Genomic DNA, 57,671 nt, shown 5'->3' on the forward strand with positions numbered 1-57,671 from the left:
GCCGCGGGCGATGGCGTCGAGGTCGTTGAGGAGACGCGCGTGCGGGATACCGATCTCTTTCGCGAGGCTTCGTTCGTCGAGCGTCCACGGCAAGTTAGGCGTGGCCGTGCGGCCGTCGGTCACCGGACCGGCGACGCCGAACGCCGCGCGCAGCGGCAACTCGCTCCCCGGCCGAAGAAACTCCTGCACGATGGGCGCGAGCGACGGATAGTCCGCGCTCGGGAATCGCGCCTCCCGCACGAGCTGCACCCGCCGATCGTCGATGTCCACCACCGCCAACCGCGCGTGCGTGCCGCCGATGTCGCCGGCGAGCACTCTCATGCCGGCGCAGGCGTCAGCTTGGACGCCGCTTCGCGGTCGAGAATCCACACATCGCAAAGCGCCAACTGCACCGGCAGTTGGTGCGGATCGCGCGGTCCCTCGAGCGCGCGCTGCACGATGCCGGCCTTCTCCCGGTCGGCAACGATCACCGCGGTGCGGCGCGCGGCGGCGATCACGGGCGGCGTGATCGTCAGGCGTCGCGGCGGCGGGAACGGACTGTCGGACGGCACGAGGCGCCGCGTGCGTTCGTCCAGGGTCGGCGCGCCGGGAAAGAGCGAGGCCGTGTGTCCGTCCGGGCCGATGCCTAACAGCAAGACGTCGAACGCCGGCGGGAGGAGCCGCTCGTAGTCGCGCGCGGCGGCGTCCAGGTCGGCGCGCTCGCCTTCCATGCGGTGCACGTTGCCGTTGGGCACCGGCACGCGGTCGAGCAGCGACGCCCGCGCCATCCCGTAATTGCTCATCGGATCGGTGGGCGGCACCGCGCGCTCGTCGCCGAAGAAGACGTTCACCTTGTCCCACGGGATCACGGGGAACGCCGCGCCGAGCTCTGCATAGATCGGCTGCGGCGACTTCCCGCCCGACAACGCGATCGAACACCGGCCGGTCTCCCGAATCGCCTGCAGGATTGCATTCGCAATCCATGCTGCAGCGGTGTGCGGCAGCTCTTTCGCTTCGACGACGATGCGTTCCGGCCGATTGGACAACTCGCGACGCCTCCGGTGGTGACGGCTCGACACGCCCATGGGCGTGGCCGATCCGCGTGTTCCGAAACTTACCGAAAGCGCGACGCGCGTGCAGGGCGTGCGACTATCGCGGCCGGGGCTTGGCCGCCACCCAGCGCCAGATGTGCAGATCGCCGCCGTCCGTGAGGGCGTACACGACATCGCCTCGGACCGCTATGGCGCTGGAGGGGAGCGGCAGCCGACGGGAGCCCTCGTAGACTCCAGTGGAGACGCGATACATGTCGACGGTGCGGCCACGGTCGCCTGGAGCGTTGCGACCGTTCCAATAGAGCGAGTAAATGATTCCGGAGTCGACGGCGAGCGCAAGCGTAGCGGGCGGCGCATCCGGGCCGGCCTTGTACGTGTGCACGGTTCTTCCGCGGATGACGACGTCGCTCTCGCGGAACCGCGGGAAGGGCCGCGGCTCGACGGACCACACATCGCGCACGTGGCCGTGCGCGTGCGGTGGGGCGATCAGAAATCGTCCCGCGTCAACATAGGCGACGACCAGCGTGTCACCCGTCATGGCCAGGAGGGCGTCGCCCACTGCGTCCTTTGGCGCAGTCAATGTCCGCGGCAGCCGCAGCGCGCGAACGCGGACTCCGCGCGCATCGAACAACGACGGCCTCACGCCGATGAACGACGCTTTCCAGAACGAGCCGTCGGGCCGCGGAGCAAGGTGGGGGCTGTCGTGCAGCGGGATGACGCGCTCGACGGCGCCTAACGGAGAGATGATCGTGCACCGTCCGGCGTTCGGATCCGCCGCCCACACGCCGCCATCGAGGCCCGGAGCAAGCGACACGACGCGGTCCACGTGGAACCGGAGCGAGTCGGGGGGCGTGTAGCGCCAGCGCACGTGTCCGTCGAGCGCGAGCGCGAGGACGGTGCCCGGGCCGGCGTTGAACACATACAGCGTGTTGCCGGCGAGCGCGAGCGAAATCGGGTGGTCGAGTCCGCCGGCGCCGCCGGTGAGCTCACCGAGGCTGCGCCACGAGCCGTTCTCCCATCGCCGTGTCGTGTCTCTCTGCTGCGTCGTTGCGGCGCGCGGGAGTGCCGCGCATGCCGCGGCGACGATCACCACCAGGCGCGAGGCGATCACTCCGAGCGCAGCACGCGCATGGGATCCACGCGCGTCGCCTCGAGGAGCGGCGCCACTATGGCGAGGAGCGTACCCACGACGAGCACACCGCACACGATCTCGAGCACGGCAGGGTCGGTGGTGCTCACCCCCGAGAGCAGCGCGCGTAAGAAGCGCGTCGTGGCCCAGGCGCCGGAGAGGCCGATCGCAAGGCCGGCGCCGAGGAGGCGCGCAACCCGCCGCAGTACGAGACGGACGACATCGCCGCGCTCCGCGCCGACCGCGACGCGGATGCCGATTTCTCGGCGACGCTCCTGCACGATGTACCACATGCCGGCAAACATCCCGCCGCCCGCGAGCAGCAGGGCGACTGCGCCGAAGGTGCCCAACACGGCGAGATAGAAGCGCGGGCGCGCGGCGCTCTCCGTGAGGACGGCGTCGAGCGGCCGGCCGCCGGCCACCGGTTGGGCGGGGTCGAGACGGCGCACGATGCGGCGGATCGCGCCTAACGCGGCGCCGGCCGCGAGCGACGCACGCACCATGACCGTCAGGTGCGCCACCGGCATCCGGGCGAACGGCAGATATGCGTCCGGCGGCCGCGGCCGCGTGACCCCCGGCGCAACCACGTCCGCGACTTCCCCGATGATGCGCCGCGGCTGCCACGGCGCAGCCGGATGGTCGCCATCCGGCACGTACACGACTTTGCCTAACGGATTGGCGGAGCCGGAGACACGGTGCGCCAGCCCAGCGCTCACCACGATCGGGATGACTCCGGCCCCGGAGGCCGGCGCGTCGCGCGCATCGAATCCACGGCCGCGCAGGACGGGGGAGCCGAGCACGCGAAAATACTGGTCGGTGACGACGTTCCAGCTCGCGGCGACGGTATCGCCGGCCGCGCGCAGCGGCGCGGTCACGCCAACCGTCGCCGGCGGCGTGAGCGCGATCGCCACGGCGACGACGCCCGGCGTGGCCTCGAGCGAATCGGTCAACGAGCGCACGAACGGCAGAACCGACTGGCGGTCGCGAAACCAGGGCTCGACCGGGCGCGTGATCGTCGCGACGATCACGTGCTCGGTGCGCAGGCCCGACGGCGTGCCTAACAACTTGATGACGCTCTTCGCCAGGAGGCCGGCGCCGGCGAGGAGCACCACCGTGACGGCCAGCTCGGCGACGAGCAGCGCGTCGTACGCGCGCACGAACACGGGCGACGCCGAGAGGCTCCCTCCGGTCCGGAGTGCATCGGCGGCGTCGCCGCGCGTCGTGAGCAGCGCCGGGATGACCCCGCTCAGCACGGTGGTCAGAACCACCAGGCCGACGACGACGAGGAAGGCGTCCGGGCGGACGGCGATCTCCGTCGCACGCGGCACGAGGGATGATCCCAGGCGGCGCACGATACCGACGAGCGCCGGCGCCGCGAGCAGCGCCACCACGGACGCGCCGGCCGACAGCACGAGCGTTTCACACAGCATCACCGATGCCAGGCGCGCCCGGCTCGCGCCTAACGCACGCCGCACGGCCTGATCGCGGCGGCGCGACGCAGCGCGCGCGACGAGGAGCGCCGCCGCGTCGGCGCAGGCAACCACGAGCACCAGGACGCTGGCGCCGAACAGCATCAGGAGCACCGGGCGCACGTCGCCGACGATCACCCGCTGCAGCGGCTCTGCCGCCGCGCGCGCCACGCCGTAGCTGTTGCCGTACGTCACGCCGTGCGGCGCGAGCGACGCCAGTGTGCGCCGCACACCATCCACATCGCGGCCGGCCGACAGGCGCACGACCGCGCCCGCAAGGCCGATGCTGTCGTTGTCGGCCAGAAACGGCATCTGCGCATCGAGCGGCATCCAGGCGGCGGCATCCGGTGTGACGAGCGCAACCGTCTGGGGCATGACGCCGATCACCGTCACGTCGGCGCCGTCCACGGACATCGACCGGCCGACGACGTTCGGGTCGGCGCCGTACGCGTCGCGCCACAGCGAGTCGGAGAGCACGATGACGGGCGGCGCGCCCGGACGATCGTCATCGGCCGTCACACCTCTGCCTAACTGCGCCCGGACGCCGAGCACGCGGAAGAGATCGGGCGTCACCGTCGCCACCCAGCCGCGGCGCGCCCCCGCCGGTGTGCCGAGATCATACGGCATCTCCTGCCAGCCCGCCGAGGCCGAGCCCGGCACAGCGCGACGCCAGCGCTCGAGCATCGGAAGCGACGGCCCCACCAGCCCGCCGCGTGGATTCCGAAAGCCGATCGATACGAGGTCATCCGCGCTTGGGAACGGGAGCCCGCGCACGACCACCGAGTCGACCACGCTCCACACGGCGGTGACGGACGCCATGCCCAACGCGAGCATCGCGACGATGACCCAGGCGAAGGCCGGCCGGCGGCGCAATGCGCGAACCGCGGCTCGTGCGTCATCGCCGCATGCTTTGCCGATCGCGGTGCTCATGTGAGGCGTGTGCGAGAGAACCAACAGACGTTCTCGTTCACCACAACGCACGCGGCTCGACCGACCGTGCGCCAGAGCGTTGGTCGTGTGCAGCCGAGCGATCCGAGCGGTATCCGGTGTGCCCGTGCTGTGTCGGTGTCTTCACGAGCGTAAATATCAGAACTCGTGCTCCCCTGAACTCAGAGGCCGTCCGCTAGCCGATCAACACCGTCGGAGCGCCGAGCACGATGGAACCTCCGTGCGCCGTCATGTCGCCCATGCGCGCCGCCGGCTGGTTGCAGATGAGCACGGTGAAGGAGCCGAGCGCGATCACATCCGGCGGGCCGACGCAGGTCGCCATGTCGCCGACCCGCGCGGCCGGCACGCCCGCGATCAACACGGTGACGCCGCCGGGCGGCAGCACCGGTCCTCCGACGTGCGGAATCGGCGGCACGCCCGGCGTCACCATCGGACAGACGTGCATGTCGGACACGCGCGCGGCCGGCTGGCCCATGGTTCGTCCTCCGTTAGCAGGCCCGGAGGCCCGCGTTAGGCATCGTCACGAGCCGCCCCAGAGCTTGAGACGGTTCACCACATCCAGCCCCTGCGCGATGAACGACTGAAACCGCTCCGGCGCCTTGGACGCGTCGCCGCAGACCGCGGCGGCCACCACGGCGCCGGTGATCGCCTTCGCCGTGAGAAATTCGCCCGGCGGGACCGGCGGCGTGTGTGCCGGCCCCAGGCTGCCGCCGCTCACGAACGCGGCGAGCGCCGTGCAGCCGGCCGGCGTCGCAAGTCCGACGGCCTCGGCAGCCCGCATGGCCGCGCGGCGATTGTCGTCGGTGGGCTGCGTGATCCAGCGTTCGGTCGCCTCGAGCGCCGCCGCATCCTTGGGCGTCGGCGCCTCGGTGGCGGCGCGGCGCGCGCAGACCCACGCCCACCAGATGCCTTCCCGTTTGGGCAGCGCGTGCGCGAGAAAGCGCACCGCATCAGGATAGAGCTTGGCATCGAGCAGCGTCTGCACGTATTGCGCGGGCCCGTGCGTCGGTGCGAGCGCGACCTTGGCCTCATCGCCTAACCCAGCCAACTCGATGAAGTCCGACATCGTCCGCGCCGCCACGGGCGGCTGGGCGCTCGTCGTCATATCAATTGATCATGGTGATGGCGCCCTTGGCCTGCAGCATCGCGTCGGCGCTGATGGAGGTCATCATCCCCTTCACCTCGCACTGAATCTGCCCCTCGATGGACACCATCATTCCGCTGATCGTGATCCCCTGCTGGCTGATCTTCACACTGTTCCCGCCCACCTTCAACTCGATCTGCTCGAGCGCTTCGAACGAGATGCTGCCCGCATCGCAAACCGTTTTCTGATCGCCCGTGTGCACCGCGACTTTCATGTCGCCCACGTCGATCTCGATCGAGTGGTCGCCGTTCGCGAGGTGCGTCTTGTGATTCCCTTGCGTGAGGTCGGCGGAATAGCTGCCGTTGTCCATGTCCAGCGTCTTGTCGCCCTTCTGGAGCCACACTTGGCTGTTGCCGTCCTGAAGGATCAACGAGTGCGTGCCCTTCTTAAGCGTCGTCGAGTGATCGCCTTCGTCGAGCATCGTCTCGTCCTTGCCCTTTTTGACGGTCTTCACCTCGTCCGACTGAATCGTGGTGGTGCGCGTGTTGCGCACCTCGCGCGTCTCGTTGTTCTTGACCACCGTCGACAGGTCTTTCTCCGCCTGCACGGTGATCATTTCGGAGCCTTTCTTGTCCTCGAAGCGCAGCTCGTTGAAGTTGTCAGACCCGCCGTCTTTCGAGCTGTGTGTCTTGATGCCCGTCTGCGTCTGGTTCGCCGGCAGCGTGTAGGGCGGCATCTGCTCCGCGTTGTACAACGAGCCGACGATCACCGGCCGATCGGGATTGCCCGACTCGAACGCGACGAGCACTTCCTGGCCGATGCGCGGCCAGGCCACGAATCCCCACTGCTTGCCGGCCCACGGTTGGGCGACGCGCACCCAGCACGAGCTCTGTTCGTTCTCCTTGCCTAACCGATCCCAGAAAAACTGCACCTTCACGCGCCCGTACTTGTCGACCCAGATTTCTTCGCCGCTCGAGCCGACGACGACGGCCGACTGCAGGCCGTACGCGGCCGGCCGCGGCGTCACGCGTTCGGGCCGGTACGGCGTCGAGAACGGAATGCAGTTGAACGTGTTCCAGTAATGCGGCGACGACCCGTCGTTCGCGCTGATATAGCTTCCGTTCGACCCGGAGTGCGACACCACGGTGAGCACGTACGGCCCGTTGTTGGCGGATTGCGGGTGCTCGTTGAGCGTGAAACGGTAGCCGGGCGTGAACGCGCGGCAGCTGCCCGAGCCGGACGCGGTCGCGACGCGCGCTTCCTGCTCCTGCATCCGGACGCGCGCCACGGTCTCGCCGTCGCTCTTCTTGCCGTAGGCGCCCGGGAACTCGTACAGCTCGTAGGCGTCGTTGTCGCCTAACTTGATCGTCGTGGGTTCGCTCACCGACAGGCTCGTGCTCGGCGTCTCGAAGTTGTAGTCGGTGAACGTGTACTTGCCGGCGCGGAACTCGTGCACCAGCTCCCACGACGACACGACATCGACGTCGCTCGATCCGCTCGCCGTCGAGTGGAATCGCGCGGTCGCCTGTCCGGCAACGGTCTGGTGCGCACTCGAGGAATCCGCGAGGACGAGCGTGTGCTTCGACTCGTCGTGCTCGAAGAAATAGAAGATCCCGTACTCTTCCATGAGACGCGATACGAACGCGAAATCCGTCTCGCGGTACTGCACGCAATAGTCGAGCGGCTGATAGGTGCCGGTGACGTTCAACGTGTAATCGATGTTCGCCTCCTTGAACACCGCTTCGATGACGTCGGTGACGCTTTTTTGCTGGAAGATGCGAATGTCCGCGCGACGGGTGAGCAACGACAGCACGGGGACGAGCTGCGCGCGGTACCAGATGAACGTGGAATCCGAGCCCGTTTGCGCGAACGAGCTCACGACGCCGTTGATGTGGCGCGAGACGTCGCCGGAGGCATCGGCGATCGCGATCGTCATCGGCTGGGCGATCAGCTGTTTCGCGTCGACGGCGGTGTCGCGGGTGGCGCACAGCGAGAGGTCGAACCGGAACGGCATCGAGATGCCCTCGCTGCCGGAAAATCCGGCCAGGAGCAGCACGTCTTTGCCTAACGGAGTGGTCACCTTCAGCAGGCGATCGTCCTGCGTATAGTCGCTCACGGCTCACCGCCTTTGGCCGGGCTCGGCGCCCGGTCTGGAAGAAACGCGCGTCGCACGCATGCCCGCGTGCCCAACCGCAGTGCTGTCACGCGACGGCCGCCGGTTCCGCGGCCGGCGCGGCCGCCGGCGTCGACGTGGACGTCGCGCTGTCGACGTGGTAGTCGAACGCGCCGTCGGCGCCCACACCCACCCGAATGGCGCTCATCCGATCCCCGGCCGCCATACGCTCGAGCAGCTCGCGCGAGATTTCGGGCAGCAGCGTGTTGGTGAGAATGTTGTCCACGTTGCGCGCGCCGCTCTCGACCTCCGTGCAGCGCTCGGCCACCTGGTTGACGAGCGCATCGTCGTACGTCATGGCGACGCGGTGGGTCTCGTTCAGGCGGCGCTGGATCTTGCCTAACTTGAGCTTGATGATGCGCTTCAGGTTCTCGTCCCGGATCGGGAAGTACGGAATGATCACCATGCGGCCGAGGAACGCCGGCTTGAACACCTTGTCCAACTCCGGCTTGAGCGCTTTCACCAGGCCTTCGTCGCTCGGCGCCGTCTCGGGATCGGCGCACAACTTCATGATCGTGTCGGTGCCGGCATTGGTCGTCAGGATGATGATCGAGTTGCGGAAATCGATCTGCCGCCCTTCGCCGTCCTCCATCTGCCCCTTGTCGAACACCTGGAAGAAGAGCTCGAGCACGTCGGGGTGCGCCTTTTCCACCTCGTCCAGCAGCACCACCGAATAGGGCCGCCGGCGCACGGCTTCCGTTAGGACACCGCCTTCGCCGTAGCCCACGTATCCCGGGGGCGACCCCTTGAGCGTGGACACGGTGTGCGCTTCCTGGAACTCCGACATGTTGATGGTGATGAGATTCCGCTCGCCGCCGTAGAGCAGGTCGCAGAGCGCCAGCGCCGTTTCCGTCTTGCCGACGCCGCTCGGTCCCACGAGCATGAACACGCCTTTCGGCTTGTTCGGGTCTTCGATCCCGGCGCGCGACGTGCGGATGCGCCGGCTGATGAGCTCGAGCGCGTGCGATTGCCCGATCAGCCGCTTGCCCAGATGGCTCTCGAGCTCGAGCACGGTGGCGGTCTCGTCGCGCTGCATCTTGCCCACCGGAATGCCGGTCCACCCCGAAATCACTTCGCCGACGATGCCGGCGTCCACGCAGACGCGCACGAGGGGCGTCTCGCCCTGGAGCGCCGCCAGGCGGTCCTGGAGCGCGGCCATTTCGTCGCGCTGCGACGCCGTCCCATCGCCGCCTCCGTTCGCGGCGGCGCCTGCCTCGAGCGCTTCGCGAAGCGCGCGGATTTTCGCCACGAGATCGCGCTCCTCGGCCCAACGCGTGCTGAGCGCGCCCAGGCTCGCTCCCACCTCGGCGCGTTCCTCGGCGATCTTGCCCAACCGTTCGGCGTGGTCGCCGCCGGCCGCCGCTTCGCGGGACAGCACGCGCTCCTGCACCGCCAGGTCGTCGAGGCGCCGTTGGGCATCCTCGATCGCCGGCGGCGTGGCGTTCTGGCCTAACGCAAGACGGGCGCACGCGGTGTCGAGCACGCTCACCGCCTTGTCGGGCAGCTGCCGGTCCGCCAAAAACCGGTGGGAGAGCCGGACCGCCGCATCGACGCCGTCATCCAGGATGCGCACCTTGTGGTGGTGCTCGAGCGACGGCACGATCCCCCGCATCATGAGCAGGCACTGCTCTTCGCTCGGCTCCTCCACCTTGACTAACTGGAAGCGGCGCGCGAGGGCCGGATCCTTCTCGAAATACTTCTTGTACTCGGACCAGGTCGTGGCCGCGAGCGTCCGCAGCTCGCCGCGCGCCAGCGCGGGCTTGAGCAGATTCGCCGCGTCGCCCTGGCCGGCCGAACCGCCCGCGCCAATCATCGTGTGCGCTTCGTCGATGAACAGGATGATCGGCGTCGGCGACTGCTTCACCTCTTCGATCAGTCCCTTGAGTCGATTCTCGAACTCGCCTTTCACGCCCGCGCCGGCCTGCAGCAGCGCCAGGTCGAGCGTGCGCAGCGTGACGTTCTTGAGCGACGGCGGCACGTCGCCCTCGGCGATGCGCCGCGCGAAGCCTTCGACGACCGCGGTCTTGCCCACGCCGGCCTCGCCGACGAGAATCGGGTTGTTCTGACGGCGCCGCGTGAGGATGTCGACGCACTGGCGCACTTCGAAGTCGCGGCCCAACACCGGATCGATCTTGCCGTCGCGCGCCTTCTGCGTCAGGTCGACCGTGTACTGGTCCAAGTTAGGCGTGCGTCCGCCGGCCGCGCGCGGCGCGCCCGCGCCGGCGCCCGAGTTCGGAGCCTCGCCGGCGCCGCCCCCGATCTCCTCCGACGAGGACGCCACGATCGCCGCCAGATCCTTCCGCAGCGCCTCGGCCGGGATCTTCGCGAACTCTCTGCTGGCGTCGCCAACCATGCGCGCCAACTCGGGATCGGATGCGAGCGCGAGGATGGTGTGGCCGCTCCGCACCGTGCTCGCGCCGAAGTCGACCGACCCGATGGTCCACGCCTCGGTGAACATCTCGACCAGCTTCGGGCTCAGCACGGGCGTACGCGCGTTGCCCGTTTTGAGGCGGTCGAGGCTGCGCGTGAGCTCGCCCGCGAAGCGCGAGCGGTCGATCCCGTAGTGCTTGAGGATGAACGTCAGGTCGCTGTCGGGCACGTCGAGCAGCTTCATCAAGTAGTGCTCGACTTCCACGTCGTAGTGGGTGCGCGAGAGGCACAATCCGGCGGCCGACTCGAGTGCGTTGCGGGTCACCGGGTTGAGCTTGCCGATGAGGTGCTTCAGGTTGACGGTCATGAGACGCCGGTCCGGGCTTAGAGAGTGAGAACGGTTTCGTCTGGGTCGCGGTCGAGGGGCGCGCTGCGGAGCCAGGTGCACCAGCCTAACGGAGCGGCGCCTTCGTCATCGGCGCCGAGCGTGCAGGCGGGCACCGCTTCGCGGTCGAGCACGAGCTGCAGCTCGACGTCGGTCCGGCCGCCGGTGAAGAAGGCAGCGAGCGCGCGGATTTCTGCATAGGCGTTGCCATCGGGCAGGAACATGTCGTACGGGGCGCGCGGCATGGGGCCCAGGCGTATGCGAATCCTGGCTTGCTGGTCCCAGGTTTCGTCGCCTGCCACCGCGCCTAACCCGAGCGCCGTCGACGCCGTGTCGTCGTCGCCTAACTCGCATTGGGTGTCGGTATCGAGCGGGTACCAGCCGCCCACGAACTGCTCGATCTCGGCGGGCACGCCGAAATAGTCTTCGATCAGGTGCTCGAGCGCCACGGCCGGCCGCGTGGGCAGCGCGAACAGGCCGCTGTAGAACAGCAACGATTCATCCCGCACCGGCAGCCGGCGGGCGAGCCCGGGGGTGCCGATGCCCACCAGGTCCATGAGGTGGCGCATGAGCGGATCCGACCCCTCGCGCTCGTGCGGCACGATGAACCGGTTCTTCTCCCATGCGCGGTAGAACAGCGAGATGATGCGGTGGTTGAAGATGTCGATGAAGTCGCGGGCCGCCGTATCCCGCACGCGCTCGCGCTCGGCGATGAGCGACGTGTAGTGCAGCGGCAGCACGCCCTGTGGTCCCGTTAGGCCCATGAAGTTGACGCGCATGCGCGCCGGGCCGTCCGCGTCCATGTCCAGCGACTGGATCTGGCTCGCCGGGAATGCGATCGCCGCGTGCGCGCCGAAGCGCACGACTTCGTCGGCCGGCGACCCGAAGCCGCCCACCGGCGCGCGCGTCGGCCGCAGCTGTTCCAGGTGGTGGACGGCCTGGAAGAACTCGAACGAGTTCGGGTCGTCGCGGAGCACGCGCTCGAGCGCGTCGGAGGTCAGAGGAGCGTCTTCCATCCGGCCCTCGGCGGCCACACGCGCATCACGTCCTTCCGTTGGGTGGTGCGCGCGGCAAGAATCGAAAAGCTGTTGATCGACGCGTACAATCCCAGAAATCGTTCGAGCACGGTCGCGAACAAGAACGCGCCGCCGCCGGTGAACTGCTCCTCGTCGAGCGTGATGTCGACGCGGGTGCCGCGGGCGAAGCTGAGTCCGTGCGCGGATGAGACGCGGGAGTACGCCGGTCCGCTGGACACGTCCACCAGGCCCTGGATCTGTTTCTCGGCCGCGGCGGTGTCGGCGAAGTTGTGCAGCCGCAGGATCTCGCGCAGCGCTTCGGCGCCGCCCTCGACGAGCGAGAGGTAGTTGAGCGAGAGCTGCGAGATGAGGCGCCACAGCTGCGGCTGGCCTAACGGCGGTTCCACCACCGACGTCGGCTTGACGATCGCCGTGATGCGCTTGATCGGGCCGCCGCCGTCGAGCTCGAGATCGCCGGCCCCGCTGCCGAACGGCAGCCGGCTGGGCAGGTCCGCGTTGTAGCAGGTGAGACGCGCCGTCACCGCGTCGGCATCCGGCTCGACTGGCGCCGACGACAGGTCGACGAACGACAGGTAGACATCCGACCCACCATCGGGTCGCCAGCCCGCCGTGCGCCTCACCGCGTGCCAGAAGAGCTGCGGCGTGTTGCCGTTGGTCGCGTGGCGATAGGAATAGAAGGGTTCGAACCGCGCCGGCGCGGTGGCGCCGGGCGAGACGCCCAGCACCTCGTCCACCGAAAAGATGGACACGGACTGGCGCCGCCGCGCGTCGGGCACGAGGAGATATTCGTGCTGGCGCTGCGTGAGCAGAATCGGCTCCGACGTTTGCGGAAACAGATTCACCGCCGGCGTGCAGCCTAACCGGATCGTCCGGTCGCCGATGCCCGCCTCGAGCATGCTGCGGCGATCGGCGCGCTCGAAGGGCGACAGGAACAGCAGCAGCTCCACGCGCTCGCCGAAGCCGGCTGTCCGCAGCTGCGACAGCCCGGCGAGATCGTAGAACAGGAATTTCTCCGGGAAGGTGAAATACTCCTGCAGCATCCGGTAGCCGACGAACGAGCGCCGCGGGTACGGCAGCATGCCGTCGTCGTCGCCGAAGCCCGCCGGCGTGAGCGCGTTCGCGGGCAGCGCGATGGCCCGTCCGCCGGCGGCCTTGCCCGCCGGATCGCGCGCCAGAATGCGCACGACGTTGTTGCCTAACAGCTCGTAGAGCGAATACACCGTCGACGAATCGCCGGCGAGGTGGAAGCGCAGTGTGTCGAGCGCGAGCTTGGAGAACGACACGTCGGGATAGCACGTGAGCTCGATGCGCAGCACCGCGATCGCATCCGGCGCCTTGAACGCGGGCCGCAGCCGGTCGGGCGTCGTCCACTGCACGGCGGAAATCTCGACCGGCCACAACATCGTGTCGTACGCCGTACGGAACTTGCAGGGCGTGCCGGCCACCGGTCGCGACAAGAGCTGCGATCCGCGCGGAATCCGGACGCCCGTCATCACCTTGCCCTGCTCCGGGTCGAGCTGGAACTCGACCAGCGTCATCGACGGAATCGGCCGGATGTAATGCGGATAGACGATGCTCAGCAGCGCATCGCTGATTTCGGAAAAGTCGTCGTCGAGCTTGAGATGGATGCGCGCGGCGAGAAACGCGAACGCTTCGATGATCCGTTCGACGTGCGGGTCCTCGCACTTGCTCGGCTCGATCTGGAGCCGGCCCGCGACCTTCGGGTACGTTTGCGCGAACTCGGCGCCCATGCGGCGCAGGAAGGTCAGCTCGCGCTCGTAGAGGTACAGGAGCGCGTCACGCACCGGAGTCTCCGGTCACCTGGTATTCGCCGCTCGACGCATCGAGCGTGGTATCGAACATCACCGGTTCCGGATTCGGATCCATGCGCAGCACCGCGTGGATCACGAAGTGCAGATCGCGGCGGGTGGCGTTGGCGGCCGGATCCTCGACCAGCGAGGCGCGGACGTTCGTTAGGCGCGGCTCGTACATCGAGATCGCATCTTCCACCAGGCGCAGCAGCCGCGTGCGCGAGTCGTGCGCGTCGCGGCTCATCGAGCTGATGTCCGGCAAGCCGTAGTTGTAGAGCGACGCCTTGAGCTCGGGCAGCGCGTCGGTGGCCGGCTTGGCCGTGCGGCGCGTGTTGAGGAGCGACTCCAGGTCGCGGCGCACGGAGCGCTTGAGCTCGCGCACCGATTGCGCCCAGGTGACGGCCGGCTCGCTGCGTTCCTGCGGCGAGAGGTCGATGAGCCGATCCAACAAGGATTGCTGGACCGTGCGTTCGAGCTCCGCTCGCGACGTCGACCGGCGGGGCGGCACCGGTCAGCCCTGCCCGAACCCGATGGCCTGCAGTGGATCGAGGCGCGCGATGCGCTGATAGAGGTCGTGACGCGTGCTGGAATCGCCGTCGAGTTTCTCGAGGCAGCGATACATGAGCGCCATGGGACGCGCCACGAGCTCGCCCGCTTCCCACTCATCGAGCTTGTGGGTTTCGATGTCGGCCATGAGCTCCTGGAGAATCGGCTGCGCCACCTGCACGAAGCCGGCATCGACCATGATGCGTGCGAGCTCGGCCTGGCGCAGAAAGCGTCCACGGCGCGTCTTTTCGCGGTCGAGCGCGCGCATGAGCAACTCGATGGCTTTCTCGGGGCGGCCGCCGCGCACTTCGGCGGCGGCGCGCTCGAGGCCGGCGCGTCCCTCGCGTTCGCGCGCCTCGCCGCTGACCAACGACGGCGACGCCACGGGCAGCTCCTCGCTTGCGTCGTCGTCGCCGATGATCTTCTCGTCGCGCAGCCACGTGAGCGTGGGGCCGGTGGCCGTGGGCATGTCGTCCATGAGCGCCATGGAGGGCAGCGACGGAATGGCGGCCAGGAGCGTGCGCAGCTCGCTCCGGATGGCCGACGCGACGATCGCGTAGTCTTCGCCTAACGCCTGGCACGCGGTGAGCGTGTAGCGCTGCAAGTCGAGCCAGCCGCGACCGACCGTCGTTCCCATCACCGTCTCGGACGTCTCGAGCAGCTGCTCCCACGCCGAGTCGAGCATGAGGCCGCGCAGCTGAGTGCGCACCTGTGTGGTGGGCGCCTCGAGCAGCTTGGGATCCGGGGTGCTGCCCGCCGCGCGCAGCTCGCCCCAGCGCAGCGCGCGGAGCATGAGATACGCCGCGGGACTCAACGGTTCGGTGCGGCGCAGGAAGCGCGCCGCCGAGATGACCCGCGAGGCGGCATCGTTGCGGTCGGCCGGCTCGGCGGAGAGCAGGCGCACGTCCGCCGCGCTGCCTAACGCAGCGCCCGCCGCGTCATCGGCCGCCGCGGCGACGGGCGCCGCCTGGACGGGATCCGGATCCTGCTCGAGCTTTTTCGCCAGCAGTTGGCCGACGACGCGCTGTTCTTCCTGCAGCACGTCGCGGAGCTTGAGAAAACTGGGCGCCGCGTCGCCGAACTTCTCGCGCGAGAGGTCGTCGAGCAACTGGAGCGACGCGAGCGACGCGTCCACGTCCGATGCGAGCTGCTTGATCCATACTTTCGGCGTCTCGGCGAACGCCTTGTCGAACTCTTCGATCGTCGGCTTCCTGGCCGCAATCGCTTCCTCGCGCCTGACGCGCTTGGCCGCATCGGCGTCGGCGTCCTGCTCCGTGCCGATGCTCCGCGCCTCGGCGTACTGGAAGTACGAATGGCCGGCGCGGTTGAGCGGGACCGACTTCACCGGCACCTCGAGCCTCAACCCGAGCCACTCGAGGGGCGCGGCGCGCATCTCCACGTCCCCGTCTTCGACCACGGGGTAGACGTGGTCCCAGAACCGGTCGATCAGGCCGCGCGTCACGTCGAGCGTCGCTCGGAACGAGCCGAAGCCTTCGCGGCGGAGCATCGCTTCGCCTAACCAGACGGCGAGCTGCAGGTCCTTGGTGCGCGTGGCCAGCGCCTCGCCGGCGAGTTTGATGACGAGCGGCCAGTCGGCGAGCTTGCGCGGGTGCTGCCACTCGCCTTGGGGCGCGTCGTCGTCCTCGCGGCGGGCTTCCTTGATCTTGTCGTAGATCGGATCGTAGCGCAGGTCCGCGCCCGCCGGGTTGTCTCCGGCGATCGGGTTCAGCAGATCATCGCGGAGCGGCATGGATTCGATCAGGACGTGGTCGCGGGGGCGGCCGCGGGCGCGATGTCGAGCTCGCGCACCTCGAGAATCGGGTACTCCTCGCCGTCGACCAACAGCATCTTCTGCCCAACGGGAATCGCCGTGCCATCCGGCAGCTCCCGCCATTCCGTGACCCGGCCTAACCGAACGTGGTCGTTGGGATCTTCCGCGCTCAGCGGCGTGAGCGCCGGCAGAATCACCTCGCCGAGATCCAGGCCCCTGAAGAGCGGACCCGTCTTGAGCACGGCCGGCGGCCACATCAGATCGCGCAGCCGCGTGGGCGGCGACATGCGCAGCGACGCGATGTGCGCCAGCGGCAACAGCGTGTACTGGCCGGCCGCAAAGACTTCGAGCCGTGGACCGATGCGTGGATCGCCGTCGACCAGCGACGAGAACGGCGTGCCGTTGATGGTCCCCGACACCTCCGCGGCCGCCGCCGCCACCGGCGGCACCGCGTTCTCCTTGAACATGCGGTCGCGCGTTAGGCATGCGTGCAGCGCGCTGCGGTACAGCAGCGCGCCCATGCCGGCCTGCGGGCCCGCCTGCGCGAGCACGTCGAGATGTTTCTCGGCGCGACCGTACTGGCCGGCAAAACAGAGCAACTCGAACAGAAACGTGCGCCGCTGGGTGTCGGTCGGGTTGTCCCGAACCTCGACACCCAGGGCGTCGATTGCCGCATCGAGCTGCCCCGCCTGAAAGAGCTCTCGCGCTTTCATGCGCCTTGCTCGATCCTCACGACTTCGCGTTCGTCTTGAGGTTCCATCCCGCGATGACCGGGGAACCCGGCGACCCATCTGCCTTCTGCGGCGTGTACGTCACGTTCACGGCGCCGAATGCCAACGACACCGATTCCGCAGGCGTGTCATCACCGCCGCTCGCGCCGGACCACTGGATGGATTCCACGAACACTTCCGTGAACTCGTACTTGAGATAGCTGAGCGACTTGTCGCCGCCGGCCTTGTTCAACGTCAACGTGGCCTTGCTGAAATGTTTCCCATCGCAGCACATCTGAAACATCTTCGGGCTCGCCTGATCGGTCTTCTTCATGAAGTTGAATCCGCTCAGCGACACCTTGCCCGCTCCGGCACCCTGACCGCTGGTTCCGATGCTCGTCGGATTGGAAGCGCCCATGCTGAAGGAGTAGATCTCGATCCACCCTTCGAACCCGCTGCGCACGGACTCGCCGGGGACCCCGTCGAGCTTGAGAAATGCATCGAACGCCATGTCGTACTCCTCCTAAAAATGATGTTCTGGCTATGGGACCTTCGGTTGTCGACCAACGGTGCTACTTCGCGGGTGCCGGCAGCTCCGCGACCAACCGCATCGAAACGCTCAACTCGTCCAACTGGAAATGCGGCCGGAGGAACGCGACCGCGCGGTACGCACCCGGCTTCCCGGGGACTTCCTGCACTTCGACGTTCGCTTCCTTGAGCGGCCGCTTGGCTTTCACCGACAGCGGCGCGTCATCGTTGCCCACCACGTAGTTCGCGATCCACGTGTTGAGGAACGACTGCGCTTCGCTCTTCGACATGTACCCGCCGATCTTGTCGCGCATCATCGCCTTCAGATAGTGCGCGAAGCGCGACACCGCGAAGATGTACGGCAGCTGCGCCGAGATGCGCGCGTTTGCCGTGGCCGCATCGCTCGTGTAGAGCTTGGGCTTCTGCGCCGACTGCACGCTGAAGAAGCACGCATTTGACGACCCCTTCTGGTGCACCAGCGGCGCGAAGCCCAGGTCGGCCAGCTCCTTCTCCCGGCGGTCGGTGACCGGCGTCTCCGTTGGGCACTTCATCGCGATGTCGCCCGAGTCGGTGCGGAAATTGTGCGTCGGCAGGCCTTCCACCATCCCGCCCGATTCCACGCCGCGAATGCACGCGCACCATCCGTACTGTGCGAACGCGTTGGTCACGCGCGCGCCTAACGCCCAGGCCGCGTTGCCCCACAGATACTTGTCGTGGTCGGTGCCATCCACGCGCTCGTCGTAGTTGAACGCGTCCACCGGAACCGTGTTGGGCCCGTAGGGCTCGCGCAGCAGCATGTGCGGCAGCGTGAGCGCGACGTACCGCGAATCTTCGCTGCCGCGGAACGCCTTCCAGCGCGCGTATTCGGTGGTGTCGAACACCTTGGCGAGATCGCGCGGCGAATCGAGCTGCGTGAAGTTCTCCAGGTTGAGCATTTCCGGATCGGTGCCGGTGATGAACGGCGCGTGCGATGCCGCCGCCACCTGCGCGATCTTCTCGAGCAGCTCGATGTCCTGACCGGACTTGTTGAACTCGTAGTCGCCCACGAGCGCGCCGAACGGGGCGCCGCCGAACACGCCGTACTCTTCCTCGTACACCTTCTTGAACAACGCGCTCTGATCGAACTCGGGTGCGCGCTGCAGGTCCCGCAGCAGCTCCTTCTTGCCCACGTTCAGGATCTTGATCTTGAGCATGTCGCTCGTTTCGGACTGGCCCAACATGTAGCGCAGGCCACGCCACGTGCCCTCGAGCTTCTGGAACTCGGGCGCATGCATGATCTCGTTCAATTGCAGCGAAATCAGATGATCGATCTGCGCGATGCGCGCGTTGATCATCACTTCCGTGTCTTTCGCAACCGTGATCTGGCCGGCGAGCACCTCGGACACGAACTGCTTCACCATGTCCTTGCCGCGCTCCTTGGCGGCGGAATCCTTGCCCATCCGACCTTGCTCGACGATCTGATCGAGCAGACTCAGCTCGGTGGCCTCGGCGGCGGCTGTCGCCTGTACGGCCTTTGCTTCAGGCATTGGACCCTCCATCGGTGCCGAGCTCCGCGCGCAGTTTCTTCATCTTGTCTTCGTCGCCCAACGTGGACTGAAGGATGTCGTCCAACTTGTCGTTGCCCTGCAACGTGCCGCGCAGATCCGCCAGCTTGGTGCGCAGGTCGAGCAGCTCCTTGAGCGGCTTCACCTGGCGCGCCACCGCGTCCGGCGAGAAGTCATCGAGGCTCTTGAACGTGAGATCGACGCCGAGCTTCCCGGCGTTCGGATCCTCGCTCAGCTTGTTCTCCACCGAGAACGCGAGATGCGGCTTCATGCTCGCGATCACCTCGTCGAAGTTGTCGAGCGTCACGTCGACGAATTTGCGGTCCTTGAGCTTCGCCAACGGTTCAACCGGCTGACCCGAGAAGTCGCCGAGCACGCCCATCACGAACGGCAGCTCCTTGACCTCGATCGCACCACCGGTCTCCACGTCGTAACTGATGTTGACACGTGGCGGTCGTACGCGCTCCAACTTCTTCTGCGTGCTCTCCTTTGCCATGACTGAGCTCCTGATCGGGGTCGGTGCCGTACCGGTTGAAAACGGGGTGGCTCGTTAGAAATCGAGAGAGTTGAAGAACGCCGGCACCGAGCTGTGGAGCCCGATCACGGCGCTGGGTAGTCCGGGAGCGAGGGGAGATGTTCTGGCCGCACTCTTGGCGACACCCATCACTGACTGGAGACCAACGCGCCGATCATACGGGCCTATGGGCCGGGTGTCAAGAAAACACATCTTCGCTGCGCATGAAGTGTCGTACGGCGCGATTTGCTTGTACGCCGCGACACACTCGCCTGAATTCGCACGACATGCGACGGCATTCACGCGGCCGCCACCGGCAGGGGCAGCAGCTCCGTTTCGAGGCAGCCGGCGTTCACAAAAAATGAGACGAGCGACACGATCGCTTCCTCGGCGCCGTCCACACCGACCAGCCCATCGGCGACCAGCGCGCGCGCCAGCTCGCGCACGCCGATCGATTCCGTGCAGCGCGTGAGGATCGCTCCGGTTTCGGCCGAGCACTCGACATTCGTCCTGAACGGCGCCTCTACCGACAGTTCGACCCGTTCGATTCGCCAGCCGCCATCGGCGAGCCGCTGGTCCGAGCGAATGCGGACGCCATCGCGACACCGCACCCGAGAGTCGAGCAGTCGCGCTGCAAAGCCGGGCGATTCCCGGTTACGTACCCAATCCAACTCCCAGTCCAGCGATTCGCCGAGTTGCGCGGTGCCGCAGGACCGCCGCGCGGTGAATGGTGTTCGCGGCGACGCATGACGCTCGATGGCCATCGACGCGTACACGAGCTTCTCGGCGCCCATGGCCTGATAGGCGGCGATCTTCGCATCGGCGTCGTCCTGCGACGACTGTCCGGCGCGCGCGACGGCGCGAAAATAGTCGGCCGGGTCGCGCGCCACGCGGACGGCGAGTACGACATCAAACTCGTCGTTCGACGGGCCGATCATCCGACGGATGCGCTGCTCGAACGGTCCCTCGGTGCGGTCGGTTGCCACACACGTCATGTAGAACCGGCCGCCGGGCTCGAGGAATTCGGGCAGTCCTGCGAGCAGCGCACGAGTGAACTGTTCGCCGTCGGGGCCGCCGTCGCGGTAAATCATGGTTTGCTCCGGCGACGCGATGTACGGCGGGTGCGCCACGATGCGATCGAACGTGAGGCCGCGCACGGGCTCGTACATGTCGCCCTGCACCGCCCGCACATTGCCGAGCCCGTTGAGATCGGCGTTGAATCGGGCGTATCGCGTGGCGCGTTCGGTGACGTCCCCGGTCCAGGTCGTGCCGCCGTGCCGCGCCGCCATCAGCGCGGCGATTCCGGTTCCACCGCACATCTCCAAAAACCGCTCGCATGGGGTGCGAGGCAAGGACGATATGAAGTCGCGGGTATTCTCGGTGATCGCCGGATAGACCGCGTCGGGCGGAAGTGGTTTGGGCGCGCCGGCGGCGGTCACGGGCAGATCGGAGATCAACCACAAGCCGTTCGTCGGATAGAGCAGCACGGTTGCGAATTGCTTGGACGCATCGCTCGGCGGACCGCTCAGCAAGCCGAGGCTTTCGAGCGCGCGCACCACGTTACCGGGGAGGTGGTGCTCGATGTGCGCGCGCTCCACGAGCTCTCCATCGAGGAACAGCCGGATGACAATGTCCAGGGCGTCGACGGGCTCGGACGATGCGCGTCCTTCGCGAATCGACGTGAACGCGTAGATGGATTCGACGCCGGTGCGGCGACTAACGGACTCTTCGGTGAACGATGCGCCGGCCAGGAACTCGCGCAGCACGCGCATCGCGGCCGGGTCGCCGGTGCGGACGGACGGCGTCGGCGAGGGCGGCAGTGCGGTGGCGGTCATGGTTGGGCCGCCTGCCACCGGCCGGCGAGCGCCGTGACCGGGTGGGCAATCGACTGCAGGCGCACGAGCAGCGCGGCGTCCTGATCCTTGAGCGATGCCAGCGGCATGATGCCGCAGTCGAGCAGCCTGTTGGACGCGCGCTCCGTTAGGAGCACCTCGGCGCAGGGTTTGGCCTGCACCTCGCCGTTCCGGCGCAGGAGCACGAAGGGCAGTCCCGTGAGCTCGCGCCGCGAGCCCGGGCGCATGCGCCATCCGCCGGCGGAAAACGACTGGCCGAGCAGCGCGGCGCACGCGAACGCCGCGTTGGCCCAGAGAAACTCGCGGTGATCCGGAGTCTCGCCTAACTCCTCGAACGCGAACCGGTCGCACTCCTCGCCGCCGGCGCCGTAGGGCAGACGGGCCAGGAAGCGCGGCGCCGCGAGCCCGATGTACGCCGCCTCGGGCGACGCGCGCAGCGCCTCCCATGCGTCGATGGCGTTGGTCGACCAGGCCGATGCATCGCTCGATGTATCGAACGCCGGCATACCGGCCAGGCGCGGCGCCGCGCCGGCGACCACCGGCGCGCCGGCGCGGCGGGCGATCGTGCCTAACCGGGACAACACCGCGAGATCGGCGTCGTCCCATCCGAACGTGAACGCGCCGACGAGGAGGGACCATGGATGCGCGCCGGGCTGCTCTACGGATCCTTCCGCGATAATGCGCCAGAGATCGCTCTCCTGCGGCGGCACGTCCGGCGCGAGATCCGCAACGAGCTCCGCGGCCGACACATCGAGCAGGTAGATCTCGAGATGCTCGTCGGTCTCGAGGCGCCGCGTGAGCATCCACACGGACCGCCACGCGGCTTCGACGGCCTGGAAGGCGCGGGTGTGCAGCACGCCGCGCATTGCGTTAGTCATCGCGCGATCCACGCGCGCGAGCAGCGCGTCCTGCCGCGGATCGGCCGCGGCCACGAGGTAGGGTTCGATCGCGCGCCGGATGAGCTGCTGCAGTGCATCCTCCGACGGCTCGGCCGCCGGGGCCGGCTCGCCGAGGATGGCGTCGAGCACGTGACCCGGCGCGGGTCGAGGCGGTGATGGCGCGGCGCTCTGGCCGGTCTCGCCGGTGAGGTCGGAGGCCGCGAGCTCGCGCGCGGCACTGGCAAACGTCGCCGGGTCGGCGAGCCGCGCGCGCATCGTGCGCAGCGATTTGAACAACGGGAGCGCGTCGTACAGCTGATCGGGGTGAAAATCGTCGATCGACGCGATCCGAACGATCACGTCGCCGTCGGCGCCGCGCTCGAGCAGGATTTCCGGCGCGATTTGAGCGATGACGTCGTCGACCGTGTCGCGATCGACGGCGATCGGACGGCGAGCCGCGAGCGGCGCATGCGACGCGCCGGCACGCGACCTGTCCCCGCTGAAATCGCCCAAGACGAGAATGCGGAACGGCGTATCATCGTCCGGCACCATGCCGGCGCGCGCGCGTCCCGCAGTGACGTCCAACTCGATGTGTGCTCTGCGTTGGTGATCCGACATCAGATATAGCAGGAGAGACGGACAATCTCGTCGCACGATGACGAGTGTCAAGGTGGACATCGACACGAGACCGGTGCTGGTACAGTTTTGGTCACCGATTCGTCGCCGAACTGACAATTCGTCACCGCGATAGTACTTTAGGGCGCCATGAGACAGATGCAGCCGGTCCTCTGGACGAAGGGCGTGCTCCTGAGTCCCCAGCACCTGCAGACGCAGGATCGCTTCCTCGAGGACCTCATCCAGTTCCAACTTTCGGGCCTCACCTACTGTCCGTGGGGCTTTCACCGGTTGGAGATCGATCACGAGGCGCTGGCCGCGGGATCGTTCGCGATTTCGCAGGCGGCCGGGATTCTGCCCGACGGATTGTTGTTCGATCTACCGGTGAGCGACCCGGCGCCGGCGCCCAAGGTGCTCGACGCGGTGTGGGAGCAGGACCAGACGGAGTTGGACATCTATCTCGCGGTCCCGGAGTATCGCACGAGCGGGCACAACGTCGCCGTTGCGGCGGGCGACTCGAGTGCGCGCTATTCGGCGGAAGTGTTGTTGCGTCGCGATGAGAACACCGGGCTCGCCGAGAAGCCGATCCAGGTCGCGAAGAAAAACTTTCGGCTGTTAGTCCAGGGCGAGTCGCTCGAGGGAAACTCGACGCTGCGGGTGGCGCGCGTGCGCAAGTCTGCCACGGGCGACCTGTCGCTCGACCCGCAGTTCGTGCCGCCGCTCATCGACATCGGCGCGAGCGATTTCATCATCGCCATCGCGCGCCGGCTGGTCGAAATCCTGTCGGCGCGGAGCAGTGCGCTCGCGGGCACGCGCCGGCAGAAGAATCAGAGTCTGGCGGACTTCAGCATCGCGGACGTCGCGAGCTTCTGGCTGCTCTACACGATCAACACGTACTTCCCGCAGCTCCGTCATCTCTACGAGACGAAGCGCGGGCATCCGGAAGAGTTGTTCAGCGCGATGCTCTCGCTTGCCGGGGCGCTCACGACGTTCTCGACGATCGTGCATCCGCGCGACCTGCCGGCGTACGAGCACGACGATCTCACGTCGTGCTTCTCGAAGTTGGACGAGCAGCTTCGCATGCTGCTGGAGACGGTGGTGCCGTCGAACTGCGTCTCCCTGCCGCTGCGGCTGGTGCAGCAGTCGATTTATGCGACGGCGCTCGACCAGGACAAGTATTTCACGGCACCGCAGTTGTATTTATCGGTGGACGCGAACATGAGTCCGGCCGATCTCATTCAGCGGGCGCCGGGGTTGATCAAGATTTCATCGGCGGACCGGATCGATCACCTGATCCGCCAGGCGCTGGCGGGCGTGCCGCTCACGTATGCGCCGAACCCGCCGCCGGCGGTGCCGGTGAAGGTGAGCTCGCACTATTTCCAGGTTGGCAAGAGCGGTAGCGAGTGGGAGGCGATCATGCGGGCGCGGAACCTGGCGGCCTATGTTCCGGCCGATTTTCCGAGTCCGCAGCTCGAGCTCTTGGTCGTGCTGCCACCACAGCGGTAAGGCGAACAAGACCGGACAATCCGGACACGGCCGGACAGAAGGCCGGCCAGAACACCGAAAGGCGGACTACAGGCGGACTACAGGCGGACAAGGCCACACAGGGCCGGACGGAAAACCGAAAGGCGGACTACAAGGCGGACAAGGCCGGACAGGGCCGGACGGAAAACCGAAAGGCGGACTACAGGCGGACAAGGCCGGACAAAGAAGCGAAAGGTGGGTAGGCGCGGAGAGAGGCGGATGAAGCCGACGGCCGGATAAAAGGAGATGCTGGATGGAGTAGCAGGGAGCTGAACACATCGGCGGCGGCACGATGGTAGTCATCGTCAGGTCTGACCTTTCTTTCTGCTCGGCGCGCCCAGCTGTGTCCGGTCTGTCCGCCTGTCAGTTGTGCGCGTGATCCGTCCGCCGTTCACTGTTTTTTGTCCGGCGCTGTCCGGGCTGGTCCGCGTCCTGTCCGCCTTTCGGTTTTCTGTCCGGCGCTGTCCGGCCTTGTCCGCCCGTAGTCCGCCTTTCGGTTTTTTACCCGGCCTTGTTCGGATTATCCGCCCTTCACTTCTTGATTATGAAGTATGCGATCAGCGCGATCGCCAAAATGACGATCACATTGAGCGCGATCACCAACGGCATGTAGGATGGTTTTCGCGGTTGGAGCTGCTGCGCGGCCGCGGTTGCGTTAGGCATAGCGGGCGGCTGCGCGGCGCCGATCGCGGGCCCTGCCGCGGGCGGCGTCGCCGAGCTCAGGATGCGGGTGAATTCGCTCGGCACGTGCGACGGTTGGCCGGAGGGCGCGGCGAACACCGGCGGCGGCAGCGTCGGCACGGGAATCATTGGTGGTGCCGGCGGCGTCGGCGGTTGCGGGATGCCCGAATGGCCGGGCGCCGGCGGCACGGCGCCGAAGTTAGGCGAAGGCGGTACGGCGCCGACGTGCGGCGCGGGCGGCGCGATGCCGAAGTTAGGCGCGGGTGGCACCGACGGCGCGCGCGGGATCTGCGGCGTGGGCGGCATGGCCGGCGCGTGCATCGACGGCATCGGCATCGCGCCGAGCCGCGGCTGCGGGATCACGGGCGCCGGCGGCGGCGGAGGGGCGACCGGACGCGGCTCCGGGGCTCGGGCGATCGGCGCACTCATCATACCCGTCGCGCTTGCAGATCCCGGTGAGGGTGCGGCCGGAGGAAGCACGCTCGGCATCGGCACGAAGGGCTGAGGCGGCGCTGCCGATGGCGGCGTCGGCATGGCCGGTCGCGGTGGCTGCGGCATCGCGCCGGGCGATGGCGGTGAGTACAGTGGTCCGCTCGGCGCCGAACGCTCGGCGGGAGACGAGAAACCGCCCCCCTGAAAGATGCGCGTGAACTCGCCGGGCGCAGGCGGCGGGGGAGGTGGCGGGGGCGGCGCCGGCTGAGCGGCTGGTGGCGCGGGAGGCGGTGCGGCGTGTTGCACGGCCGGCGGAATCGGTTGACTAACGCTGACCGGCGGCGCGGCGGGACGCACCGGAGCCGGCGGCGGCGGGACGAACGGCGGTTCCGCTTGACGCGCGGGCGAGACCGGCTGCGACGGCGTCGCGGGCGGACCGCCGGTCATCGAATTGAAAAGACGTGTGAATTCGCCGGCTTGATTGGGTTTGGGCGCAGGCGGCGCGGGCGGCGGCGGCGGCGGCACCACCGGCGGAGCCGGTGGTGGTGCCGGCGGCGCCTTGGGTGTCGCGGCGACTGGCGCGATGGGCTGCGTCATGGCGCCGGTCGCGCTCGCCGCCTGTGGCGGCGGAGCGACCGGCGGCGGTGATGGCGGCGCAACCTTCCCCGCGGCGCCGCCACCCGCCCGAATCGGCTGCGTCGATCCCGCGCGAGACGGCGTCTCATCCGGACGCCGCATCGTGACCTTGATCTGCTTCGCCGGCCCATCGCCAGGCGCCGGCGCACTTCGCGTGTGCGACGAAATCCACACGTCGAGCGACTCGAAGCCCTGCAGAAACTGCGTGACCACGACCGGATGGCCTTCGATGTCCAGGAGCTCGATCACCTTGAGCCGCTCGACGTCGGGCAGCGCGCGCGCGCGCGCGAGCATGGCGTTATTCTCGTCTGTGGTTCCGACGAGATAATGCACCATGACGACTTTGCCGCTCGCCACCGCCAACGCATTGAGCGTGCGGACCTTCCCGTCGGCAACCGGCTTGAGAAGCTGATAGCGTGCGCTGAACTCGGCGCTTGTCATCGACTAGTGGTGGGTCATACGTTAGGGCACTCGCGCCGCCAGGTAGCCTCGTGCGGCTCGGGCGGACGACAGCACACCGACTTCCTCACCCGAATCGTCTACAATAGCTGGCAACGCATCTCACGCGCAAACCGATTCGGCCGTCTCACCGGCGCCGTCTCGATCCGCGTGGCCGAGTCGAGCGATACAGGCTCAGGACACTCATGACGCAACTCTCCAAAGTGGTGTGGCGCGAGGGCATGCACCTGGCCCAGCACCACTTCCAGGCGCAGAACCGCTACTTCGAGGACTCCATTCAGTTTGCGGTGTCGCATCTGTTCTTCGCGCCGTACGGACTGATCGGAAGCGAGCTGGATGCGAACGCGCTGCGAAACGGAACCGTTGCGCTGATCCACGCGCGGGGCGTCATGCCGGATGGGATGCCGTTTCACATTCCCGATGGAGACGCGGCGCCCGCGCCGCTGGCCATCGGCGAGCTGTTCTCGCCCACCGCCGACGCGCACGTCGTCTACTTGACGATCGCGCCGTATCGCCGTGACGCCGCGAACTGCCTGCCCGCCGATGCGGTCGGGCGCGACGGCCGGGGCGTCCGCTACCTCTCGGAGCCGCACGTGATGCGCGACGAGACCACCGGGCACGACGAGAAGCCGGTGACACTCGGCCGCAAGAATTTCTGGCTCGCGCTCGACAGCTCGCTCGACGATGGCGCCGTCTCGCTCGCCATCGCGCGCGTCCGGCGCGACGGCAGGGGCAGCTTCGTGTACGACGCGGACTACATTCCGCCGCTGCTCCAGATCGGCGGCAGCGACCGCCTGATGACGACGCTTGGCCGGCTGGTCGAAATGCTGGACGCCAAGAGCGCTGCGTTAGGCGCGGGCACCGGCCGCCAGTCGTTAGGCGACTGGGCCAGCCGGGAAGTCGCGATGTTCTGGCTCATGCACGCCGTGCACTCTGCGTTAGGCCCGCTCCGGCATCACCTGCAGGTCAAGCGCTCGCGCCCCGAGCAGGTGTACGCCGAGTTGTCACGGCTGGCCGGCGCGCTGTGCACGTTCTCGCTCGACGCGCATCCGCGCGCGCTGCCGTCGTACGACCACGACCATCTCGACGCCTGTTTCGATGCGCTCGACCGACACATCCGCGCCAACCTCGACATCATCATCCCGACCAACTGCGTGTCGGTGCCGTTGCGTTCCACATCGGCGTTCATGTACACCGGGCCCGTGAGCGACACGCGGTGCTTTGGCCGCGCCCGCTGGTTTCTGGGAGTACGCTCGAGCGTCGGCGAAGCCGAGACCATCACGCGCGTGCCGCGCTTCGTGAAAGTCTGCTCGGCCAAGTTCACGCCGGAGCTGGTGAAGCGGGCGTATCCCGGTCTCCCGCTCGAGTACGTGCAGGCCCCGCCGGCGGCGATCTCGCCGCGCGTCGACGCCCAGTATTTCTCGATCAGCAAAGCCGGCCCGTGTTGGGACACGCTCGTCCAAACCCAAGAGATCGGCGTGTACGTGCCCGACGCGCTGTCCGGCGCCGAGGTGCAGGTGCTCGTGCTGCTCGAGTCGTGATTGCGCCGCACCGCGCCATCGAGGATTTTCGCTGAATGACGATTCCCGTCCAGATCGTTGCTCCGCCCGCGCCGGCCTCGGCGCCCGTCGCGCCGTCCGCGCGCCGCGGCCAGCTCGCGCTCGCGATGCAGGAAGTGCTGACGGCTACCGTTAGGCTGCGCGCCAACCGCCAGGTCGCCGCCGATGCCGACTCGTTCCGCGCCCACATGAAGCAGGTGATGGGCGCCGCCGAGCAGCAGGCGCGCCAGGCCGGGTACGCGGACGAGGACGTGCGGCTCGTGCTGTACGCCGTCGTCACGTTCCTCGATGAGTCGGTGCTCAACTCCACGCAGCCGATGTTCGCCGATTGGCCGCGCAAGCCGCTCCAGGACGAAATCTTCGGCGGGCATCTGGGCGGCGAACTGTTCTTCCAGAACCTGCAGTACCTGTTGGCCCGTCCGGATTCCGAGGATGGGGCCGACGTGCTCGAGGTGTTCGAGCTCTGTCTGCTGTTGGGCTTTCACGGGCGGTACAGCGCGAGCGATGGCGGCGAGCTGCACGCGCTCATGTCGCGCGTCGCCGAAAAGATACAGCGTATCCGCGGCCCGTCCGGCGAGCTGTCGCCGTCCTGGACGCCGCCGGCCGGCGACATCCCGAGCGCCGGCGGCGACGTCTGGTCGAAGCGGTTAGGCATCGCCATGATCGCCGTGTTCCTCATCGCCGCCGCGCTGTTCGGCATCTACTCCGCATCGCTCCGGTCGAGCGTGGCCGCCGTGCACGACGCCGCCGCGCAGGTGGCCCGGTGAGCCCGTTCGGCCTGCCTCTTTCGCTCGGGTCCCGCCATGTCGCGTAAGGCGAAAATCTGGGTGATCGCCTCGGTCATCTATCTGGTGTTCGTGGTCGTCGTGTGGTTCGGCGCCGCGGCGTTGCATCTCAAGGCGTCCGACGTCTGGGTCTTCCGGTTCGGGCTGTGGGTGCTCGGCTTCGTTGCCGCGGCGTTCATCGTGTGGTACCTGTTGCGGCAGCTCGCACCGGCGGCGCCGGGCAAGACCGACGACATCGACGCCGCGATGCACGCGGCGCGCGCGCAGCTGGCCGCGTCGCGCACCGGCGGCAAGGCCGCGGGCACGCTCGCGCGGCTGCCGATGGTCATTCTGTTAGGCGCGGAGGGCAGCGCCAAGACCACGACCATCGTGCGCTCGGGCCTCGAGCCGGAGATGCTGGCCGGCGGCGGCGTCTCTCGCGATGAGACCGTCGCGCCGACGAAAGGGGTCAACGTCTGGTACGCGCGCGACACGGTGTTCGTCGAAGCCGGCGGTCCGCTGGCGGCGGATCCGGGGCGGTTCGCGCGCCTCATCCGCTACCTGCAGCCGCGGCGCCTGGCGGCCGTCCTCGGCGGCGGCGCGCAGGCGTCGCGCCTGGCCCTGGTGTGCGTGAGCTGCGACCACCTGGTCCAGCCGGGGGCGAGCGAACAGGCGGTTGCGTTAGGCCGCATGCTGCGGGAGAGGTTGAACGAACTGGCACGCGGGTTGGGCATTCGGCTTCCGGTGTACGTCCTCTTCACCAAGGCGGACCGGATCGCGTACTTCGCCGACTACGTGCGCAACTTCTCGAACGAGGAAGGACGCGAGGTGCTCGGCGTCACCCTGCCCGCGGACGCCGGCGCCGCCGGACTCTATGCGGACCGCCAGGCAAAGCGCATTGCTGAATCGTTTCAGCGGTTGTTCGTCTCGCTCGCCGACAGGCGGCTGCAGGCGCTGGGCCGCGAGGCAGCCGTGGAACCCAAGCCGGGCGCGTACGAGTTTCCGCGCGAGCTTCGCAAGACGGGCGCGGTGGTGACGCAGTTCCTCGTCGAGCTGTGTCGGCCGAGTCAGCTGCAGGTGAGTCCGTTCCTGCGCGGATACTACTTCGCGGGCGTCAGGCCCGTGTACATCAACGACGCCGCTCCGGCGGCGGCCGCGGCGGCACTGCAATCGCGCGGCGAGGCGCGCTCGGCCACGGCGGTGTTTCGCGCCGAGCAGATGGCGGCGCAGGCGCGCACGGCGCCTGCCGCGGCCGCGACGCGCAAAGTACCGCAGTGGGTGTTCCTCGGGCGGCTGTTCACGGATGTTGTGTTAGGCGACCGCGCCGCCATGCGCGTGACCCGCGGCGGCGCCCGGGTCAACACGCTGCGGCGCGTCGCGCTCGCGGTCGCCACCGCGGCCGGCGTCGTGCTCGCGTTAGGCTTCACGATTTCCTGGTCGGGCAACAAGCAGCTGGCGGCCGACACGGCCGCCGAGACGCACGATGCGATGGCGTTGACGCTGGCCGGCTCCGGCGCTCCCCCGGTGGAAACGCTCCACAAGTTGGACACGCTGCGGGCGCAGGTGCAGATGCTGCGCGACTACGATCGGAACGGGCCGCCGAAGCATCTCGAGTGGGGATTGTACACGGGCGGCGCGCTGTTGTCCGATGCCCGGCGCGCATACTTCACGTCGTACGACAAGCTGTTGTTCGAGGATACGCGTGGCGCGCTCGAGTCGGCGCTGCGCGCCGTGCCGCCGGCGCCGCGCCCGACAGACGACTACGGCAGCACGTATCGCATCCTCAAGGCGTATCTGATCACGACGACGAACCCCGAGCGCAGTACCGAAGACTTCTTGTCGCCGGTGCTGCTCACCGAGTGGTCGGGCGTTCGCGCGCCGGACACGGCGCAGAGCCAGCTGGCGCAGCGCCAGTTCGCGTTCTACGCGCGCGAGCTTCCGTTAGGAGACCCGTTCAGCTTCGCCGCCGACACATCGCTCGTCGGACGGGCGCGCTCGTTTCTGCGCCAGTTCACCGGTATCGAGCCCATCTACCAGGCGATGCTCGCCGAAGCGGACAGCGGGCACGCCGCCATCCAGTTCAACAAGATGGTCCCCGGCTCGGCGGCCTATGTGCTGGATCGCGTCACCGTGCGCGGCGCGTTCACCAAGCCGGGCTACGCAGCGATGCAGCGTGCGTTAGGCAGCGCGGACCGGTTCTTCCAGGGCGAACGCTGGGTGTTGGGCGACGAGCCGCCGAGTCTGGTCGACAAGACCAAGGCGCTGGCCGACCTCCGCGCGCGCTACGAGAACGACTACATCGCCGCCTGGCGCGAGTATCTGCAGGGCGCGAGCGTGACCCGGTACGGCAACGTGAGCGACGCCGCATCCAAGCTCGCGCAGCTGTCGGGCAACCAGTCGCCGCTGCTCGCCCTGATCTCGATCGCGTCGCAGAACACGAACACGGATACGACGATCGGCAACGCGCTGCAGCCGGCGCACGCCGTCGTGCCGCCCGGCCAGACCGACAAGTTGATCGGCCAGTCGGTGCAGGGCTACATGGCCGCCCTGCTCACGCTGCAGGGTTCGTTAGGCCAGGTGGCGACGGCCCCGCCCGGGCAGTCCGAAGGCGCCATCGCCAACGCGACGCAGAACGCCAATGCCGCGCGCGGCGAAGCACAGAAGCTGGCGCAGAGCTTCGTCGTCGGGCGCGAGCCCGCGGTGGCGACCGCCATCCAGCGCCTGCTCACCGAACCGCTGGCCAGCATCGATCCCTATCTGCGCAACTACGGCGCCGGCCAGCTGAACGGAAAAGGCGAGTCGTTCTGCGCCAGGAACGCGACGCTCTTCACGAAGTATCCGTTCAACGAGCGGTCGCCGATTCAGGCGTCGCTCGATGAGGTGAGCACGGTGTTCAAGCCGGGCACGGGGTCGTTGTGGACCTATTACAACGATGCGCTCCAGAACGTGATCCAGGCCCAGGGCAGCACGTTCGCGCCGAAGTCGGGCGGTACGCTGAACGTCAATCCGGCCTTTCTCTCGTTCTTCAACCGCGCCGCGCAATTCTCGGCGGCGATTTTCCCGGCCGGCTCCAACGAGCCCCGCCTCACGCTCAGTCTCACCAATTACCTCATGCCGCAGAGCGGCCGCCTCCGCGTGGTGGGCGATGGACTGACGGTGGACTACGCCGCCGCGGTCAAGCCGCACCAATTCACGTGGACGTTCCAACCGTCGGGCGAAGCGACCATCGCGGTCGAGCAAGGCAGTACCTGGGCGAACGTCGCCAGCTTCCACGGCACGTGGGCGGTGTTCCAGTTGTTCGGCGCCGCGGCCACGTGGGAACCGACGGCCACCGACTATCGCGCCGAATGGAACATCCCCGGCAACGGCGCCGGTGCGAAGGTCGGGCTCGACGTCGGTCTGAACAACGTGCCGCCGGTGCTGCGGAAGGGATTCTTTTCCGGGTTCTCGTGCGTGAGCCGCGTGGTGCAGTAGACCGCCCATCGCCGGCCACGTGCAGCGTTGGTCCGCAACACGACGGGCCGTGTCCTACCGACGGCCCGCGTGCGTCGTGCGCGCCACAAGCGACTGGAAATTCGTGATCGTCTCGAGCGTCCGCGCGTCCCGATCGGGGCTGTTCATGAGCACGAGCACCCGCCCATCGGGACTCATCGCGTGGTTCCACGCGAACGCCGAGAGAAACGACCCTTCGATCAGCAGCGTCGGCTTCCCGGTGTGGAAGCCGCCCGTCGTGGTGACGGGCACGCGGTAGTAGCGCGAGCGGTCGCGGTACACGATCGCTCTGCCGTTAGGCATCCAGAGCGGCATGTCGCCCTGCTGGGCAATGTGGTAGACGGTGCCCGTCGGCGGCAGCGGGGTGACGTCCACCGAGCCATCGTCGCCGCCCCACGACAACCACCGGCCGTCCGGGGAAAAGCTCGCCGCCGTGCCGACGCCGCCGGGCACGCGCGTCGACGTCGTGTCGGGGCCCAGCGACCGAAGATACAGATCGTGCCGGCGCCAGTCCGAGAACACGAACGACTTGCCGTCGGGCGCCACCGTCATGTACGACGCGTTGGACAGATGGAGGTTCGTCCACGCGCCCGTGTCCAACGCCTGGATGCGCGCGCCGTAGTTCAGGAACTGCACCGGGTCGAACAGGCCGATCATGAGCGCATGGCCGGACGGGAGCCACGACGCCGGAAACGCGCGATAGTTGCCGTCCACCGGCACCTGCTGGCGGACGCCGGTGGCCATGTCCATCAGCATCACCTGCCATCCGCCTAACGGATTGCGCACCTGCACGGCGAGCCGGGTGCCGTCGGGCGAGACGCGCGGCTGCGTGTAGGGTCCGCGGGGGAACGGCAGCGTATCGAGATGGCCGTCGGGCGAGACGAGGGCGACGTTCACGTAGAGCTGATTGGCGCCCGGGACGTAGGTCAGCGTCCCGTCGCCGGAGATCGCGTACTCGGCGGCTCCGAAGCCCGCTTCCATGCGCACACCGGTGACGACGGGGACCGCTTCGCCTAACACTGCGCGGCGGGCGGCGTCGAACGGCATCGCCGACAGCTGGCCGTCGCCCGTGGCGTACACGAGGTAGCCGCCGCGGATCCACTGCGGACTCGCACCGAACAAGAGGTCGGATTGTCGCACCGAGTCGAGTGCCAGCACGCCGCGCTGCGTGATGGCGAGCTCGGATCCGTTCTCGAGCGACAGGAGCGCGAGCTGCCCCGAGCTGAGCTGCCCGACGAGCCAGCGGCCGCCCGGAAGGGCGCCCGGCGTGCCGAATTGGGTCGTTAGGCGGGTGACGGAATCGGCGCCGCCGCCCGCTGCGGCCACGCGGTGCAGCTCGAAGCCGTTTCGCTCGAAGACCACGATCTCGTCGGGCGTCACCCACACGGCTCCGGTCACGCTCGCGACCTGCGCCAGCGTGATGGGCGTTCCCCCGGTCGACGACACCTTGCGGAGCAGGTTGCCGCTGACAAAGCCGATCCACGCCCCGTCGGGCGAATAGAAGGGATCGGACGCGCCGTCGCTGCCGGGCACCGCCGCCTCGTCGCCGGTCTCCGCGGATCGCAGCACGAGCACGGTGGTGCTGCCCTGCGGGGCGACGTACGCCAGCTGCTTGCCATCGGGCGACGCCGCCATGGCGCTGTACCAGCCCCCGGGGGTCGACGGACCAACGAGCGCGACGCTTTCGTTAGGCGGCAGGACGATGTTCCAGCGGTGCGGTGTCGTGTCGACGGGGGGCCGCCGGAGCGACGCGGCGAGCGCACCGAGCCCGATGCCGACGATGAGCGCGGCAGCGAGCCCGAGCAGCATCGGACGCCCGCTCGCCCGGCCGCCCACGACGCCCGGGGCCGGCACCGTGAGCGCCGCGCGAAATTCCGATGCCGTGGCGAAGCGATCGGCTGGCAGTTTCTCGAGCGCCTTGCGCACGCAGTCGTCGAGCTCGGCCGGCACGGTCCGCCGCTGGGCATGCAGGCGCCGCGGCTCCTCCGTCATCACGCGCGCGACGATGGCCTGGGCCGTCGGGCCGGAAAACGGCGGCTCCCCGGCCAGCATCTCGTACACCACGCAGCCTAACGCATAGATGTCGACGCGCGGCGTGAGCGCCCGGTCGCCCATCGCCTGCTCGGGGGCCATGTAGGCGGGCGTCCCGAGACTCAAGCCGGTTTCCGTTAGGCGGACCGCCGCCGGGCCGCCGCTGGCCGCGAGCGCGATGCCGAAATCGGCGACCACCGCGTGCCCGTCCTGCAGGAGGATGTTCTCCGGCTTGATGTCGCGGTGGATCACGCCATGCTCGTGCGCGTAGCCGAGCGCGTCCGCCACCTCCGAGGCGATGCGCACCGCGTCGACCACGGGCAGCTGCCCCTCGCGCTCGAGGCGGTCTCGCAGACTCACCCCCTTCACGAACGGCATCACGTAGAACACGGTCCCGTCGATTTCGCCGGAATCGTGCAGCGCGAGGATGTGCGGGTGCTGGAGCTGCGCGGTGGTCCGGATCTCGTGGAGAAAGCGCTGCGCGCCAACGATGGCTGCCAACTCCGGCCGCAGCACTTTGAGGGCGACGGGTCGATCGTGGCGCACATCGTGCGCGAGGTACACGGTCGCCATGCCGCCACTGCCGAGCTCGCGCTCGATGACGTAGCGTTGGCTGAGTGCGGTCGAAAGCCGGAGGAGATCGTCCGAGCCGGGCACGGAGAGGAAGATGCGTCGTGTCGGTTGGGCAGTCTAGAGGGGCGCAACATTCACCGGGCGGCTGCCCCGCGTCCGCTCTCGACGAGCGCCGATTCGCCGCCGGCCGCCGGGAAGACGCAGGCGCATCGCGCACCCGGGGCTTTCGTTAGGCACGCCGCGGCGGCGCGGCGCCCCCGCGCCGGCAGCGGACGCGCGTCGGGCGCCGATCCAGCAGGGCGCGTCGACGGAAAATCCTGTGGCCCGTCCAGCCGTATTATCTTGGGGTGGCCGTTTCACCGCCGTGTCTCGAACGCGTCGCTGCTTCCCGGAACTATCGTATGGCGACTCAGCGCAATCCCAGCACAACCGCTCGCGTCACGCGCCTCCGCGGGTTGCAACCGAGCGGACTCTCGGTCGAGCCGGGAGCAGTGGCGCACAGCTCCGAGACCGGTCGCACCTATCGGCTCGAGCGGATGATCGGCAGCGGCGGCTTCGGCAAAGTGTATCTGGCCACGACCACGCTTGCGTCGGGCGCCACCTTCAACGTGTGCATCAAGATCAGCGACAATCTCGCCGGCTGGCTGCGCGAGGCGTACTTCGCCGAGCTGTTGGCGTCGCAGGAACGCGCCCTGCGCATCATCGACCGGTTCGCCGAATTCGCGAACGGCGCGATGCGATACTGCCTCGCCATGGAATACGCCGAGCATGGCGACCTGGGCTCGTGGCTCGAGCGCGTGGGTCCACAGACCGAGCGCTACGTGCGCCGCGAAATCGCCGCCATACTCGGCGTGCTCGACGCGCTGCACCGCGGGCAGGCGCTGCACCGCGACCTCACGCCGTTCAACGTATTCGTGTGCGAGGGCGGGCACCTCAAGCTCGGCGACTTCGGCATCGCGACGCACCAGCTCAATCGGCGCGGCGTGACGGCCGATGCATTCAACCGGATGCACGCGCCCAACGAGATCGCATGGGGTCGCGTGCGGCGGTGGCAGAAGCGCGACGATGTCTATCAGATCGGACTGCTCGCGGTGATGCTCCTGCGCGGCGACATCTCGAGCGCCGTCCGCAGCAAGGATGTGCGCACCCTGCCCTGCAGCGATCACCTGAAGGAAGTCATCCATGGATGCCTCGGCTCGCGCGGCAAACGCTATGACGCCGCGCGCGAATTGATCGAGGCGCTGCGACACCGCGCGAGGCAGCCCAGGCTGGGGCGCGTCGAACGACTGGCCGGCAAGCGGGTTTCGTTCACCGGATTCCTCGTGCGTCCGCGCGCGGCGGCGATCGCGGCGGCGAAGAAGGCCGGCGCGATCGTGCAGTCGACGCCCGGCGCGACGACGGACATTCTGGTTCGCGGCCGGCCTAACAAGCAACAGATCGCGGGCAAGGACGGCGGCTCGAAGCTGATCGAGGTGCGCCGTCTCGCGGCCAAGGGCCACAAGGTGACGGTGATCGGGGAGCGGCTGTTCTGGAAGCTCGCTGAGCCCCCGGCGCGCAAACGGGCCAAGCAGGTGTCGCCACCCTCAAAGCGAGGAAGGCTGTGACGTTTCCCTTCACGTCGTGTTTCGAGGTCTCCATGAGCCGCGGGTTCCTTCTGCTCGGTACGCTCGCGCTGTTCGGCGGCTCGGCACTAACGTTAGGCACGAAGGCGCACGCCGGCGCGAGGACGCCCGCTGTTTCGGCGCTCTCGGCCACGGATTCGGAGGAGATTGCGCTCGGCGCCGCACTCGCCCGCCAGTTCGACAGCACGCGCGGCATCCGCCCGACGCCCGAGAGCGACCGCATCCAAGCCTACCTGCAAGGCATCGCCGACTCGCTCGGCCGCTTCACCAAGCGCAAGCTGCCGTGGACCATCCATTTCGATCCGCACCCGGGCATCAAGAGCGGGTTCGCGCTGCCCGGCGGGCACATCGTCATCTGGGGCGGCATTCTGTCTTACATGGGCACGGAGGACGAAGCCGCGGCGGTGATCGCGCACGAGATCGAGCACATCGACAACGGCCAGGTGTCGCGCCGCATCGACAGCCTCGTGACCACCGAGCACCGCGACGTGACCAACGCGTCGCAATGGCGGTGGGGCGAGTTCGGCGCGAGCTACGGGCAGGTGCTCGAATACCGCTGCGACTCGTTAGGCGCGGAGCTCGTCGTCAAGGCGGGCTACTCGCCCTACGCCTACAAAACGATGATGGAGAGCTTCATCGCGCTCGGCAAGGTGCATGCGCCTAACGCAGCGCCGGCCCGGGAGCTCACCGACCGCATCGCGCAGATCGAGCGGCAGATTGCCGAAATGCACTGGGACACCCTCACCAGGACGCGGCCGCTGCGGCTGCCCGGGACCGGCGGATGATCCGGAAACGTCTCGATTGCATGCGATGGTAATAAATCGCCGCCCGCTGCGGCGCCCTACTGCCCCGGGCGCTTGATCGACGCGAACACGCTCGTCGGGTACCACGCCGGCCGCGTTGGGCGGTCGGCCACGGCGCGCACGATGTCGAAGTACATCGCATCGAACGCGATGGCGGTCTGGAAATTCACCGGCTGCGCGAGATCGTCCGACGGTCTGTGGTAGCGCGTGTCGAGCCACCGCGTGACCGTCGAATCGCCTGGTGAATCTTTCGTGTAACCCACCTTGAACGCCAGCGCCGGGATGCCGCGTTGAATGAAGCTGTACTGGTCGCTGCGAATGAAGCGAACCTGCTCCGGCTCCGGATCTTCCAGATTCGCCAGATGGTGCTGCCGCAGCACCGGCAGAATGTCTTTGCCCAAATCGGATTCGTTCCAGCCGTACGCGAACACGCCCGTCAGCGGCTGAATCGGCAGATACATGTCGGTGTTGAGGTCGGCCACGATCCCCGATGCCGGCACCGTAGGATGGAGCGCGAAGTACGCGGAGCCGAGCTCGCCCTCCTCTTCGCCGGTCACGGCGAGGAAGATGACCGAGCGCTTCGGCCTCACGTGTCGATCCTTGAACGCACGCGCCGTTTCGAGCAGCGTGGCGATGCCTGACGCGTTGTCCATCGCCCCATTGTAGATGCTGTCGCCGTTCACCGGCCGCCCAACGCCCAGGTGATCCAGGTGCGCGCTCACGACGAGATACTGGTCGCGCAACCCCGCGTCGCTGCCGCGCAGCACGCCGACGACGTTCGGCGCGTCCACCGGCGTGCGCTGGATGTCCAGGCGCACGCGCAATCGCGGTGCGAGCGGAACGGTCGGGAGCGTCTGCTGCGCGTCGGAGAGCGCGACCATCTCGGCGTACGTGTGGCCCGAGCCGGCGAACAGTTTCTCGGCGTCTTCGCCGCCGACGCTCACCAGCACGCCGCGCTCGAGCGAATCGTCCGCCAGTCCCATTACGGGCCGCGCGCCCGGACGCGGCGGCGGCCGGTTTCCGTTAGGCGGAGCCGGATCGGCGATCGCGATGCCGGCGACCGCGCCGCGCCGCTCGAGCTCCTTCCAGCGCGATGCGCGCCCGTGCGCGAAGAGCGTCGCGTTGAGTCCCTTGGGCATGCGGTCGAGATACACGGCCACCCTGCCGCGCAGGTCCACGCCGGCGAGATCGTCGTGCACGCCCGGTAAGGCGAGGCCGTACCCGACGAACACCAGCGGGCCATCCGCTCGGGCCGCCGACGATGGCGTTATGCGCACCCGGAGCGGCAGCGTGTCGCTCGTGCCCGTCGACTCCAGCACCAGGCTCGAGCTGTCGGGCACGACACGCGCTTCGGCCAGGTGCACGGTCTGGAAGTATCCGTCGCTGCCGCCCGGTGCGAGCCCTGCCGCCTGAAACTGGCTCGCCACATAATGCGCAGCCTCGACGTAGTCGGCGGTGCCGGTGCGCCGCCCGTGCATGCTGTCGTCGGCGATGACGGTGATGTCGTGCCACCAGCGCGCGGCGCCCGGAGGGGGCGTCTGTTGGGCGTGAAGCGACGGAGCCGCGGATGCGAGCGCCCACGCGGCGAGGACTACGGCAGAAAAAGGACGCCGATTTGTCATACGATGTTGGTTATGGAGAGGTCGAGGGATTCACGCTATTGAACGCACGGGTCTATCGGATCGATGAGCACGGTTCGCCGGTGAGAAGCAAATTGATGGAATCGCCCTTCACCGCGCGCCGATGGCATAGCGTTCTTCGCCGGATGGAGCGATGATCGTACCGTCGCGTTCGAGGCGAAACATGATGAAGGTGCATCTCACATCCGTGTTGTTCGGAGCGGCGTGCGCAACCGCAGTTGCGTGGGCGGCCGTCGCGTTCACACCGGGAGCGATCGCCGGCCCGCGCACCACGGTTGCGGCGGCGTCCGACGATGGCGAGTGGACCATGCCGGGCAAGGACTATGCGTCCACGCGGTACAGCGGCCTCTCGCAAATTACGCCGGCTAACGCCGCACGTCTGCATCCTGTGTGGTCCTTTTCCACCGGCGTGCTGGGCGGTCACGAAGGACAGCCGCTCGTCGTACACAACACGATGTACGTGGTGACTCCGTATCCGAACACGCTGTACGCGTTCGACCTCACGCAGCCCGACTACCCGCTCGAGTGGAAGTATCGCCCCGCCGTTTCGCCTAACGCGGTCGGCGTCGCCTGCTGCGACGCGGTCAATCGAGGCGCGTTCTACGCCGAGGGGAAAATCGTGTACAACCTGCTCGACGGCCACACGGTTGCCGTCGACGCCAAGACCGGCAAGCAGCTGTGGGAGACCACCATCGCCGACGTATCCAACGGCGAAACGACGCCCATGGCGCCGTTCGTCGCGAGAGATCGCGTGCTCGTCGGCGCGTCCGGTGGCGAATTCGGCATCCGCGGATGGGTCAAGGGACTCGACCTGCAATCGGGCCGCGTCGTGTGGACCGGCTATAACATCGGAGCCGACAGCGAGCTGCTCGCCAAGCCGGGCCAGTTCAAACCGTTTTACGATCACGCCCCGAACCTCGGCGCGTCCACGTGGCCTAACAACGCCTGGCAGACGGGAGGCGCGCCGGTGTGGGGCTGGATGTCGTACGACTCGACGCTCGATCTCGTGTATTACGGGACAGGTAATCCCGCGCCGTACAATCCCGAGCAACGCGCCGGAGACAACAAGTGGACGACGAGCGTGATGGCGCGGCGCCCCGAGGACGGATCGCTCGTGTGGGCGTATCAGTTCACGCCGCACGATAGTTGGGACTTCGACGCAACCGCCGAGATGGTTCTGGCCGACCTGCGCATCGACGGCACGATTCGCAAAGTGCTCGTCCATTTCGACAAGAACGGATTCGCGTACACGATCGACCGTGCGACCGGCCAGGTGCTCGTCGCCCAACCGTTCGTGCAGGAGAACTGGGCCAAGCGCATCGACCTCGAGACCGGGCGTCCCGTCGTCGACTCGAGCAAGCTCACCGGTGTGTCGCGCGGCAACGTGAAGAACATCTGCCCAACGCTGGAAGGCGGCAAGAGTCCGGCCTCGCCGGTTGCGTATTCGCCGCGCACGCACCTCTTCTACGTGTCCACGAGCAACATGTGTATGGACTATCAGGCCGTTCCCGCTGCGCACATTCGCGGCACGCCGTACATCGGCGCCAACTCGCCCTACTATGCCGGCGCCGGCGGCTACATGGGCGCGTTCGTGGCATGGGACGCGTCCGTTGGGCGGAAGGTGTGGGAGATCAAGGAGCGGTGGCCGGTGTGGAGCGGGGTCGTCGCGACCGCGGGCGACGTCGTGTTTTACGGGACGCTCGACGGCTGGCTCCGCGCCGCCGATGCGCGGACGGGAAAGATTCTCTGGAGCTTCAAGGTGGGATCGGGTGTCGTCGGCAACCCGATTACGTACCGCGGCCCGGACGGGAAACAGTACGTGGCCGTGTATGCCGGGATCGGCGGTGACTGGTTCCTGCTTGCCGGCGACGTGCGATCCGACGATCCGGCCGACGTTCGTCCACCGGCCGACTTCGCGAAAGATCTGGCGAGACACACGAGCCAGGGCGGCATGGTGTGGATCTTCGCGCTCTGAGTCCCAGTTCGTTAGGCGCAGCCGAGGAGACGATCCGATGACGCAGACGATGATCCAGCGGGTTGCGCGACCGGCGATCGTGCTTGCGCTCGCGGCGGCCTGTCGAGAAACCAAAGGCGGTGCGGCGCCAACGCACAGCGACGCGCCACCTGCGATCGCGTATCCTTCTCACATTGCGGCGGGCGGCGCGGTACCGCGCGGAACGACGCTCACGAACCCATACGCCGGCGACACGGCCGCGGTGACCGCCGGTGCCGCGCTGTTCACGGCGATGAACTGCGATGGCTGCCACGGCGGCGGAGCGACCGGTTGGGTCGGACCCAGTCTCGCCGATGGGCGGTGGCGCTACGGCGGCGCCGCCGGCGAGATCTTCTCCTCCATCTACGATGGGCGTCGCCAGGGTATGCCGGCGTTCGGCGGCATCATGCCGGCGGCCGGCATCTGGAAGCTCGTCACCTATCTGCAATCGCTCGAGCCGCCTAACGACGTGCCGACCGAGTCCTGGAAATGACCGCGCGTCTGCCGCAGGCGCCTATTTCCGGTGCCCCTCTGTGTCGATGTTGAGGGTGTCGTTATTCCGTTAGACGGGGGCGACGGTGCCGGCAGTTACCGCGCGGCACCGCGCCATGCGCGACCCGCGTCGAGCAAACCGGCGAACAGCCGGCGCATGTGCCAGTCGGCGTGCGTGAGGTCCTCGGGATGCCACTGCACGCCGAACAGAAACGCATCGTCGGTCGACTCGAGCCCTTCCACGAGGCCATCCGGTGCGTGCGCGGTGGCGACCAACGATGGTGGCACCGACTTGATGCCTTGGTGGTGCATGCTGTTCACCATCGCGCCCTGCTCCTCGAGCAGCGCCGCCAAGCGCGACGCCGGCGCGACCGCGACCTCGTGCACCAGCTGGTCGCGCGGATTGGCGCCGCCGTGCGGGAAATAGTCGTGCTTGATCGCGCCGGGCATCTCGGCCGCCACATCCTGGTACAGCGTGCCGCCGGCGGCGACGTTGATGAGCTGCACGCCGCGGCAGATGCCTAACACAGGCTTGCCGTCGTCCATCGCCCACCGCGTGAGCATGACTTCGGCGCGATCGCGGTCGATGTCGGTGCGCCCGCACCCCGCGAGACGGGACGCGCCATAGGTGCGCGGATCGATGTCGACACCGCCCGGCAGCAGCAGACCGTCCAACTGCTCGTAGATCCTGCGCATGGTGTCCGGATCGTCGGGCATGAGCGGGATGATCCACGGCACCCCTCCCGACTCGGCCATGGCGTGCACGTACCGCTGGCTCATCACCCAGCAGCGCGGCAGCTCGTCCGGGATGGCGTCCAGGGTCTGTGTCGTGATGCCGATTATCGGGCGCGATGCGGACAAAACCGTGTCTCCTTGGCGAGGCGCTTCCCTCTCCTAACAATCTACTCCTTCAGCCGTCTCTCTGACCAACTGGTCGACCACGTCTTTCAGGTCCCCGGTGCGCTTGAACATCGCCAGTTGGCGATCAGCGCTCGTGCCGTTGGAGAGAATCGTGTACGCGTACTCGACTTCGGCGCGCGTCCCCAGATCGTCGACGACGTCGTCGATGAACCAACCCACCAGCTCGCGAATGAGATCCGAGGCCGGCAGCTCTTCGCCCTTGCCGAAATCTATGAGTTTTCCGCTCAGGCCATAGCGGACGGCGCGCCACTTGTTCTCCTCGAGCAACGACCCCGGATAGGTGCGGAACGTGAGGTTGTCGCGGCGCAGCTTCCACAACTTCGCGATGATTGCTTGCAGGATCGCGGCCACGCACACCGCTTCCTCGACCCGCGTGCACACGTCGCAGACGCGGAACTCGAGGGTCGGGTAGCTCCAGTTAGGCCGGACGTCCCACCAGATCTTGGAGCCGTCGGGGATGCAGTGCGTGCGCACGAGCGCGTCGAGCACCGCTTCGTAGTCCGACCACGCGTGCATCTCGGGTGGAATCCCGGTGCGCGGGAAATTCCGGAAGATCACGCTGCGGTACGACTTGAGGCCGGTCAGGCGGCCCATCCAGAACGGCGAGCTCGTCGAGAGACACAGCACGTGCGGCACGAAGTAGCGCGCCACGTTCATGGCGTCGATGAGAAAGTCGCGGTCCTCGATCCCGATGTGGACGTGCGTGCCGAAGATGAGCAGCTGCTGGGCGAGATCCTGCAGGTCCTGCTTGACGCCCATGTAGCGCTCGAGCGGCGTGATTTCCTGCGTGATCCAGCTGGAGAATGGGTGCGTGCCGGCGGCGGCGATCTTGAGGCCCTTGCGCGCGGCGAGCTGCATCACGGTCCCGCGCAGTCGCACCAGTTCCGAGCGCACCTCGCCCGGCGTGCGACAGACCTTGGTGCCGATCTCCACCATCGATTGGTGGAGCTCCGGCTTCACCTCTTCCATTACCAGGTGGTCGCCGGCGAGGATCTCGGTGATGTACGACCGGAGCTCGCGCGTCTCCGGATCGATGATCTGATACTCTTCCTCGACGCCTAACGTGAGCGACGGCTGTTGCATGGCTCCCCCTCGAATGCCTAACGGCGAGCGGTCACGAAGGTCGGAACGGTCGATCCGCCGCCGGCGGTCACGTTGAGCAGCGGTGTGGTGCCCAGCCGCGTCAGACAGCCCTCGACGTAGCGGCCGTGGGACACGAAAGGCGCCAGATCCACCATCCGGTCGGTGAACTGTACGGATCCATCGACAAAACTGGGGTAGGGCTCGGTGGGCAGCCGGATCCGCCGCTGGACGATCGACGGCGCCTCGAGCGCGGACGCGAGGGCGTCCGACCAGGTGTCGTCATCCACTTCCCAGCCGAGGACGATGCCCTTCCCGCCGTATTCATCGTTGGGCTTGAGCACCAGCGTGTCGCGGTTGGCCGCGATCCACGGCACGAGGTCGATGCGGTCGCCCTGATATACCGTGGTGCGCTCGGCCACGACCCGAGTCCAGGGGATGTGCGCGTCGATCGCGTCGCGCTGCTCGGCGGTGAAGAGGTGCGCGTTGCGTTCGTCGCTCAGGACGGCGAGGCTCGCTTTCTTGTGCAGGATCTTGCAGCGAAACGGGTTCACCATGCACGCCGCGCGGTCGCGGACCGCGCGGATGACCGGATGGTCGATGCCGCCGCGCGCCACGAGCTCGCTGAGCAGCACGCGCTTGTAGATGAGCGTGATGTGAAAGTCGCCGCAGACGAGGCGCCCGTTCTCGTATGCCACCTCGCGCGGGTCGGCAATAACGCTCGGGATGCCTAACGCATGGAAGTAGCGCTCGAAGAGCACGAACTCGTTGTAGGTGGGCACTTCGCGCCAGTCGAGGATCGCGATGCGCGGCTGCTCCCGCGCCCCGCGCCAGCTCCGGAACGAGTCGAGCAGCGGGAACAGCACGCCGTGCCGCGCGGGGAGCGGGCGCAGCTCGTACTCGCGCAGGAAGTCGCCGGCGACCGGCAGCGCCAGGAACGCATCGGAGAGCGCGTCGCCGTACGCCAGTCCCGCGGGCGTCTCCGCGTTGTACTCGGTGAAGTAGAGGGGGCCGGCATCGGCGTCGTAGAATGCGTCGAGGCGCGAGGTCGGGCTCGCCTCACGAAACCCGGGATCGAACTCGACGAGCGTGCGCTCCCAATCCTCGAGTCCGAACTGATCGAGCACGGCGGGATCGCCGAGCGCCGCACCGAGCGCGCGGGCGAACGCGGCGAGCAGCAGCGCGCACCGTTGCTGGACGTATCGGTACTGTTCGCCTAACAACAGGCGCGGTCGCAGAACGGTGCAGAGTGCGCGGTCGCCGAAGAACAACCCGCGCGCCAGCAGTTGCTCGTCGAGCAACGCCTGGCTCTCGGCGGCGACTTCCGGCGTGAGCCGCTCGTGGTACCGTTCGATCGCGCGTCGGAGCGTCATGACGCACCGCGTGCGCATGGTGGTCTTGCCTTAGTCCACTGCATTAGTCATATTGTGGCCATGCCCAAGCGTCGGACGTACAACGTGCACGAAGCCAAGACCCAATTGTCCAAGCTGCTGAAGCGCGTCGCGGAGGGACAGGAGGTGTACATCGCGCGCGCGGGCGTGCCTGTCGCGCGTCTCGTGCCCGTGACGCTGCCGGAGGGCGAGCGCGTGCTCGGCTCTGAACGCGGGCGCATTACGATCGGCGACGACTTCAATGCGCCGCTGCCGCCGGAGCTCCTCGACGTCTTCGAGACGTGAGAGTTCTGCTCGACACGCACGTGTGGCTTTGGATGGTGGCGGCACCCGAGCGGCTCTCGAAAAAGGGCCGCTCGATTGTCATCGCGGCCGACAACGAGCTGGTGCTGTCGGCGGCCAGCACGTGGGAGATCGCGATCAAGTTCGCGCTCGGCAAGCTGGCGCTGCCGGAGACGCCGGCAACGTACATTCCGCGACTCATGGTGCGCACGGCGGTCACGGCGCTCCCGGTACTGGCGAGTCACACGTTGCACGTCGCCACGCTGCCGCGGCATCATCGCGATCCGTTCGACCGGTTGCTCGTGGCGCAAGCGCAGCTCGAGGAGCTGCCCATTCTCACCACCGACGCCGCGTTCCGGCGCTACGACGTCAAGACCGTTCGCGCGTGAGGCATTGGCCCGCCGAGCATGCATGTCAGATCGGCGCTGCGTTAGGCAGGCGGCGGCCGGCGGCCAGCAGGCCATCCCACCTCAGCTCGCGCGCCTGGGGCCGCGGCTCCTTCGCCAGGCGGATGGCCAGGTCGGCCATGTGCGCCACCACCCACTCGAAGTACGTGGGCGTGAGCGAGTAAATGTCCATGTCCGGCGCGGGGTTCATGAAGTCGATCGCGTACGGCACGCCATCGCGCACGGCCCATTCGAGCGAATTCATGTCGTAGCCCAGCGCCCGCACGAGCGTGAGCGTGTCGCGCACGATGCGTTCGCCTAACGCGGGCGACAGGTGGGCGTGGTCCACGTGATACTTGCGCTCGCGCGGGTCGTACTTGATGGGCAGCACGTGGTCCTGGCCGATGGCGAGACACCGCACGAACTGCTCCCACTCGATGAACTCCTGCACCACCATCGTGAGCAGCCCCGACGCGTCGTAATGATGGATCAGCTCGTCGAGCGACCGGCACACATAGACGTCTTTCCATCCGCCGCCGTGCGCATCCTTGAGGACGCACGGGAGGCCGACGTATTCGATCAGCCCCTTCCAGTCGATCGGGTAGCGGAGGTTGCGCAGGCTCTCGTCGTGCTTGATGCCCGCGACGTAGGCTTTGTTAGGCAGCGCGGCCGTCCTCGGGCTCGCGACGCCGAGCCTGGTGGCCAGCGTGGCGCCAAAGAATTTGTCGTCGGCCGTCCACATGAACGGATTGTTGATGACCGTGACGCCCTGGAGCACCGCGTATTTGAGGTAGCTCCGGTAGTACGGCACCTCGTGCGAGATCCGGTCGACGATCACGGCATATGGACACGGCTCATCCATGCGCGTCGCATCGAGCTGCACGAGCTCGGCCTCGACGCCGGCGTCTTGCTGTCTGACGCGATCGATGAACGCCGGCGGCCAGGACCATTCCCGCCCAACGAGCAGTCCCACTTTGCGCACCATCGCCCGGCTCCCGTCTTCAGGCGTTGCCGCCCATGTATCGGCGGATCATCTCGACCCAGTAGGGCCAATCGTGACACCACCCGTCCCAGATCCGGAGGGCGTGCGGAATATGCTTCGCCGAAAGAACGGTGGACAGGTATTCGTTGTTGGAGCGCGCCGCGTCGTCTCGGCCGACGGCGAGAATGATGTCGAGCCGCCGCAGCGCCGCGAGGCGCGCTTCATCGTGCTCGTGGACGAGAAAGTCGCACGGGTTGTTGAAGTAGACCGTGTCGTTGGACCAGCCGCCCGTCATTTCCTTGATGTCGTAGAGGCCGCTGAGTCCGATGGTGCGTCCCACGAGGCTCGGATGCCGCAGCGCGAAGTTGACCGCGTGGTATGCACCGAAGCTTGCGCCGGTGGTGATGAGGAACGGGTTCGCGTTCTGTCGCGAAAGCGGCAGGACTTCGTCGATCAGGTAGCGTTCGTACTGCTCGTGGCGTGCCGCGCGTTCCCAGAGCGGGCGCCATTTCGCGTACCAGCTCTCGGCGTCGACGCTGTCGACGCAGATCACCTGGATCCAGCCGTTGTCGATCTGATCGCCGAGGGCGCCGATCACGCCGCGGTCTTCCCACTCGTAAAAGCGTCCCATGGACGTGGGAAACACGAGGACTCGGGCGCCGGCGTGACCGAAGCGGAGCAGCTCCATGGGGCGGCCGAGGGAGGGGCTGAACCATTGATGGTATTCGCGGTGCACGTAAGGTGGCTCCGGGGCGTTACGTTACACGACCATGACCGACGAGACTCCGCGCCGCCCAACGACGTTGACGGGGGCGTTCCGCTTGCATCCGGCGTTCGCGTCGCGCTACGTGTCGGCGCGGCACGACGTGCTGGTGCATTTGCCGTTAGGCTACGACACGGACGCGGCGAAGCGATATCCGGTGTTGTACATGCAGGACGGACAGAACTTGTTCGACGAGGCGACGAGTTTTGCCGGCGAGTGGCGCATGGACGAGACGTCGGACGCGCTGGCGCGCGAGGGTGCGATCAGGCAGCCGATCATCGTCGGCATTTACAATGCCGGGGCGTATCGCATCGACGAATACACGCCGACGCGCGATGCCGCCAGGCGGGCGGGGGGAAAAGCGCTGTTGTATGGGCGGATGCTGGTGGAGGAGCTCAAGCCGTTCATCGATGCGACCTATCGCACGATGCCCGACGTCGCCGACACCGGCCTCGGTGGGTCATCCCTCGGCGGGCTGGTGTCGTTGTACCTGGGCCTGATTCACCCGAGCGTGTTCGGAAAGCTGGCGGTGTTGTCGCCGTCGGTATGGTGGGACAACCGATTCATCGTGCGACGGATCCGGGCGCTCAGGGCGAAGCCGGCGACCAAGATCTGGCTCAGTACGGGCACCGCGGAGGGCGAAGGCGTGGTCGAGGCGGCGCGGCGCGTGCGCGGCGCACTCGAGGCCAAGGGATGGACGTTAGGCATTGATCTCGACTACGTGGAGGTCGAGGGCGCTCCGCACAACGAGGCGGCGTGGGCGGGCTTGGTGCGTCCCATGCTGCGATTTCTCTTTCCCAAGCGGTAGCTCGCGGCGCTTCACGTATCGAGCACGGATGCTCTGGTCGTTTCATGTGCCGGCGTTCGTTCTATCGCGAGTCCTTGCAGCGTAATCAAGGTCGGGCTATTGGCCGATCGCACTTAACTCTTGAGTGGATGCGGAGTTGCGATCCTGGCAGCCAAATGGACCAACGTTTGGGCCGCAGGCCCTTGCGATCTAATTGTAACCCTCGCAGCATAAGCTCGCAGCATAAGCAAATCCACGATGCGAGCCCGCAGCATGAGCCCAAAGTTAGGCGGAAGCATCCACCTCGGACAAGCATCGACATGCCGGAATGGCACTGCAACTTCGCCTGGGACGCCCGCAAGCCCGCAGCCAATCTGCGCAAACACGGCGTCAGCTTCACCGAGGACGCTACCAGCGGCAGGCGCCCGGTCGCTCGCCACCGAGCGCTGCGTTAGGCCGAGCATCAACATTAAGAACAGGAGGGGTACCTCATGGATGCGCCCATTGAGTGTCTGCGCTGCCACACCCCGATGGAGCCGGGGTTCGTTGCCGACCGGACGTACGGGGGCTGGGTCGAGGAGCGGTGGGCACCCGGCCGCCCAGACCTGCACTGGTGGGGAATGGCAGAGCCCACGGGGCGCCTCCCCGTGACCACGCTGCGGTGTCCGCGGTGCGGTGCCCTCGAGTCGTTTGCGCCGCCGGCCTAACTTGGCGCTCGAACCGAGGGGCGGTCTCCGGCGGCCCGCTGCGCTCGCTCGTATGTGATCGACCGCAGGTGAGCTTGGCGTTAGACGGCATCGGGCGCCACTCGACCCGTGTCGCACCGCGATACGTCAACGCGGGGCTCGTCGACGAGATGCCGCTTCACATCAGCGCGGCCCGAAAATTCTTCGAGGGCGCTGTCGGATCGGGGCAAGTCTGTTCGTTGTAGTGGTGAGACCGGTTGAAACACCACGCCCTGCTCCGAGGAAACCCGCCCAATGCAGCAAACCAAGATCGGCTCCATCACGATCAACACAGTCGCCGTACTCGCCGTGCTCTCCGCGGCGAATTCAGCAATGGCGCAGGATAGCGCGACGGCGTATCCGCGCATGGCTCCGGTCGAGCAGTATCTAATGGACCGGAGCGCGGAGATCGCGCTGGCGCGCACCGCGGCGCCGGCCTCCATCTCGCGCGAGGCCGCGGTGCTCGTGCTCGGTCGTCACGGCTTCGAGACCGCGGTCACCGGGAAGAACGGCTTCGTCTGCTTCGTCGATCGTGGATGGAGCTCCGCGACCGATCCCGACTTCTGGAATCCGAAAGTGCGCGTTCCGCAGTGCGAGAATGCACCGAGCGCGCAGTCGCATCTTCCAATGATTCTGAAGCGGGCGGCACTGGCGCTGGCCGGACACACGAAGGATCAGGTGGAGAAGGCCACGACGATGGCCATCGCCACGAAGGAGCTGCCGCCGATGGCGCCCGGCGCAATGTGCTACATGATGTCGAAGCAGGGATACGCCGGCGACAGCAGCAAGCACTGGCCGTCGCACATCATGTTCTTCTATTCGCATTTCGATCCGGCCGCCTCGGGAGCGAATTTGCCAGGGTCCCCGGTGCTCGGGATAGAAGACACGGTCAATCACCTGACGGGGTTCGCGATTCCGGTGCAGCAGTGGTCGGATGGAACGCCTGCCCGCTGAGGGGGGCTTCGCACGGGCCGCATGCGCGCCCCAAACACAGGAGAAGTTCGAGATGCAGTATCTGCTTTCCGTGATCGCCGAGGGTGCCAGTCTCGCTGACGATGCCGAGATGGCTGCGATCGATCTCTTCAACGAAGGACTCCGAGCGAAGGGTCACTGGGTCTTCGCCGGCGGACTCGGCACCCCGGACACGGCTACGGTGATCGACAACCGCCACGGCGAGGAAGTGTTCACCGACGGGCCGTTCGTGGAGTCGAAGGAATACCTCGCCGGCTTTTGGATCATCGACGCGCCCGATCTCGACGTCGCGCTCAAACTCGGCGCCGCGGGCTCCAAGGCGTGCAATCGCAAGGTCGAGGTTAGGCCGTTCCTTCCCAACCCGGAGTGATGGACGTCCGGGAAACAATCTCGCGCGCGCACCACGAGGAGTGGGCCCGCGTGGTCGCCGCCCTGGCGAAGCGTTTCGGCAATCTCGACGTCGCCGAAGAAGCAGCGGCCGACGCATTCGCGACAGCGGTCGTGAGGTGGCCGGCGGACGGCGTGCCTCCAAATCCAGGCGCGTGGCTCATGTCCGTGGCCAATCGCAAAGCCATCGACTGGATCCGTCGCGAGAACAAGCGCGACGGCAAGCAGAGAGAGGCACAGATGCGCTACTTTGACGACGAGCCGGAGCCGCTCGATGCCATTGGGGACGAACGGCTTCGGTTGATCTTCACCTGCTGCCATCCGGCGCTCTCGATGGAAGCGCGCGTGGCGCTCACGCTGCGCATGGCGGGCGGGCTAACGGTGGCCGAGATCGCTCGCGCCTTCTTCGTGCAAGAGACCGCGATGGGGCAGCGGATCACCCGCGCGAAGGCCAAGATCCGCGTCGCTCGCATCCCATATCGCACGCCATCGGTGGAGGATCTTCCCGGGCGAGTCTCCGGAATACTCGCCGTACTGTTCCTCGCTTTCAACGAAGGCTACCTGGCGACGGGACCTGACGCCGATCCGATCCGTCCTGCGCTCACCGCCGAGGCGATCCGGCTCACGCGGCTCGTGCACGCGCTCATGCCAGACGATGGCGAGGTGACCGGACTGCTCGCGCTGATGCTGCTCATCGAGGCACGCAGGACGGCGCGAGTTTCCGAGAGTGGCGAGCTGGTCCCGCTCGGGGAGCAGGATCGTGCGAGCTGGGATGCGGCGATGATCGCCGAAGGGCATCGCTTGGTGCGCGAGCGACTGGCTTCCGGCGTGGCTCCGGGGCGCTACCAGATTCACGCGGCGATCAACGCGGTGCACACCTCCGCCCGACACCTGCGGGATACGGACTGGTCTCAGATCGTCGCGCTGTACGATCGGCTCGCTCGCATCGATCCGTCGCCGGTCGTCACCCTGAACCGCGCGATCGCGGTCGGTGAGGTCGACGGTCCGCGAGCGGCACTCGCGATCGTCGACACGCTCGATGACAGGCTGGCCGGCTATCACGCCTACCACGCGACACGCGCCGACTTGCTGCGGCGGCTGGGATCGATGCCGGCGGCGCGCGCGGCGTACGACAGGGCGATCGATCTCTCGGGGAACGCGGCGGAGAGGGCGTACCTCGCGCGTCGACGCGACGAGTTGGAGTCGCGTACGCGGGATCAAAGTCTATCGCGCGATCCCGGCTAGATCCTTTGCGACGCCGGATATCCGCTTTCTAGAACGACCGCAGCACCGTTAGGAAGAGCGTCCTCGGCGCGCCCGGCGTCCGTTCCATGATGTCCACGTATTTGTCCTGGAACAGGTTCGAGATTTTCGCCTGCACGAACGAGCCGAACACTTTTGCCCCCGCGCGAAAATCCACCAGCGTAATCGACCCGCGCGGGTCGGCGGGAAACAGCAAGACCCGCTGCACCCGGCTGCGATACCTGATGTCCAACCCAGTAAGGCCGCCGAGCACGTTGAACGACGCCGTCGCGTAGTGCTGCGATCGATACGGCAGCGGGCCCTTGAACTCGTAGTCGTAGGTATCCAGGAACGTGTAATTCACAGCCACGTCGAATACGTTCGGCACGATCGTCGTCTTCGTACCCACGTCGACGCCGCGCACTCGCGCCCGCTGCACGTTCTGGAACTGGAACACGAATCCGCTGTCGGGAATGATCCCCGGTCCGATCAGGTCGTGATAATCACTCTCGTACACCGCGCCATCCACCCAGAACCACGGCGTCACCGTCGCCGTCGCGCCTAACTCGGTCGACCACGCCGTCTCGCCGTGCAGACCAGGATTGGGGTGCACCGGAATCCCGCTCTGCCGGGAATTCACGAACTGCTCGATCGCCGCCGCGGCCCGGTAGCCCCGCGCCACGCTCGCCCGCACGCTCACCGTCGGCGACACACGATACGCCAGACCGAACTTCGGACTGAGCGTCGTCTCGTTCGACGAACCAGTCGCCTGGTGCGCATCCATCCGCACGCCCACCGTTGCCGTGACGCGCGACGCGATCGCCGCTTCGTCCTGCGCGTACAACCCCTCGTCCTCGAGATGCGGCCGACCGAGAATGTCCGACTGGACCTGCGTCTCCGCCGCCTCGCCGCCTAACGTGACCGTCTGCGAGACGCTCGGCGCCAAGGTCAGCTGCGCCGTCGTCCCGTACTTGGTCGCATTGTGAAACGAGAAATCGGTGTCGCTCGGGAAATGGTTCTGCGTCCCGTCCTTCTCCACGTACGGATCCACGGCGAGTCGCAGCGCCCCGCGCGCGATCGGCGTGATCGTCGCGCCGAGGCTCAGCTTGGTATCGTGAGCCCAATCGTTGAGCGTGTTGGCCGGCGGCCGCGTGGGAAACGCCGACGAGTCCCACATGAAGAAGTTGCCGACGTCACCCGTCGTGTAGATGGCGTACGCCGACACCGGGTGCTCGCTGCCCGACGGCACGTCGACCTTGGCGCGCAAGAACCACCGCGACGAGTGGTCGTCCTGCCGGAACCCGTCTGAGGTTTCACCTTGAACCACGCCGCGCACGCCGACGTCGCCGAACTCGCGCGAGTGCTGGAGCATGAACCCGGCGAAGGACGGATACCGTTCATCACCGAACCGATAGTTGTCTGGTTCGTCGTAGGCGCCGTAGTGCAGATCGGCCACCGTCTCCGGCGGCCCCGTGACCGGCGTCGTGACGACGTTCACCACGCCGCCTAACGCATTGCTGCCGTACAACGCCGAGTACGCCCCCTTGACGACTTCGATGCGATCGACGTCGAGAAGCGGCAGACTGGTGAAGTCCGTCTCGCCGCCATCGGCCGTGAGCACCGAGTGCCCGTCCAGAAGCAAGAGGACGCGGCTCCCGACTCCGCCGGCGGCGCCGGTCGAGCCGCGGATGTCGATGTCGCCGTCGTTGAAGCTGACGCCGGACACGAACGGCAGCTCCTGGTCCAGCGTGAGGACGTTGCGATTCAGGATCTCCTGGTCGCTCACCACGACCTGGCTCGCGGGCACGTCGCCGATGAGTCGCGTCCCGCGGCTCGCCGTCACGGTGACCGGCTCCAGGCGAAGGAGGGCGTGCTCGAGCGCGACGTCCTGGCGGGCCGTGTCCCCGGCCTGGACAGCCACGACGCGCTCGGCCATGTGATAGCCGACGCGGAGCACGCGCACGAGCCGCTGGCCGGCGGCGACATCGCGCACCAGGTAGCGTCCCTGCGCGTCGGTCACCGCGCGGCCTAACGTTCCCTCGACGAGCACGAAGGCGCCCGCCACCGCACTGTCGGTGCCCGCGGCCGTCACGCGTCCGGCAATCGCACCCGCCGACTGCGCGGCGGCCGTCGCGACACACGAGACGCCTAACGAGAGAACGAACGCAACGGCCGCGCGCCGCCGACCCCGCGCGCGGCCGGCCCGAACCCAAACGCGCCGCTCGCGCACCGTCGCCGTCCGGTTAATGCACCATCACCCACACAGTCGAGATCGCAGTCCCGGCGGCGGTCAGATCGACGGACAGCGTGTCGTGCGACAGACTAACGGTGCCCTGCTCCTGCCCCTGACCGCTGCTCGAGGTCTGCGTCCACTGATGGCCGCTCACCGTCCAGGTCCCGCTGTCCTGCTGCGTTCCCGACGGCAGCATGAGCGTCAGGTTGTACGTGCTGCTGGTGAGCGCCAGCGTGCCCGTCGCCGTGGGCGGCGTGAGCGGCGCCGAATTCCCCAGGGTGAGCGACACGAGGCTGTACGTCCCGACGAGCTCGGCCGGCGTCAACCCAGGATTGGTGGATCCGTTGCTGCTGCCGCACGCCGCGCCCGCACCCACCGCCAGCACCGCCGCGATCACCATCATCGCGCGCGGGACCCTCACACGCTCCCTCATCGATGCCCCCTTCCGTGACACGGTCCGAGCGCCTACACCGATGTGCGGCGCCGTGGAACCCCAACACTCGTCGGCGACGGCACCATTTCTGCCGTACTCGACGGTACGCGCGGCACGCGCCGCGCACTCGGGTTCCGACACGGACATTATGCGTCACGCCTGGCGCGCGCCAGCCCGCGCGACTCGCGTACGGCGCATCGGTCTCTTTGCGCGATGAATTGCGCACGACCGCCGATCAATCCAGCTTCAGATGAGCGCGTCGGCCGCGAACCCGCGCTCGCTCGCCCCGATGCCGGGCACCACGGCAGGAGTCGAACCCGATGACGCACAACAAAACGCCGGTCGCTCCCTCGAGCGAGACACCCACCGGCGAAGTCGAGCGACTGAGCGGCCACCATCTCCGCCGCGCCGAAGATGATGTGGTGCGCCATCCGACACTCAGCGCGCTCGAACGCGCGATGGGCAGCCTCCATACGCGCTCGCTCGAGCTCACGATTCTCTGCGTGCTCAGCGTACTCTACACGCTGTATCTGGCGCGCGAGGTCGTCGTCCCGGTCGTGTTCGCGGTGCTGCTCAAGCTGTTCTTCGGCCCGGTGATGCGCGCGCTCCGTAAGGCACACATTCCGGATCCCGTCGGCGCCGCGCTCGTGATTCTGCTTCTCCTCTCGGTGGTCGGCGTCGGGGGCTATGCGATTGCGGGACAGGCGCAGGACTGGATCGAGAAAGCGCCGCGCGCCATGGCCGTGGTCGGCTCCAAGTTCAAGAAGGTCCGCCAGCCCATGGAACGCGTGACGCGGTCCGCCGAGCAGATGGAGAGCGCGACGGGCGTGTCCGATGGATCGCCCGGCCGCGAGGTGATCGTGCGGGGTCCAACGCTGCTCTCGCGGGTGTTCGGCACGACGACGAGCCTCGTCGTCGGGCTGCTGGAGGTGATCGTCCTGCTCTTCTTCCTCCTCGCGGGCGGCGAGCTGTTTCTCCAGAAGCTCGTCAAGGTCTTGCCTAACTTGCCCGACAAGAAGCGGGCGGTGACCATCGCGCGCGAGACGGAGGCGTCGATCTCCACGTATCTCTCGACGATCCTGCTCATCAACGTCTCCGAGGGCATCGTGGTCGCCCTCATCATGGCGCTGCTCGGGATGCCGAACCCGGTGCTCTGGGGCGTGCTCGCGGCGCTGCTCGAGTTCATCCCGTATCTGGGCGCCGGCACGATGATCGCGATCCTGGCGATCGCCGGACTGACGACGTTCAACAGCGTCGGACACGCGATGCTCGCGCCCGCCGGATTCTTCATCGTGTCGCTCATCCAGTCGAACTTCGTGAGCCCGCCGCTGTTAGGCCGGCGGCTCACGCTCAATCCCGTGGCCATCTTCGTCGGACTCGCGGTCTGGTTCTTCATCTGGGGCGTCCCGGGCGCGTTCATGGCCGTGCCGCTCCTCGCGGCGACCAAGATCTTCTGCGACCACACCGAGGCGCTCGCCCCCATCGGCGAATTCCTCGGCAAGTAGGTGCTGGCTAACGGGCTAACGCTATGGTTGGGCAGCGTCGCGGTCGCGCTGGCCGCGGCGACCCCGGCCGCCGCGCAGGGACCGCGCGACACCCTCACCGTGCGCATCGATGCCGCGGCCGGACCCGTCGCCTCGTTCGACCCCCGCACCGCCCTCGGCGCCGGACTCGACGGCCATCGCCTCGGCGACATCGCCAAGCTCTATACCCCGCAAAACCTGCGCGCCATGTCGAGCGCCGGCTTCGGCGTCGTCACGTACCGGTTGCGCACCGAGCTCGCAAACGATGCCTGGCACTGGAACCCGGCCGGCCGCTGGAGCGATGCAGCACACGCCCGGGGCTACTGGACGTCCGATACAGCGTTAGGCGCGTCGATCGTCACCTCGCGCGGCTATCGGCTGCCCAGACGCGGCAACACGGTCGACCAGGCCGACAACCGCGGCTATTCGCGCATCGACGACGGCGATACTGCCACCTTCTGGAAGAGCGATCCGTACCTCGACAGCGCCTACACCGGCGACCCCGAGGCGGCACACCCGCAATGGGTCATTCTCGACCTGGGCCGCATCGAGCGCGTGGATGCGATTCGCATCGACTGGGCCACGCCGTTCGCGACGACCTACGAAGTGCAGTACTGGAGCGGCGAGCTGCCCGGATCGGGGCTCGACGAAAACCCGGACGGCGCCTGGCGCCGGTTTCCGTTAGGCGCGGTGACCCGCGGCGGCGGCGGACGCGACCAGCGCCGCCTGAGCGAAGCGCCCGTCCGCACACGCTTCGTGCGCCTCTGGCTCCGCGCCGGCTCACACACCGCCCCGCCCGACTCGCACGACCGGCGCGACGCGCTCGGCTACGCGATCCGCGAGATTTCGTTAGGCACGCTCCGGCCCGACGGAAGCCTCGCCGACCGCGTGCGCCATGCCGCGGATCACGATGGCCAGACCGTGATCGCCGTATCGTCGACCGATCCCTGGCATCGCGCGTCCGACATCGATCCGGCGCTCGAGCAGCCCGGCCTCGACCTCGTCTTCACGAGCGGCCTCACGCACGATCGCGCGCCGCTCATCCCCGTAGCCGTCCTGTTCGGTACGCCCGAGGACGCAGCCGCCGAGGTGACGTATCTGCGGCGACGCCGCTATCCGCTCGACCGCGTCGAGATCGGCGAGGAACCGGATGGACAGTACGTGTCGCCCGATGACTACGGCGCGCTCTACGTACAGTGGGTGCGTGCGCTCCGCCGAGCGGATCCGTCCATTCGGACGGGCGGCCCGTCGTGGCAGTCCACGTCCACCGATCTCATGATGGCCTGGCGCGAGGACCCGGACGAGCGCCCATGGCTCACGCGTTTTCTCGACTATCTGCGCGACCACCGCGCGGCATCGTCGCTCCACTTCTTCTCGTTCGAGTGGTATCCGTTCGACTCGATCTGCGAGCCGTCCGCGCCCCAGCTCGCCGCGGCGCCGGGCCTGCTCGACTCCGCGCTCGCCAAGCTCGACGCCGATGGCCTCCCGTTAGGCGTCCCGCGCATCATTGCCGAATACGGCTATTCGGCGTTCGCCGGCCGGGCCGAGGTGGATCGCGCCGGCGCGCTGCTCGACGCCGATGCCGCCGCACACTTTCTGACGCGGGGCGGCGCGCAAGCCTACCTGTACGGTTGGGAACCGTCACCCCTCGACGAGAACGACCAGTGCCATTCATGGGGCAACAACACGATGTTCGTGTCCGATGCCGCACGCCGCATCATCGACACGACGGCCACTTATTTCGCCGCGCGCATGTTGACCAACGAGTGGTTGTTGCCGGCGCCGATGCAACGGGTGTATCGCGCGACGGTGAGTCGGCACGGAGCCCACGGCGCGGCGCTCGTCACCGCGTACGCTGCCAAGCGATCCGATGGACGCTGGTCGGTTCTTCTCGTGAACATGGATCCCAAACGCAGTTGGGCGGCAGCGATCCGCATGGACGATGGCGCCACTCGGCCGACGACATGGACGCTGATCCAATTCGGCGCCGCGAGCTACGTCTGGCACGCGCGCGGCGCGCGCGGGCTTCCTCGCCCGGATGGACCGTTCATCCGACGGAGGCTGGATGGCGACGGGTTCATCCCGCTGCCTCCCTGGTCCTTGAGCGTGGTCCGGTGGCCCGAACCGACGCGAGAGCGGCCGCCGCGATCCTAACGCGCCGCGGCGCGCAGCGGGCGCTCGGCCGGGAAGTCGATGGTCGTCCGCTCGGGATCTTGCGTTAGGCGCGCGTGCTGCGCGGCGAGCAGCCGCCGTGCAAGCCGCACATCGAGCGACGCCGGTCCCTCGGAACGCGCGTGCGTGATCTCGACTGCCACACGCCCGTCCGCGCGCTCGCCTGCCCGCACCGCCACATCGGCCGCCGCCGACGCGCTTGCGATCGCGGCGCACACCAAGGTAGTGATCGCCTCCTGCGCCAAGGTCGCATCCGCCAGTACCCGCGGCGCCCGATCGGATATGTCGACATGCA

Annotated in this window: 46 protein-coding genes (1 of these 46 running past the window's edge); 17 read left to right on the plus strand and 29 right to left on the minus strand. The window is 67.6% G+C overall.

The window, feature by feature from the left end:
* The 18 genes from VFW04_04135 to VFW04_04220 all read right to left on the minus strand — a co-directional run.
* Nucleotides 1-321, minus strand: a 321-nt coding sequence (locus VFW04_04135) for a glucokinase (GenBank protein HEX5178493.1), incomplete at its 3' end; no start/stop codon positions are given.
* Entirely contained in the window at nucleotides 318-1,025 is a 708-nt protein-coding gene (gene pgl / locus VFW04_04140; GenBank protein ID HEX5178494.1) for a 6-phosphogluconolactonase, read from the minus strand. The genes pgl and VFW04_04135, both read right to left, overlap by 4 nt.
* Nucleotides 1,026-1,128: 103 nt before the next feature.
* The gene (locus tag VFW04_04145) at nucleotides 1,129-2,142 is read right to left on the minus strand and encodes a hypothetical protein (protein ID HEX5178495.1); all 1,014 of its coding nucleotides are present in this window, start codon (nucleotides 2,140-2,142) and stop codon (nucleotides 1,129-1,131) included.
* Nucleotides 2,139-4,559: an ADOP family duplicated permease gene (locus tag VFW04_04150; protein HEX5178496.1), complete on the minus strand. Its 2,421-nt coding sequence runs from the start codon at nucleotides 4,557-4,559 to the stop codon at nucleotides 2,139-2,141. The genes VFW04_04145 and VFW04_04150 overlap by 4 nt, the downstream gene beginning before the upstream one ends.
* Before the next feature lie 193 nt (nucleotides 4,560-4,752).
* Entirely contained in the window at nucleotides 4,753-5,052 is a 300-nt protein-coding gene (locus VFW04_04155) for a PAAR domain-containing protein (protein ID HEX5178497.1), read from the minus strand.
* Between the two features lie 45 nt (nucleotides 5,053-5,097).
* Nucleotides 5,098-5,682, minus strand: coding sequence for a hypothetical protein (locus VFW04_04160; GenBank protein ID HEX5178498.1), 585 nt, complete (start codon nucleotides 5,680-5,682; stop codon nucleotides 5,098-5,100).
* A gap of 1 nt (nucleotide 5,683) precedes the next feature.
* On the minus strand, nucleotides 5,684-7,777 hold the full coding sequence (locus VFW04_04165) for a type VI secretion system tip protein VgrG (protein HEX5178499.1): 2,094 nt from the start codon (nucleotides 7,775-7,777) through the stop codon (nucleotides 5,684-5,686).
* An 85-nt stretch (nucleotides 7,778-7,862) separates the two neighbouring features.
* Nucleotides 7,863-10,571, minus strand: coding sequence for a type VI secretion system ATPase TssH (gene tssH, locus VFW04_04170; protein ID HEX5178500.1), 2,709 nt, complete (start codon nucleotides 10,569-10,571; stop codon nucleotides 7,863-7,865).
* Between the two features lie 17 nt (nucleotides 10,572-10,588).
* The gene (tssG, locus tag VFW04_04175; GenBank protein ID HEX5178501.1) at nucleotides 10,589-11,605 is read right to left on the minus strand and encodes a type VI secretion system baseplate subunit TssG; all 1,017 of its coding nucleotides are present in this window, start codon (nucleotides 11,603-11,605) and stop codon (nucleotides 10,589-10,591) included.
* Nucleotides 11,587-13,431 (minus strand): type VI secretion system baseplate subunit TssF, encoded by a 1,845-nt coding sequence (tssF, locus tag VFW04_04180; protein ID HEX5178502.1) that lies wholly within the window; start codon nucleotides 13,429-13,431, stop codon nucleotides 11,587-11,589. The genes tssG and tssF overlap by 19 nt, the downstream gene beginning before the upstream one ends.
* Complete coding sequence (gene tssE, locus VFW04_04185; GenBank protein HEX5178503.1) at nucleotides 13,424-13,945, minus strand: type VI secretion system baseplate subunit TssE; 522 nt, start codon at nucleotides 13,943-13,945, stop codon at nucleotides 13,424-13,426. The genes tssF and tssE overlap by 8 nt, the downstream gene beginning before the upstream one ends.
* Nucleotides 13,946-13,948: 3 nt before the next feature.
* Complete coding sequence (gene tssA / locus VFW04_04190) at nucleotides 13,949-15,733, minus strand: type VI secretion system protein TssA (protein HEX5178504.1); 1,785 nt, start codon at nucleotides 15,731-15,733, stop codon at nucleotides 13,949-13,951.
* An 8-nt stretch (nucleotides 15,734-15,741) separates the two neighbouring features.
* Nucleotides 15,742-16,467: a type VI secretion system accessory protein TagJ gene (locus tag VFW04_04195; GenBank protein ID HEX5178505.1), complete on the minus strand. Its 726-nt coding sequence runs from the start codon at nucleotides 16,465-16,467 to the stop codon at nucleotides 15,742-15,744.
* A gap of 16 nt (nucleotides 16,468-16,483) precedes the next feature.
* Nucleotides 16,484-16,975 (minus strand): type VI secretion system tube protein Hcp, encoded by a 492-nt coding sequence (locus tag VFW04_04200; GenBank protein HEX5178506.1) that lies wholly within the window; start codon nucleotides 16,973-16,975, stop codon nucleotides 16,484-16,486.
* A gap of 61 nt (nucleotides 16,976-17,036) precedes the next feature.
* Entirely contained in the window at nucleotides 17,037-18,518 is a 1,482-nt protein-coding gene (tssC, locus tag VFW04_04205; protein ID HEX5178507.1) for a type VI secretion system contractile sheath large subunit, read from the minus strand.
* The gene (tssB, locus tag VFW04_04210; protein ID HEX5178508.1) at nucleotides 18,511-19,032 is read right to left on the minus strand and encodes a type VI secretion system contractile sheath small subunit; all 522 of its coding nucleotides are present in this window, start codon (nucleotides 19,030-19,032) and stop codon (nucleotides 18,511-18,513) included. Before tssB ends, tssC begins: the two co-directional genes overlap by 8 nt.
* A 317-nt stretch (nucleotides 19,033-19,349) precedes the next feature.
* Nucleotides 19,350-20,885, minus strand: a complete 1,536-nt coding sequence (locus tag VFW04_04215; GenBank protein ID HEX5178509.1) for a methyltransferase — start codon at nucleotides 20,883-20,885, stop codon at nucleotides 19,350-19,352.
* Entirely contained in the window at nucleotides 20,882-22,399 is a 1,518-nt protein-coding gene (locus VFW04_04220; protein ID HEX5178510.1) for a type VI secretion system contractile sheath large subunit, read from the minus strand. Before VFW04_04220 ends, VFW04_04215 begins: the two co-directional genes overlap by 4 nt.
* A 147-nt stretch (nucleotides 22,400-22,546) precedes the next feature.
* On the opposite strand from VFW04_04220, the gene tssK (VFW04_04225) reads away from it, so the two are divergent.
* Nucleotides 22,547-23,902: a type VI secretion system baseplate subunit TssK gene (gene tssK / locus VFW04_04225; protein ID HEX5178511.1), complete on the plus strand. Its 1,356-nt coding sequence runs from the start codon at nucleotides 22,547-22,549 to the stop codon at nucleotides 23,900-23,902.
* A gap of 549 nt (nucleotides 23,903-24,451) precedes the next feature.
* Here tssK (VFW04_04225) and VFW04_04230 read toward each other — a convergent pair.
* Nucleotides 24,452-26,110: a hypothetical protein gene (locus VFW04_04230; protein ID HEX5178512.1), complete on the minus strand. Its 1,659-nt coding sequence runs from the start codon at nucleotides 26,108-26,110 to the stop codon at nucleotides 24,452-24,454.
* A 203-nt stretch (nucleotides 26,111-26,313) separates the two neighbouring features.
* Between VFW04_04230 and tssK (VFW04_04235) the strand changes: the two genes are divergently transcribed.
* The 3 genes from tssK (VFW04_04235) to VFW04_04245 are packed head-to-tail and all read left to right on the plus strand — an operon-like array spanning nucleotide 26,314 to nucleotide 31,925.
* Nucleotides 26,314-27,669 (plus strand): type VI secretion system baseplate subunit TssK, encoded by a 1,356-nt coding sequence (gene tssK / locus VFW04_04235; GenBank protein HEX5178513.1) that lies wholly within the window; start codon nucleotides 26,314-26,316, stop codon nucleotides 27,667-27,669.
* A 35-nt stretch (nucleotides 27,670-27,704) separates the two neighbouring features.
* On the plus strand, nucleotides 27,705-28,454 hold the full coding sequence (locus VFW04_04240) for a DotU family type IV/VI secretion system protein (protein HEX5178514.1): 750 nt from the start codon (nucleotides 27,705-27,707) through the stop codon (nucleotides 28,452-28,454).
* Between the two features lie 36 nt (nucleotides 28,455-28,490).
* On the plus strand, nucleotides 28,491-31,925 hold the full coding sequence (locus VFW04_04245; protein ID HEX5178515.1) for an ImcF-related family protein: 3,435 nt from the start codon (nucleotides 28,491-28,493) through the stop codon (nucleotides 31,923-31,925).
* Between the two features lie 54 nt (nucleotides 31,926-31,979).
* On the opposite strand, the gene VFW04_04250 is transcribed toward VFW04_04245, so the two are convergent.
* Nucleotides 31,980-34,631 carry a protein kinase gene (locus VFW04_04250; GenBank protein ID HEX5178516.1) on the minus strand — a complete coding sequence of 884 codons (2,652 nt, stop codon included), beginning with the start codon at nucleotides 34,629-34,631 and terminating at the stop codon, nucleotides 31,980-31,982.
* Nucleotides 34,632-34,948: 317 nt separating this feature from the next.
* On the opposite strand from VFW04_04250, the gene VFW04_04255 reads away from it, so the two are divergent.
* Together VFW04_04255 and VFW04_04260 are read left to right on the plus strand one after the other, a co-directional pair.
* Complete coding sequence (locus VFW04_04255) at nucleotides 34,949-36,151, plus strand: protein kinase (protein HEX5178517.1); 1,203 nt, start codon at nucleotides 34,949-34,951, stop codon at nucleotides 36,149-36,151.
* 32 nt (nucleotides 36,152-36,183) lie between these two features.
* Nucleotides 36,184-36,954: a M48 family metallopeptidase gene (locus VFW04_04260; GenBank protein HEX5178518.1), complete on the plus strand. Its 771-nt coding sequence runs from the start codon at nucleotides 36,184-36,186 to the stop codon at nucleotides 36,952-36,954.
* Nucleotides 36,955-37,010: 56 nt separating this feature from the next.
* On the opposite strand, the gene VFW04_04265 is transcribed toward VFW04_04260, so the two are convergent.
* Complete coding sequence (locus VFW04_04265) at nucleotides 37,011-38,594, minus strand: M20/M25/M40 family metallo-hydrolase (GenBank protein ID HEX5178519.1); 1,584 nt, start codon at nucleotides 38,592-38,594, stop codon at nucleotides 37,011-37,013.
* A gap of 181 nt (nucleotides 38,595-38,775) precedes the next feature.
* Between VFW04_04265 and VFW04_04270 the strand changes: the two genes are divergently transcribed.
* The gene (locus VFW04_04270; GenBank protein ID HEX5178520.1) at nucleotides 38,776-40,587 is read left to right on the plus strand and encodes a PQQ-dependent dehydrogenase, methanol/ethanol family; all 1,812 of its coding nucleotides are present in this window, start codon (nucleotides 38,776-38,778) and stop codon (nucleotides 40,585-40,587) included.
* Between the two features lie 37 nt (nucleotides 40,588-40,624).
* Complete coding sequence (locus tag VFW04_04275) at nucleotides 40,625-41,098, plus strand: c-type cytochrome (protein ID HEX5178521.1); 474 nt, start codon at nucleotides 40,625-40,627, stop codon at nucleotides 41,096-41,098.
* A gap of 95 nt (nucleotides 41,099-41,193) precedes the next feature.
* On the opposite strand, the gene VFW04_04280 is transcribed toward VFW04_04275, so the two are convergent.
* From VFW04_04280 to VFW04_04290, 3 genes are read right to left on the minus strand one after another with little or no spacing between them, the layout of a single operon-like run.
* Nucleotides 41,194-41,958, minus strand: a complete 765-nt coding sequence (locus tag VFW04_04280) for a gamma-glutamyl-gamma-aminobutyrate hydrolase family protein (protein HEX5178522.1) — start codon at nucleotides 41,956-41,958, stop codon at nucleotides 41,194-41,196.
* Nucleotides 41,959-41,991: 33 nt separating this feature from the next.
* Nucleotides 41,992-43,101: a carboxylate-amine ligase gene (locus tag VFW04_04285; protein HEX5178523.1), complete on the minus strand. Its 1,110-nt coding sequence runs from the start codon at nucleotides 43,099-43,101 to the stop codon at nucleotides 41,992-41,994.
* A 17-nt stretch (nucleotides 43,102-43,118) separates the two neighbouring features.
* Nucleotides 43,119-44,471, minus strand: a complete 1,353-nt coding sequence (locus VFW04_04290) for a hypothetical protein (protein ID HEX5178524.1) — start codon at nucleotides 44,469-44,471, stop codon at nucleotides 43,119-43,121.
* Nucleotides 44,472-44,531: 60 nt separating this feature from the next.
* On the opposite strand from VFW04_04290, the gene VFW04_04295 reads away from it, so the two are divergent.
* Entirely contained in the window at nucleotides 44,532-44,774 is a 243-nt protein-coding gene (locus VFW04_04295; protein ID HEX5178525.1) for a type II toxin-antitoxin system prevent-host-death family antitoxin, read from the plus strand.
* A complete protein-coding gene (locus VFW04_04300; protein ID HEX5178526.1) occupies nucleotides 44,771-45,160 on the plus strand; it encodes a type II toxin-antitoxin system VapC family toxin in 390 nt (129 codons plus the stop codon). The genes VFW04_04295 and VFW04_04300 overlap by 4 nt, the downstream gene beginning before the upstream one ends.
* Nucleotides 45,161-45,185: 25 nt before the next feature.
* On the opposite strand, the gene VFW04_04305 is transcribed toward VFW04_04300, so the two are convergent.
* Together VFW04_04305 and VFW04_04310 are read right to left on the minus strand one after the other, a co-directional pair.
* Nucleotides 45,186-46,142 carry a hypothetical protein gene (locus VFW04_04305; protein HEX5178527.1) on the minus strand — a complete coding sequence of 319 codons (957 nt, stop codon included), beginning with the start codon at nucleotides 46,140-46,142 and terminating at the stop codon, nucleotides 45,186-45,188.
* 16 nt (nucleotides 46,143-46,158) lie between these two features.
* Nucleotides 46,159-46,827, minus strand: coding sequence for an alpha/beta hydrolase-fold protein (locus tag VFW04_04310; GenBank protein HEX5178528.1), 669 nt, complete (start codon nucleotides 46,825-46,827; stop codon nucleotides 46,159-46,161).
* 82 nt (nucleotides 46,828-46,909) lie between these two features.
* Between VFW04_04310 and VFW04_04315 the strand changes: the two genes are divergently transcribed.
* The 5 genes from VFW04_04315 (at nucleotide 46,910) to VFW04_04335 (ending at nucleotide 51,018) form a co-directional block, all read left to right on the plus strand.
* The gene (locus tag VFW04_04315) at nucleotides 46,910-47,710 is read left to right on the plus strand and encodes an alpha/beta hydrolase-fold protein (GenBank protein ID HEX5178529.1); all 801 of its coding nucleotides are present in this window, start codon (nucleotides 46,910-46,912) and stop codon (nucleotides 47,708-47,710) included.
* Nucleotides 47,711-48,180: 470 nt separating this feature from the next.
* Nucleotides 48,181-48,396: a hypothetical protein gene (locus VFW04_04320; protein HEX5178530.1), complete on the plus strand. Its 216-nt coding sequence runs from the start codon at nucleotides 48,181-48,183 to the stop codon at nucleotides 48,394-48,396.
* A gap of 273 nt (nucleotides 48,397-48,669) precedes the next feature.
* Nucleotides 48,670-49,368, plus strand: a complete 699-nt coding sequence (locus tag VFW04_04325; protein ID HEX5178531.1) for a hypothetical protein — start codon at nucleotides 48,670-48,672, stop codon at nucleotides 49,366-49,368.
* Nucleotides 49,369-49,420: 52 nt separating this feature from the next.
* Nucleotides 49,421-49,756, plus strand: coding sequence for a YciI family protein (locus VFW04_04330; GenBank protein ID HEX5178532.1), 336 nt, complete (start codon nucleotides 49,421-49,423; stop codon nucleotides 49,754-49,756).
* Nucleotides 49,757-49,806: 50 nt separating this feature from the next.
* Nucleotides 49,807-51,018 carry a sigma-70 family RNA polymerase sigma factor gene (locus VFW04_04335; GenBank protein HEX5178533.1) on the plus strand — a complete coding sequence of 404 codons (1,212 nt, stop codon included), beginning with the start codon at nucleotides 49,807-49,809 and terminating at the stop codon, nucleotides 51,016-51,018.
* A gap of 28 nt (nucleotides 51,019-51,046) precedes the next feature.
* On the opposite strand, the gene VFW04_04340 is transcribed toward VFW04_04335, so the two are convergent.
* Together VFW04_04340 and VFW04_04345 are read right to left on the minus strand one after the other, a co-directional pair.
* Nucleotides 51,047-53,245, minus strand: a complete 2,199-nt coding sequence (locus VFW04_04340; GenBank protein ID HEX5178534.1) for a TonB-dependent receptor — start codon at nucleotides 53,243-53,245, stop codon at nucleotides 51,047-51,049.
* Between the two features lie 13 nt (nucleotides 53,246-53,258).
* Nucleotides 53,259-53,669: a lipocalin family protein gene (locus tag VFW04_04345; GenBank protein HEX5178535.1), complete on the minus strand. Its 411-nt coding sequence runs from the start codon at nucleotides 53,667-53,669 to the stop codon at nucleotides 53,259-53,261.
* Between the two features lie 332 nt (nucleotides 53,670-54,001).
* Here VFW04_04345 and VFW04_04350 point away from each other — a divergent pair, with 332 nt between their 5' ends.
* Both VFW04_04350 and VFW04_04355 read left to right on the plus strand, forming a co-directional pair.
* Nucleotides 54,002-55,186: an AI-2E family transporter gene (locus VFW04_04350; GenBank protein HEX5178536.1), complete on the plus strand. Its 1,185-nt coding sequence runs from the start codon at nucleotides 54,002-54,004 to the stop codon at nucleotides 55,184-55,186.
* On the plus strand, nucleotides 55,187-57,358 hold the full coding sequence (locus VFW04_04355; GenBank protein HEX5178537.1) for a discoidin domain-containing protein: 2,172 nt from the start codon (nucleotides 55,187-55,189) through the stop codon (nucleotides 57,356-57,358).
* On the opposite strand, the gene VFW04_04360 is transcribed toward VFW04_04355, so the two are convergent.
* Nucleotides 57,355-57,671, minus strand: the 3' end of a protein-coding gene (locus VFW04_04360) for a hypothetical protein (protein ID HEX5178538.1). 712 nt of this gene lie beyond the right edge of the window; only the last 317 of its 1,029 coding nucleotides appear in the window; its start codon lies off the right edge, out of view; the stop codon is at nucleotides 57,355-57,357. The genes VFW04_04355 and VFW04_04360 overlap by 4 nt on opposite strands.

The organism is Gemmatimonadaceae bacterium (assembly GCA_036273715.1).
In the GTDB taxonomy this organism is placed as follows: Bacteria; Gemmatimonadota; Gemmatimonadetes; order Gemmatimonadales; family Gemmatimonadaceae; genus JADGGM01.

Excerpts from the sequence above, each read along its gene's own strand:
- VFW04_04150 (HEX5178496.1), bottom strand. The coding sequence starts at position 4,559 with ATGAGCACCGCGATCGGCAAAGCATGCGGCGATGACGCACGAGCCGCG.
- VFW04_04155 (HEX5178497.1), bottom strand. The coding sequence starts at position 5,052 with ATGGGCCAGCCGGCCGCGCGCGTGTCCGACATGCACGTCTGTCCGATG.
- VFW04_04160 (HEX5178498.1), bottom strand. The coding sequence starts at position 5,682 with ATGACGACGAGCGCCCAGCCGCCCGTGGCGGCGCGGACGATGTCGGAC.
- tssH (HEX5178500.1), bottom strand. The coding sequence starts at position 10,571 with ATGACCGTCAACCTGAAGCACCTCATCGGCAAGCTCAACCCGGTGACC.
- tssG (HEX5178501.1), bottom strand. The coding sequence starts at position 11,605 with ATGGAAGACGCTCCTCTGACCTCCGACGCGCTCGAGCGCGTGCTCCGC.
- tssA (HEX5178504.1), bottom strand. The coding sequence starts at position 15,733 with ATGCCGCTCCGCGATGATCTGCTGAACCCGATCGCCGGAGACAACCCG.
- VFW04_04195 (HEX5178505.1), bottom strand. The coding sequence starts at position 16,467 with ATGAAAGCGCGAGAGCTCTTTCAGGCGGGGCAGCTCGATGCGGCAATC.
- VFW04_04200 (HEX5178506.1), bottom strand. The coding sequence starts at position 16,975 with ATGGCGTTCGATGCATTTCTCAAGCTCGACGGGGTCCCCGGCGAGTCC.
- tssC (HEX5178507.1), bottom strand. The coding sequence starts at position 18,518 with ATGCCTGAAGCAAAGGCCGTACAGGCGACAGCCGCCGCCGAGGCCACC.
- tssB (HEX5178508.1), bottom strand. The coding sequence starts at position 19,032 with ATGGCAAAGGAGAGCACGCAGAAGAAGTTGGAGCGCGTACGACCGCCA.
- VFW04_04215 (HEX5178509.1), bottom strand. The coding sequence starts at position 20,885 with ATGACCGCCACCGCACTGCCGCCCTCGCCGACGCCGTCCGTCCGCACC.
- VFW04_04220 (HEX5178510.1), bottom strand. The coding sequence starts at position 22,399 with ATGTCGGATCACCAACGCAGAGCACACATCGAGTTGGACGTCACTGCG.
- tssK (HEX5178511.1), top strand. The coding sequence starts at position 22,547 with ATGAGACAGATGCAGCCGGTCCTCTGGACGAAGGGCGTGCTCCTGAGT.
- VFW04_04230 (HEX5178512.1), bottom strand. The coding sequence starts at position 26,110 with ATGACAAGCGCCGAGTTCAGCGCACGCTATCAGCTTCTCAAGCCGGTT.
- tssK (HEX5178513.1), top strand. The coding sequence starts at position 26,314 with ATGACGCAACTCTCCAAAGTGGTGTGGCGCGAGGGCATGCACCTGGCC.
- VFW04_04240 (HEX5178514.1), top strand. The coding sequence starts at position 27,705 with ATGACGATTCCCGTCCAGATCGTTGCTCCGCCCGCGCCGGCCTCGGCG.
- VFW04_04245 (HEX5178515.1), top strand. The coding sequence starts at position 28,491 with ATGTCGCGTAAGGCGAAAATCTGGGTGATCGCCTCGGTCATCTATCTG.
- VFW04_04255 (HEX5178517.1), top strand. The coding sequence starts at position 34,949 with ATGGCGACTCAGCGCAATCCCAGCACAACCGCTCGCGTCACGCGCCTC.
- VFW04_04260 (HEX5178518.1), top strand. The coding sequence starts at position 36,184 with ATGAGCCGCGGGTTCCTTCTGCTCGGTACGCTCGCGCTGTTCGGCGGC.
- VFW04_04265 (HEX5178519.1), bottom strand. The coding sequence starts at position 38,594 with ATGACAAATCGGCGTCCTTTTTCTGCCGTAGTCCTCGCCGCGTGGGCG.
- VFW04_04270 (HEX5178520.1), top strand. The coding sequence starts at position 38,776 with ATGATGAAGGTGCATCTCACATCCGTGTTGTTCGGAGCGGCGTGCGCA.
- VFW04_04275 (HEX5178521.1), top strand. The coding sequence starts at position 40,625 with ATGACGCAGACGATGATCCAGCGGGTTGCGCGACCGGCGATCGTGCTT.
- VFW04_04285 (HEX5178523.1), bottom strand. The coding sequence starts at position 43,101 with ATGCAACAGCCGTCGCTCACGTTAGGCGTCGAGGAAGAGTATCAGATC.
- VFW04_04290 (HEX5178524.1), bottom strand. The coding sequence starts at position 44,471 with ATGACGCTCCGACGCGCGATCGAACGGTACCACGAGCGGCTCACGCCG.
- VFW04_04295 (HEX5178525.1), top strand. The coding sequence starts at position 44,532 with ATGCCCAAGCGTCGGACGTACAACGTGCACGAAGCCAAGACCCAATTG.
- VFW04_04305 (HEX5178527.1), bottom strand. The coding sequence starts at position 46,142 with ATGGTGCGCAAAGTGGGACTGCTCGTTGGGCGGGAATGGTCCTGGCCG.
- VFW04_04310 (HEX5178528.1), bottom strand. The coding sequence starts at position 46,827 with ATGGAGCTGCTCCGCTTCGGTCACGCCGGCGCCCGAGTCCTCGTGTTT.
- VFW04_04315 (HEX5178529.1), top strand. The coding sequence starts at position 46,910 with ATGACCGACGAGACTCCGCGCCGCCCAACGACGTTGACGGGGGCGTTC.
- VFW04_04320 (HEX5178530.1), top strand. The coding sequence starts at position 48,181 with ATGGATGCGCCCATTGAGTGTCTGCGCTGCCACACCCCGATGGAGCCG.
- VFW04_04325 (HEX5178531.1), top strand. The coding sequence starts at position 48,670 with ATGCAGCAAACCAAGATCGGCTCCATCACGATCAACACAGTCGCCGTA.
- VFW04_04330 (HEX5178532.1), top strand. The coding sequence starts at position 49,421 with ATGCAGTATCTGCTTTCCGTGATCGCCGAGGGTGCCAGTCTCGCTGAC.
- VFW04_04350 (HEX5178536.1), top strand. The coding sequence starts at position 54,002 with ATGACGCACAACAAAACGCCGGTCGCTCCCTCGAGCGAGACACCCACC.